The organism is Sediminibacillus massiliensis (genome assembly GCF_900156915.1).
GTDB lineage: Bacteria > Bacillota > Bacilli > Bacillales > Amphibacillaceae > Sediminibacillus_A > Sediminibacillus_A massiliensis.
This window is the reverse complement of the sequence record NZ_LT732535.1, coordinates 2,859,287-2,913,003: the sequence shown is the minus strand read 5'-3', so window position 1 is coordinate 2,913,003 and position 53,717 is coordinate 2,859,287. Positions and strand designations below refer to the sequence as shown.

Here is a 53,717-nt window from a genome sequence, read left to right as displayed (position 1 = left end):
GCAGGGGCAATGCCCCAACTACCATGGGCGCTGGAAAGCTTAACTGCTGTGTTCGGCATGGGAACAGGTGTGACCTTTCCGCTATTGCCACCAGACAATGTCTTTAAATTTCAAGGACAAGGTATATTATATGCAGATTCCGTGAAAAAAGCAAGCTTTTTTTGAAAATCTTTTTTATAATTTCTACCTTCAAAACTAGATAAGAGGGTGGAGACATCTAAAGGTGTTTTCATGTTGTGGAGTCTAGTTACGGCTCCTAACAGCTAGTGTATAGTTCATCCATCACCAGGACTCCAAAAGCAGAGTCCTTTGTGCTGGCTGATCTATCCATACGCTGTTGGACAGTCGCCTTCACTTTCTTTTTATAGTTAAGTCCTCGATCGATTAGTATCCGTCAGCTGCACGTGTCACCACGCTTCCACCTCGGACCTATCAACCTCATCGTCTCTGAGGGATCTTACTCATTTAAAATGATGGGAAGTCTCATCTAGAGGGGGGCTTCATGCTTAGATGCTTTCAGCACTTATCCCTTCCACACGTAGCTACCCAGCTATGCTCCTGGCGGAACAACTGGTACACCAGCGGTGTGTCCATCCCGGTCCTCTCGTACTAAGGACAGCTCCTCTCAAACTTCCAACGCCCACGACGGATAGGGACCGAACTGTCTCACGACGTTCTGAACCCAGCTCGCGTACCGCTTTAATGGGCGAACAGCCCAACCCTTGGGACCGACTACAGCCCCAGGATGCGATGAGCCGACATCGAGGTGCCAAACCTCCCCGTCGATGTGGACTCTTGGGGGAGATAAGCCTGTTATCCCCGGGGTAGCTTTTATCCGTTGAGCGACGGCCCTTCCATACGGCACCGCCGGATCACTAAGCCCGACTTTCGTCCCTGCTCGACTTGTAGGTCTCGCAGTCAAGCTCCCTTCTGCCTTTACACTCTGCGAATGATTTCCAACCATTCTGAGGGAACCTTTGGGCGCCTCCGTTACTCTTTAGGAGGCGACCGCCCCAGTCAAACTGCCCACCTGACACTGTCTCCGGACCGGATCACGGTCCTGGGTTAGAATGTCCGTACAGCCAGGGTGGTATCCCACCGACGCCTCCACCGAAGCTAGCGCTCCGGCTTCTAAGGCTCCCACCTATCCTGTACAAGCTGTACCAACATGCAATATCAGGCTACAGTAAAGCTCCACGGGGTCTTTCCGTCCTGTCGCGGGTAATGCGCATCTTCACGCATAGTATAATTTCACCGGGTCTCTCGTTGAGACAGTGCCCAAGTCGTTGCACCTTTCGTGCGGGTCGGAACTTACCCGACAAGGAATTTCGCTACCTTAGGACCGTTATAGTTACGGCCGCCGTTTACTGGGGCTTCGGTTCAACGCTTCGCCTTGCGGCTAACGCGTCCCCTTAACCTTCCAGCACCGGGCAGGTGTCAGCCCCTATACTTCGCCTTACGGCTTCGCAGAGACCTGTGTTTTTGCTAAACAGTCGCTTGGGCCTTTTCACTGCGGCTTCTCGCAAAAGAAGCACCCCTTCTCCCGAAGTTACGGGGTCATTTTGCCGAGTTCCTTAACGAGAGTTCTCCCGCTCACCTTAGGATTCTCTCCTCGCCTACCTGTGTCGGTTTGCGGTACGGGCACCTCTTTCCTCACTAGAGGCTTTTCTTGGCAGTATGAAATCCGGAGCTTCGGTACTTATGTTCCCTCCCCGTCACAGCTTGAGATTGTTGGACGGATTTGCCTATTCCAACTCTCTTACTGCTTGGACGCACATTTCCAATCGTGCGCTCTCCTTATCCTCCTGCGTCCCCCCGTCGTTCAAACGGAAAGGAGGTGGTACAGGAATATCCACCTGTTGTCCATCGCCTACGCCTTTCGGCCTCGGCTTAGGTCCCGACTAACCCTGAGCGGACGAGCCTTCCTCAGGAAACCTTAGGCTTTCGGTGAAAGAGATTCTCACTCTTTTTTCGCTACTCATACCGGCATTCTCACTTCTAAGCGCTCCACCAGTCCTCACGGTCTGACTTCGCTGCACTTAGAACGCTCTCCTACCATTGTTCGCAAGAACAATCCGCAGCTTCGGTGATACGTTTAGCCCCGGTATATTTTCGGCGCAGAGTCACTCGACCAGTGAGCTATTACGCACTCTTTAAATGATGGCTGCTTCTAAGCCAACATCCTGGTTGTCTAAGCAACTCCACATCCTTTTCCACTTAACGTATACTTTGGGACCTTAGCTGGCGGTCTGGGCTGTTTCCCTTTCGACTATGAACCTTATCACCCATAGTCTGACTCCCAAGATCGAGTAGCTGGCATTCGGAGTTTGACTGAATTCGGTAACCCGATGAGGGCCCCTAGTCCAATCAGTGCTCTACCTCCAGTACTCAACTCTTGAGGCTAGCCCTAAAGCTATTTCGGAGAGAACCAGCTATCTCCGTGTTCGATTGGCATTTCACCCCTACCCACACCTCATCCCCGCGTTTTTCAACACGCGTGGGTTCGGGCCTCCAGTCAGTGTTACCTGACCTTCACCCTGGACATGGGTAGATCACACGGTTTCGGGTCTACGACCAACTACTACAGGCGCCCTGTTCAGACTCGCTTTCGCTGCGGCTCCGTCTATGCGACTTAACCTTGCAGGTGATCGTAACTCGCCGGTTCATTCTACAAAAGGCACGCCGTTACCCATTAACGGGCTTCGACTACTTGTAGGCACACGGTTTCAGGTTCTATTTCACTCCCCTCCCGGGGTGCTTTTCACCTTTCCCTCACGGTACTGGTTCACTATCGGTCACTAGGGAGTATTTAGCCTTGGGAGATGGTCCTCCCGGATTCCGACGGAATTCCTCGTGTTCCGCCGTACTCAGGATCCACTCCGGAGGAAACGGCTTTTCAACTACAGGGCTCTTACCTTCTTCGGCTGATCGTTCCAGATCGATTCGTTTAAACCATTTCTTGGTAACTCCGATGGAGTGTCCTACAACCCCAGAAAGCAAGCTTTCTGGTTTGGGCTGTTTCCGTTTCGCTCGCCGCTACTTGGGAAATCGCATTTGCTTTCTCTTCCTCCGGGTACTGAGATGTTTCAGTTCCCCGGGTCTGCCTCGGTTATCCTATGAATTCAGATAACCGTACTGCTCCATTACGAACAGTGGGTTCCCCCATTCGGAAATTCCCGGATCAACGCCTACGTACGGCTCCCCGGGACATATCGGTGTTTGTCCCGTCCTTCTTCGGCTCCTAGTGCCAAGGCATCCACCGTGCGCCCTTCTTCACTTAACTATTAAACATGAAAAGACGTTTTGTTTGATGTCTTGTATTAGTCTAGTTACAGCTCCTTTTCAGTCGCCTTCACTTCCTATTTTACTCTTATCTAGTTTTCAAGGTACAAGCTTCCACACGAGGTGGTGACTTCTGTGTTCGTCACAGGACGTGACGGTTCTTAACAGAAGATCCTTTTGAGGTTTTTAATCCCTCAAAACTGAACCAAACAATCGATTATGCCATTCGTTTTTGCTCCGAAGAGCAATTATCCTTAGAAAGGAGGTGATCCAGCCGCACCTTCCGATACGGCTACCTTGTTACGACTTCACCCCAATCATTGGCCCCACCTTCGGCGGCTGGCTCCAAAAGGTTACCTCACCGACTTCGGGTGTTGCCAACTCTCGTGGTGTGACGGGCGGTGTGTACAAGGCCCGGGAACGTATTCACCGCGGCATGCTGATCCGCGATTACTAGCGATTCCGGCTTCATGCAGGCGAGTTGCAGCCTGCAATCCGAACTGAGAATGGTTTTATGGGATTTGCTACACCTCGCGGCTTCGCTTCCCTTTGTACCATCCATTGTAGCACGTGTGTAGCCCAGGTCATAAGGGGCATGATGATTTGACGTCATCCCCACCTTCCTCCGGTTTGTCACCGGCAGTCACCCTAGAGTGCCCAACTGAATGCTGGCAACTAAGGTCAAGGGTTGCGCTCGTTGCGGGACTTAACCCAACATCTCACGACACGAGCTGACGACAACCATGCACCACCTGTCACTCTGTCCCCGAAGGGAACCTCTTGTCTCCAAGAGTGGCAGAGGATGTCAAGACCTGGTAAGGTTCTTCGCGTTGCTTCGAATTAAACCACATGCTCCACCGCTTGTGCGGGCCCCCGTCAATTCTTTTGAGTTTCAGCCTTGCGGCCGTACTCCCCAGGCGGAGTGCTTAATGCGTTAACTTCAGCACTAAGGGGCGGAAACCCCCTAACACCTAGCACTCATCGTTTACGGCGTGGACTACCAGGGTATCTAATCCTGTTCGCTCCCCACGCTTTCGCGCCTCAGCGTCAGTTACAGACCAGAGAGCCGCCTTCGCCACTGGTGTTCCTCCACATATCTACGCATTTCACCGCTACACGTGGAATTCCGCTCTCCTCTTCTGTACTCAAGTTCCCCAGTTTCCAATGACCCTCCACGGTTAAGCCGTGGGCTTTCACATCAGACTTAAGGAACCGCCTGCGCGCGCTTTACGCCCAATAATTCCGGACAACGCTTGCCCCCTACGTATTACCGCGGCTGCTGGCACGTAGTTAGCCGGGGCTTCCTCGTTAGGTACCGTCAAGGTACCGCCCTATTTGAACGGTACTTGTTCTTCCCTAACAACAGAACTTTACGATCCGAAGACCTTCATCGTTCACGCGGCGTTGCTCCGTCAGACTTTCGTCCATTGCGGAAGATTCCCTACTGCTGCCTCCCGTAGGAGTCTGGGCCGTGTCTCAGTCCCAGTGTGGCCGATCACCCTCTCAGGTCGGCTACGCATCGTCGCCTTGGTAGGCCGTTACCCCACCAACTAGCTAATGCGCCGCGGGCCCATCTGTAAGTGACAGCCAAAAGGCCGCCTTTCAACTCTTCTCTATGCAGAGAAAAGTGTTATCCGGTATTAGCCCCGGTTTCCCGGGGTTATCCCAGTCTTACAGGCAGGTTGCCCACGTGTTACTCACCCGTCCGCCGCTCGTTCCACAAGCCCACACCCCGAAGGGTGATTGCTTGCTTCCCGCGCTCGACTTGCATGTATTAGGCACGCCGCCAGCGTTCGTCCTGAGCCAAGATCAAACTCTCCATAAAATGTGAGCTTGCTTGCTCGAAAACTTGACTAGCATTTCTTGCTTGACATAATGATTGTTTTGTTCAGTTTTCAAAGATCAAATTTCGTTGTTGTCGTCCAAAAGGCGACTTAATTATCATAACACGCCGTCCAATTCTTTGTCAACAACTTTTTTAATGAGTTGTTAGTTAATAAAGAGTTGTTTTTTGGCGACTAAAATAATATACCATGCATTCACTGACTAAGTCAACAGCTTTTTTAAGTTTTTCTGTGTAAAAAACTTGTTTGATAAAGCAACCGACTCAGCGACGCAACGTTTAATAATTTACCACGATATCCGTCCAAAATCAACACTTCTTTTCAAGAAATAAATGGCATTTTCTGTCCACCTGTAACAGCCGCCTCAATCATTCATTTAATCACGCTTATTTTATTGGTGTTTTTCGCCCATAAAAAAAGACCGCCCTGACGGACGGCCTTTCTGCTTTCTATTATCTGTTCTTCATCTGAGGGAAAAGTAAAACGTCACGAATTGATGGTGAATTGGTAAGAAGCATCACCAGACGATCTATCCCAATACCTAATCCTCCTGTTGGCGGCATTCCATATTCCAGAGCTTCAAGGAAGTCTTCATCCATCTCATGAGCCTCATCATTTCCTTGTTCTTTCTCTTTAACCTGAGCCTCGAACCGTTGTCTTTGATCAATTGGGTCATTCAACTCAGAGAAAGCATTCGCATGTTCACGCCCTACGATGAACAACTCGAATCGATCTGTGAACCGCTCGTCTTCAGGGTTTTTCTTAGCAAGTGGTGAAATCTCAACTGGGTGGCCATATATGAACGTAGGCTGAATCAACTTCTCTTCCACTTTTTGTTCAAAAAACTCATTTACAATATGGCCGAACTCCATTGTATCTTTTATATCAATGCCATGTTCTTTAGCTAAAGATTTCGCTTGTTCATCGCTCATTATCTCCCAGAAGTCTACACCGGTGTACTCTTTGATGGCATCAACCATGTGCAACCTAGTCCAAGTTGGTTCCAGATTGACCTCATGATCTCCATACGTAACAGTAGTAGTTCCATGAACTTCTTTGGCAATATGGGCAACCATATTTTCAACGAGTTCCATCACATCATGGAAATCTGCATATGCTTCATATAATTCCAACATAGTAAATTCAGGGTTATGGCGCGTAGATACCCCTTCATTACGGAATACCCGGCCAATTTCATATACTTTCTCCATTCCACCAACGATTAGTCTCTTCAAATGGAGCTCAATGGCTATCCTCATATAGAGCGGAATATCCAAAGCATTGTGGTGAGTGATGAACGGACGAGCGGAAGCACCTCCAGCTATTCCATGCATCATTGGGGTTTCCACTTCCAGGAATCCTCTCTCATCCAGGTATCGGCGCATCGATTGAATGATTTTACTACGCGTCATAAATGTTTCCTTACTAGTCGGATTAGTTATTAAATCCAAATAACGCTGACGGTACCGTTGTTCGACATCTTTCAATCCATGGAATTTTTCCGGAAGAGGGCGCAAGGATTTAGTCAGCATATGGAACTCGGTCGCTTTGACAGATAGTTCGCCAACTTTAGTCTTGAAGACAGTGCCGGTCACTCCTACAATATCCCCCATGTCGGCTGTGTTGAAAAGCTCATATGACTCTTCGCCCACTTTGTCCTTCCTTACATATAATTGAATTTGGCCGCTTAAATCCTGAATGTGGGCAAAACCCGCTTTACCTTTACCACGTTTGGTCATGATTCGTCCAGCCACCGTAACTTCGATCGCCTTCTCTTCTAAGTCTTCTTTGGAGAATCTGTCATAAGCAGCTTTTAAATCTTCCGCAAGATGTGTCCGTTCATATTTATTGCCGAAAGGATCAAGGCCTTGTTCCCGATAATGCTGCAATTTTTCTCTGCGCACCCGCATATGGTCGTTTAATTCTTCTGTCATCGCACTCTCACTCCATTTATTTATAATTAATGAGCTATAAACCGATACCAATAAAAAACTGCCAGTTTGGCACTGACAGCATAACTAGTATTTAGTATAGAAAACAAGCTGTAAGGTGTCAACGTTCAACACTTTATCCCTATTTTATAATTTATTGTAAAAGACAACATCCTATAAGGCCAGGCTGAATGGCTAGTCATTACCATTATAACTACTTCCTCGTCTTTTAAACGGAACGGATCATCATCCTTCAAATGTGTTTATCTCATACCTTCTTTTCCCGGTTGTGCGGGGATAGTTCTTCTATGCTTATATCCAGCGTATTAGCTATATGGTTAATCAATCGTTCATCAGGCATCCTGATGCCACGCTCTATTTCTCCCAGAATAGCCAGGGAGACACCCAAGGTTTGGGCAAACCTTACCTGGGTATATCCTTTGAGCTTGCGATAGGCTTTTATTCTTCTGCCCCATTCATCGGCTCCCATTTCATTACTCCCTTTTTATGTTCTATCGGCATCTTATCGAGAATTGCTGAAACGCTATTGTTTTGAGCAGGAATGACTCCTTGGGGATGGATGTCATTTAACGGGATTAAAACAAAAGCTCGTTCGTGCATCCTCGGATGGGGAACAATTAATTGCTCTGTTTTAATATTTTCTTGATTAAAGAGCAAAATGTCAAGGTCCAATGTACGCGGGCCCCACCTGATTTCCCTTTTCCTTCCATGGTCTTTCTCAATGGATTGGCACAAATTCAACAGCTCCATAGGGGCAAGTGTAGTATTTACCTCGACGACCATATTCAAAAAATTCCCTTGATCTGTATAACCCACTGGGGCTGTTTCATAAATTTCTGACTGGGCCGTTACCGAAACAGAATGGTTCCTGTCGAGGCAGGTGACAGCCTCTTTTAAATACTTTATCCGCGGAGATATATTGGAACCAAGCGCTATATAGGCAGTATTCATTATGGACGCTCCCTGTAAATTTCAATTGCGACTGATTCATAGTGACCCGGTATAGGTGGATCCGGTTTTGTCACTTTAACGGAGCATGCCTTTAAATTTTGGAAGGAAGCAAACAGTTGCTGCGCAATATCCTCCCCAACGCTTTCCACTAGATTCTTCGCGGTCCCTTCAACCACATGTTTTGTCACCTGATATACATGACCGTAGTCAATTGATTCGGTCATCTCATCAGTCATACCAGCTTTTTTTAAATCGAGTTCCAGGACCAAATCGACATAAAACCTTTGACCAAGTTTGTTTTCTTCCGGGAACAAACCATGATAGCCGTAAAAAGCCAGTTTATTCAAATATATTTTATCCATCAATTTCATCCCCTTTTCCAAGCATTGCATCCATCATTCTGGTCATTCTTGCTGTCATTTTCACATTATGGACACGGACGATATCAGCGCCTTTCGTCATTCCATAACAGACGGTGGCCCCTGTCCCTTCGTCTCTTTCTTCAGGAGGCAGATCCAGCACTTTACCAATCATCGATTTGCGGGACGTCCCCAGTAACAGCGGATAGCCGAGATTGGTGAACCGTTCCATATGGCGCATTACAAACAAGTTATCTTCTGCCGTTTTCGCAAAACCGATGCCAGGATCTAAAATGATGTTCTCTTTTTTAACACCTGCTTTGATTGCAATATCGATGCTTTCCTGCAAATCGGCTTCGATATCATCCAGCATGTTGTGGTAATCCTTGTTGTCCCTGTTATGCATGAGAATGATCGGCACCTCATATTCTGCTGCCACAGCAGCCATTTCCTGATCATACTTGGCACCCCAAATATCATTGATAATCGATGCTCCTGCCTTGATCGCCTCCCTGGCTGTCTTCGCTTTATAAGTGTCTACGGAAATCGGGATATCGACTGAATCTTTTACTGCCGAGATAATTGGAATGATCCGTTCAAGCTCTTCTTCTGCTGAAATAGGCTGAAAACCAGGCCTCGTGGATTCTCCTCCAATATCGATGATATCTGCCCCATCGTTTTCCATGGTCTTTGCTTTCTCCACAGCCAGTTCTATTTCGTTATATTTTCCCCCGTCCGAAAAGGAATCGGGAGTGATATTCAATATGCCCATGACCAATGTTTTCTTGGAGAGGTTGTACCTTTTCATGGGAGTATTTAACCAATATGCCATTTTGTCGTCACCATCCACTGCTTATCTTGTCTCTATTTTACATCAATGGTCTTCCTTAATCGAGAAAACAAGTCCATGAAAAAACCCCCCGCAATAATGCGAGGGATTCACTTTCATTTATAACTATTCTTTATCTTCAAACTGATAAAGCGGTGTAGAAAGGTAACGCTCACCGTTACTTGGAATAACAGCCAACACTTTTTTGCCTTTTCCTAGTTGCTTTGCCACTTGTTTAGCAGCATGAATGGCAGCTCCAGAGGATACGCCACCCAAGAGTCCATCTTTACGAGCAGCTTCACGTGCTGCCGCGTATGCTTCATCATTGCTTACTTTAATCACTTCGTCATATACTTCTGTATCCAAAACTTCTGGAACGAATCCGGCGCCAATTCCCTGAATTTTATGAGGGCCGGGGCTGCCTCCGGACAAAACAGCAGAACCTTCTGGCTCGACTGCATAAATTTTGATGTCTTCATATTTTTCTTTAAGTACTTTCCCAGCTCCGGTAATAGTACCTCCAGTTCCTATTCCGGAAACAAAGGCATCCAATTGATCGCCCATTTGCTGGATAATTTCCTTACCGGTCGTACGGGCATGAACAGCCGGATTTGCAACGTTATTAAACTGCTGTGGCATGAAGTAGCCATTTTCTTTTTGAAGCTCTTCCGCTTTCTTAATGGCACCCTTCATTCCGTCTGCTCCTGGGGTGAGCACAAGTTCTGCCCCATACGCACGAAGCAGGTTACGGCGTTCCATACTCATCGTATCAGGCATAACAAGGATTGCCTTGTAACCTTTAATAGCGGCGACCAAAGCAAGCCCGATACCTGTATTCCCGCTGGTAGGCTCGATAATTGTATCTCCCTCTTTAAGCAGCCCATCTTCTTCAGCTGCTTCAACCATTGCTAGTGCAATCCGGTCTTTAACGGAACTGCCGGGATTCATGAACTCCAATTTTGCGTAGATCTCTGCCCCATCGTCTCCGGATGTACGATTAAGCTTTACGATTGGGGTATTGCCAATTAATTCTGCGATTGATTGTACTGCTTTCATTTAATCCACTCCCAATTCCAAGTATTTTTATAGGTTTTGAACTCACTTTAATGAAAAAATTGTAAAAAGTCAACCAATTCGCTGACAATTAACAGACTTTTTTCACTATTGACATATTTGACCCTAAACCGATATTCCCGTTGTTGAGCTGACTATTACAATTCCGCCACCCTATATACTTCGAAAAGCATTCAAGAATTCCTGCCTATAGAACAAATAAAATACAGCGAAAGCAGGTCGCTCCCGCTGTATTAGTTTATTCAGATTTTAATTGCTGGAGTTCTTCTGCGTCGAATGTGTATTGTTCATTACAAAAGTGGCATGTGGCTTCTGCTCCATTATCTTCTTTAATCATTTTGTCTATTTCTTCATTGCCGAGGCTTTTCAACGCATTTTCCACACGTTCTTTGGAACAATGACACTGGAACTGTACTGGCAGCTTCTCATGTATCTTTAAATTTTCTTCTCCAATTAGCTTTTCCAGTATTTCTTCAGGGGTATTTCCATCTCTGACAAGACTGGAGATTGGCGGAATCGAGTTAATCCGTTCTTCCAATAAATCAATTGTCCCATCGTCGGCACCGGGCATTACTTGCAGAATGAAACCGCCCGATGCAAGGATGGTATGGTCAGGGTTCACCAAAACTCCCGCTCCAACCGCAGACGGTATCTGCTCAGAATTTGCAAAGTAATACGTAAAGTCTTCCCCGACTTCTCCGGAGACTATTGGTACTTGTCCCGTGAAATTCTCCTTCATTCCCAAGTCTTTGACGATACTCAAACTACCTTGGGTCCCAACAGCCCTGGCTACGTCTAGTTTTCCTTTTTCATTCAAATCAAAATCGACATGAGGATTCGTAATATAGCCTCTAACTTCTCCCTTGGCATTGCCATCAGCGATAATTGGGCCGACTGGACCGTCTCCTTCCAATTTGACAGTCAGCTTGTCATTTCCTTTCAACATCGCACCCATCATTGCCGTAATGGTTATTGTTCTGCCTAAAGCCGCTGAAGCAGTGGCAAAAGTATCATGCCTTCTTCTTGCTTCTTCCACTGTGTCTGTAGAGGTAATTGCATAGGCTCTTACCATACCTTTAAAAGCCGTGGCCTTGATTAAATAGTCGTTCATTATCCATCATTCTCCTTTAAATCGTGGTTTGTTCTCATTGTGTTTATAAATTAAATAAAGTCCCTTCAGCGTCAATGAAGGATCTATAATATCGATTGTGGCAGAGTCATGGCCTATTAACGGAGCAAGACCACCGGTTGCTACAACCTTGACATCTGTTTCGGACTCCTTTTTCAACCGTCGTACCACTTCATCCACTTGGCCGATGTACCCAAAGTAGACTCCCGACTGCATGGCCTCGACTGTAGATGAACCGACTACGCTTTCCGGCCTTTTTATTTCTATTTTGGGCAGCTTCGCCGCATTCGAGTATAAAGCTTCCATCGAGATATTTATGCCTGGAGCAATCGCACCCCCGACATACTCTTTCGCTTCGTTAATATAACAGTAAGTTGTCGCAGTACCAAAATCAATAATGACAAGCGGTGAACCATACTCTTCAATAGCCCCAACCGCATTTACGATTCTGTCAGCACCTATCTCAGCAGGATTAGGGTATTTCATGTCTAATAAGTTATCCACTTCCGAACTGCCAATAATCATCGGTTGTTTATGAAAGTAGTTACGGCACATGCGGTCTAAAGCATTCATGATCGGCGGTACAACTGAAGAAATAATCACTCCTTTAATGTCGGAAAAAGTAATTCCTTCATGTTCAAGCAGGGATTTAATAAGCATGGCAAACTCATCTTCTGTTTTGTATCGATCCGTTTTAATCCGCCACTGATACTTCAATTCCTCGCTGGCAAATACGCCTAATACAGTATTGGTATTCCCTACATCCAAAACAAAAATCATTTATTTCACACGTCCTTTTCAGCAATGGCACAATACCCGTGCATGATCGTTTCATTTCTTACCTTAGCATTCCTATTCATTTGCTTTATCTCCTATTTTATTATATTCACATCAGAGCTTGTATCCAATCAAACAGACTTATAACAAAAGGAGAATACACTCAAAAAACGCCTTCCCGGTCAGAAAGACAGAGAAGGCGCCATTTGGATTATTCTTTTTTATCTTGACCAGAGTCTTGAGTTTCTTGAGAAGTATTTTCTTCTTCTCTTTTTTGGATATTCACTTTCACATCACTGTCATCGACCGCCTGGTCTGCTGACCTTTCTCCATCTTGTTCAGAAATGACGGGATCAGGCATTTTCCCCTCTTCAAACAGGGATTTGATTTGACCAGCATCGAGAGTTTCCACTTCAAGCAACGTTTTAGCTACCAACTCAAGTTTATCTTTATTTTCAGTCAGGATCTGCTTCGCTCTAACGTAACATTGATTGATGAAGTTCTGCACTTCTTGGTCAATTTCGTAAGCAATAGCATCACTGTATGTTGGTTCATTCTGCATATCTCTACCAAGGAATACTTGCCCACCGGAGCTTCCGAATTGCAATGGCCCAATCTTGTCACTCATACCATATTCAGTAACCATCTTGCGGGCAATATTGGTTGCACGTTGGAAATCATTATGTGCGCCGGTACTTACTTCACCGAAGATGATTTCCTCTGATACACGACCGCCCAGCAAACCAGTTATCTTATCGAGCAATTCAGGTTTTGTCATGAAGTAACGATCTTCCCTCGGAAGCATTACTGCATAGCCGCCGGCTTGTCCGCGCGGAACAATGGTAACCTTGTGAACCATGTCAGCGTCATCCAATACCATACCGATAATAGTATGACCACTCTCATGGTAAGCAACAATGTTGCGTTCTTTTTCAGATATAACCCTGCTCTTCTTGGCAGGACCTGCGATGACCCGGTCAATCGCTTCATCTACGTGCTCCATACCGATTTTCTCTCGGTCACTTCTGGCAGCAACCAACGCAGCCTCATTAAGGAGATTCTCCAAATCGGCCCCGGAGAATCCAGGTGTACGCATAGCAATTGTCTTAAGGTCCACGGAGTCATCCAATGGTTTGTTTCTTGCATGTACTTTAAGTACTTCTTCTCTTCCCTTAAGGTCTGGACGATCCACCGTAATCTGACGATCGAATCGGCCGGGACGCAGCAAGGCCGGATCGAGAATATCCGGACGGTTCGTCGCAGCGATGATGATAATTCCCTCATTCTCGCCGAAACCATCCATTTCAACCAGCAATTGGTTCAATGTCTGTTCACGTTCATCGTGTCCGCCGCCTACACCGGCTCCACGCTGTCTACCAACCGCATCAATCTCGTCTATAAAGATGATACACGGGGCGTTCTTCTTGGCATTTTCAAACAGGTCACGTACACGGGATGCACCGACACCTACAAACATTTCCACGAAATCTGAACCACTGATGGAAAAGAAAGGCACACCTGCTTCTCCGGCTACAGCCTGCGCAAGCAAGGTCTTACCAGTACCAGGAGGTCCAACTAATAGAACCCCTTTTGGAATTCTGGCGCCGATAACAGAGAACTTACGTGGATCCTTCAAGAAATCGACGACCTCGACAAGTTCTTGTTTTTCTTCGTCTGCACCTGCTACATCTTTAAATCTAACCTTCTTCTTCTCTTCACTGTAAAGCTTCGCTTTACTCTTACCAAAGTTCATCACCCGGCTGCCGCCGCCTTGTGCTTGGTTAAGCAGGAAGAAGAATAAAATAAATATAATAACAAACGGAATCATTGTGGTAAGGAATGTCACCCATCCGCTTGGCTGTTCCTCTTCTTCAACATTCAGAATTCCCTGCTCTGTTGCCTGATTTGTTATAGAAGCAACGACTTCAGGATTGTCAGGCACATTGGTTACAAACGTTTCATCCTCAGCAACTTCACCAGTGATGCGAATAACACCATTTGATGGCTGCATTGTCAAATCCGAAATCTCACCATTGCTAAGCGCCTGCATGAATTCATTTACATCATATTCTGTTTCTTGATTGTTCTGTCCATTAAATACTCCCACGACTCCTATAACAACAAGGAATATCAGGAAATAAAAAATGACGTTCCGAAATACTCGGTTCATTGCCTACCTCCTCCCAAGCGAGAAAACTATAGTAAATAGTACCATATTAAAAAGAACCAATACAACTAATTACCCTTTTAAGATATGTCTTTTTTTTGACAGCCATACCTGTAAATACATTCTGTAATAATATCGACCAGCAAGTGGCCATACACGGCCGGTAACTCAGGTTTTATTCTTCGCCACCGTACACCCTTGGTTTCAACACTCCGATATAAGGTAAGTTACGGTATCTCTCTTGATAATCCAAACCATATCCAACCACGAATTCATTCGGTACTTGGAAACCGACTACATCGGCTTTGATGTCCACCGTGCGTCCTTCCGGCTTGTCTAACAGTGTGACAATCTTTATTGAATTGGCCTTTCTGTACTTAAACAAGTCGACCAAGTAGCTGAGAGTAAGACCGCTGTCGATAATATCTTCAATAATCAACAAGTCTCTGCCTTCTACCTTTGTGTCCAAATCTTTGATGATTTTCACTTCACCTGAAGACCTCATTTCACCGCCATAGCTGGAAATGTCCATGAAGTCCATTTCAAGATATGTGTCCATGTAACGAAGCACGTCTGACATGAACGGCATTGCACCTTTCAAAACACCGACTGCTAATGGGAATTTCCCCTCATATTCTTCTGTTAAACGTGCTCCTAGTTCTTTACACTTTTCTTCAATATCCTGCTGGCTGAACAATACTTTCTCAATGTCGTTATGCATCCCTTGATCCTCCTACATATCGCTCTTCTTTTTATAGTTTAATTGAAGAAATTTCCTGGATTCTTCATTTCCATTCACAATGCCTTTTTTCAATCCCGCCAACCAAAGTATTTCTCCTTCGGCGTCTGTCACAACAGGCCATTTTTCTCTTAACTCCATGGGAATCTTTTCATCGATAAAGATATCTTTTAGTTTCTTTCTGCCCTTCATACCCTTGATTTTCATCCTGTCCCCCTGTTTCCTGGATCGGATGATTAAGGGCAGTGTTATGTTTTCCAATTCACATACAAAAGCGGTCCCTTTATTATCTACCGGGCAATCCGTAATGGAAGCCGAGATAATAGATCCATCGGGTAATACAGCTTCACCCGGGACACTAAGAGTTATGTAAAAATCGATAGGTTTAACGTTCTCAAAGGAAAAAGTGATTTCTTCATATGCTTTGGAAATGATTAAACCTGAGGGAAAATCCACCGTTATATTCGGTTTAGGGCTGTGGAGAAGTCCAAAAAACTGTTCCTCATGTATATAAGAAAGATCTGCTGGAACGGATTGGTATAGATAATTTAATATTAGATGAAAGGCCCGCCTTTGTAAAGCGAGGGGAATACCCCGGAACATTTTTATAGATAATCTGGCTTTCTTCTGTTTTTCATCAAAAAGCACAGATTTATTCATGGCTTTTTCTGCTTCCATCTGCATAAACATATCATCCTGTGTCATCGACTCACTCAACCGCTGCATGTGGTGCATAAGATTGGGATTTTGCTTTTTTAATAATGGAACGATATGTAGACGATAAAAATTCCTGGTATAATTGTCTTCCTCGTTTGATGGATCTATGCGCGGATTTATTCCATGTAACCGGCAGTATTCACCAATCTCATCCTTTGAAAGACAAAGAAAAGGGCGAACAATCGACCCGCCGGCAAAATCACGTTTGATCGGAATTCCGGTTAAAGATGATGGGTTTGTTCCCCGGACAAGGCGCATGACCATCGTCTCCACTTGATCATCTCCATGATGTCCAAGGGCCAGGTAATCTGCTTTAAACTTTTTCATTTGTTTTCCGAAAAAATGATAGCGCATTTCTCTTGCTGAAACCTGTGTCCCCTTACCGTATTTCTTTTTATACGAAGGCACATCCAAAAAGGTTCCAACAAATTCAATATTCCATTGTTTGCAAATCGCTTCTACAAAGTCTACATCCTCTTTTGCCTGATCTCCCCTCAATCCATGGTCGACCGATAATGCAATCAACCGTAACTTCCAGGAAGTTCGGGCTTCTGCCAAATAATGAAGCAAGGCCATCGAATCAGGTCCACCGGATACACCGACCAGAACTGTTGCACCTTCATGGAATAATTGATGTTTTCGGGCGAAATTATTCACTTTTACTTCCACGTTTTCTCCAACTCCATACGTATAATTCAAATACGACCCTCTTCATCCTAACACTTCCAATTGGCGTCTGTAAAAGGAATAACTGCTCATTTAAGCAAACAACAAATAGAAGAAGTAAAACAACATGACTACCGCTAAAATACAGACAGTCTCCATAACGGGATGGCTTTTATTTTTTTGCTGTGCCTTCCGATTAGCGGTTCTGGAAGCTGGTGCCGAGTTTACAGATGTCTTGGGTTTATCCATTAACAACGCCGACAACTCCCTTCTCATTTCGCCGCTTGAAGTGTACTTGCCGTATAAACCTTTTTTCATCCAAGAAGCATATTTTTCAAGTTGGGGTGTGCTTTTGATCCTATCGATTAGCGTTTTTTCCGGACTTGTTCCTTTATCAAATCTTGTTGGATAATAAATCTGGAGAATCACCATCACAAGAGCAAATAAATCATAAGAAGGTTCTGCTTTCCTCGAGCCCATCTGCCAGTATCCTCTGTCGTAGAATTCTGTATATTCCTTAATGGACCTGCCGATTTGTGTAGTTCCTCCCACATCGATCCATCTCAGTCTGGGCGGATGTGATGCGACAATCAAATTTTCTGTCTTTAAATCGCCAAAGACCCAGCCGGTTTTATGAAGCTTTTCCAAATCGTCCAACAGCTGAAGAAGTAATATGCCCAGCCACTCTTGTCCGCTTGTTCTGATAAAAGTAGATAAGGGTTGCCCATGGACGTATTCCATGACATAAAACGAGTACCTCTGTCCGCCCGGGAGCACCCAGTCATCTACATCCAGTAAAGAAGGCCCAAGGTGGTCATTTCCTTGGACCTTCTGAAAGGATTTCAATACATTGACCTCCATTGTTACGGAAGAACCTTTGTCACTGATTTTCAGTGCTGATCTCCGGCCATTGTGCTCACATAAGTATACGGCTCCGATAGCTCCGCGGCCAAGTAATTTTATGATCATGTAACGATTGTTGTGCCATTTCCCGGATATTAGTGTTCCTGGCTTTAAATCGAAACTATGCTTCTTCGATGTTTGATTTGTTTTCATCCCTGAAACTCCTTAGCATGCCCGCCTTCCCAAACTCAAACATGGCTTCTTTGATAGCAGGGCCCGTTGGTGTAATCCCTCCGCTGGACAACTTCGGGAAAACAGATGAGACTGATTCCAGCCTTGGTGACCAGTCCAACACCTTCGAGATGTTCTTTTTCTTTCCCGGAAAAGCAAATATAGAAAAACGGTTCCTGCCGATGCGCGCGTTCAAACTCACCGACAAATCGATCAATGACTCTTTTACAGCCTGGAGTTTATTACTCATACTCGCACTTGTATCTACTAATACAAGGACTTCCAAATCGCAGGTTTCACCAAGGTCTTCTACCACTTCCATTACTTCCCCACGCTGTTCGGGAGGTAATTCCTCCAAGCTTTGACCTGGACCGAGGATTTGTTTCAGCTCTTGATTGACCACCCCTTGTAACGTTTGTGTCATAGCTTGTTTCGTAACCGTCTGGACAGTTTGCGACAAAGCTTCCCTGTACACGATTTGACTCACTCCGCCCCCTGATAAAGAGATTGCTTCCACTTCTTTTAACCCAGCGTCTTCCTCTCTCTGGTCATCTTCGAGTATGCCAATCACATTGACCGTGATCCCCTGTTGGAAGGCTAGCGCTGCGACCGCTGCTGGGTCTTCCCCCTTATTGGAACAACCATCTGTAATTAATAATATTTGTTTCAGCGTCCCCTTCTTCATGATTAATACCTCCCTGTTTATGTGAAGCTATGGTTTTCTTCCTTGAAAGTATTACCATCATCACCAACAGGGATTAGATTTATACCTTTCTAATCAAGAGATATTCAGCCATCTTTGTTTATCAGGCATGCTGCTTAAAAGCAGGAAATGCAGCCCATTTCGGCTGGTTGATGTCAATTTTGGCAACCAGAACGGTCATGTCGTCTTCTATCTCTCCTTCCCGGTTTCGCACCACTTCTTCCAGAATAATATCGGCAATCGCTTGAGGGTCGTCCGTTTCCAACTCATTCAGCTTCCGCTTCATCCAAACATCCACATTCTCCACGTACTTCGGTCCTTCAAATATTCCGTCACTCATCATAATCAAGTAGTCTCCCTCTTTTAACTGTTCACTGACCACCTCTACTTCAAAGTCCCGAATAATGCCTATTGGAAGATTGCTTGCCTCCACTTTATGAAATTGTTTCCCCCTTTTAATGAAGCTTGGCGTACTGCCGATCTTTAAAAACTGGGCAGTCGCACTATGGAGATCGATCACCGCCAGATCCAGGGTAGAAAAGATCTCTTCATTCGTTCGTAGAGAAAGAATAGAATTGATCGATTTAATGGCGATTTGTTCTTGGATTCCCGATTGGAGTATTTGATGCAGAAGCCGGAGAGTTTCCGTGCTTTCTTCATGAGCACGTTGCCCATTGCCCATTCCATCACTTATCGCCATCGCATATTTTCCTGCTCCTAATTCTATTGTCGAGTAACTGTCTCCGGAGACGAAACCTCCCCCTTTCGCGGCATGGGCCACCCCTGTTTCAATCACATACTTTTTGGCAGAACCAAACGCCAAATAACATTCTCCATTTGGAAACGCAGATATCTCTTCCGATTTGACGATCACCGTTTCTTTCAAAATATCGGAAAGAAGTGGCGCTATCAATTTCGCTCCTTCCCCATGATAATGGCGAAAAACAAGTTGCATTTCTATGTCGATTTTCCCTTTTTCCACACTATAAATATCAAGCTTTTCAATCTCTATCCCCATATGCGTCAAGGAGGCCACGATTTCCACTTCGTGCTGCTCGTGGTGCTCCCTTTCCTTTAGTATTTCTTTGGCGAAGTCTCCCATCACCTCTGACACTCCCAGTAATTGATCGGCTACAAACCTCCTGCTTTCTGTGACCTGCCTTTTCAGTTTTTTATTAGCTTCATAAAAAGAGAGTTCATGTTTCATTGTTTCTCTTACCTTACCAGCCTTCACACAATGGCTTTCCAACCTCCTTTGGAGAATTTTGTTCGGTGGATGGCTGGACTCCATGTCATTCTTCAAATCTGTCATCAACCCATAAGTTTCTTCAAAATTCTTAGCCCAGCATTTATCTTTCTTAAAACAAGTCTGACAGGTCTTTTCAGTAATATTGCTGAGAAAAAAATCTGTTTCTTTTATTTCTTCTTCCTCAAGCGGTACATCAGACTGGTTGCTGAAACTTTTCGATAATGCCTGAAATACATTGGAAAACTGCTCCACCCTGCTTGCAGTCACGTCCCTTACCTTTTGCATGTACTGTTCTTGTTGCTGAGAGTGTTCATTCGTCCCAGGTATAAACCTGGATAGCTTTTTCACCCAGCTCTCAGGTGTGCATAAGAACAAGAAAACCGCCACTAATGATTCCATCAAAGAAGGAAGCAGAGCATCCAGTCCTTCTCCATAGACGCCAATCAGTAAGGTTCCGATAATTAACCCGATACTGACCCCGATTTTTCTCCCTTCTTTAAGCAATCCTCCCAGCAGGCCGGAAAATGCAAGCAGACTCATCTGGTACAGGCTCGCAACATTGGCCAGACTCAATATCAAACCCGCTACCACGCCTACAGTTGAACCGATAGCGGCTCCCCCGACATAGGAGAGCCATAATACCAGATAACGCGATGAAACTTGCTCAATCGACGCACCTTGAATTTCCCAGCCGATTGTTCCTGTCAGTACAGAGGCCAGCAAAATAATCATGCAGACTATTTCTTCATTCTTTAATGCAGGTTTGTATCTTTTAGGTGATAATAGCGGAACACTCTGCATAAAGATAAGTACCAGCACCGCACTCAGCACACCCTCGACTGTGACAAGCATATATTCGTATAAAGTTAAGTTGTCCATGATGGAATATCCGGTTATGCGCGGAATAATACTGGATATAAACACAAGAGCAGGCAGCAGCCATTGTTGGTTCTTTACATTTTTAAATGCTGCGGCAGCAAAAATGAACAGGACCATCGCCGACAATACATACAGGGAGTGCTGCCATTGATAGCTAGCCGCTCCCGCAAGTAATGCAAGCATAACTTTGAATGATTTTTCCTTACGGATAAACCACACTGAAGCGAGAAAAGAAAGGGCAAAAGGCGACATGGAAGAAAGGATAACTGCTCGTCCTAGTAAAAAACCGACTATGATCAACAGCCAGCCTTTCTCCAGGAAGAACAACTTCGCCTTCTCTCCGGACTTCCGCTTCAACCTCTCGAGACTTTTTCTACCTGCCAACAAGGACTTGGACTCTTGACTTGTAGCTGATTCTATCATTCCCCACCACTCCTTCTTGCTTTTCTATTGTGCTATCTATTGAAACACAAGTTGTCTCAATATTTTGTCAAAACAACAGAAGGATTCATAAAAACCGTTCGACTACTTTCAGGTATTGGAAGCCCATTTCTACATAATTGGGGAAAGGGGGAGCAATCGCCTGTCGATTTCCACAAATCAGACACGCTGCTGTCGGACAAGGGTTCCCGTCACCAAATACCGCGCGGAAAGAATGATGGCAAACTGTCTGTTCCTGCAATGCAGGTAAAAACGACAAGTGTCCGGCAGCAGGAAATCAGACTGCAGCGAATACTTGTCGTTTTTTAAACTTATTTCATTTTAAATTTTGACAGGTGGGTTGTCTGGTTATAATCGTGTACTTTCCATCCTTCTTTCAAAAGTTGAATATTGCTTATGCATGCGTTGATCAGTTTTGTTTTCCCCGATCCGATTTGGCCGTTGGAAATCGTCGACAAGATAACATTGATAACTCCGCCATGGGCGACGAGCAATAACTCTTCGTCCAGATATCTTTCTGTTACCTTATTGATTCCTGCCATTACTCGGTTTCTGAAAGCTTCGAAGTCTTCTTGTCCAGGGTAATTCCGGTCTGGATACAAGTGTTCTCGTTCATCCATCGGCATACCTTCCGCAACACCGAATGATCTTTCCCTGAACTCCTCCATTATTTCGATTGGCTTTGCTAATTCTTTGTTAATAATGTCAGCTGTCTGCTTCGCTCTTGTCAGAGGGGAGGCGATTACTCTGTCAATTTTTGCTTCTTTAAAATATTCCCGGCATTCCTCTGCCTGCTGTATGCCTGTTTCGTTTAAGGGAATGTCTGTCTCCCCTTGCAGCTTGCCTTGCAAGTTCCAATCCGTTTCTCCATGTCTCACCAAACAAATCATTCGCCCATTCCTTCCTTTCTAATCAATGTACCAACCGTTCTTGATTCTAAATTTGCTTTCAGTAACCTTGTAAAGTGAAACTCAGCCTTAGTGAGCCTTCCTACAAATGAGTGGTATGAAGCCGCTGCGGCAGAACACTTCGCTTTCCGCGGGCATGGCCTCAGCTTCCTCAGAAGCAAAAAGCGCTTCTCCGGGATCTTCGGACTCGTGGGACTGCGATTACTCGCCCCATCGAAGACCTTTGGGACTGCGATTACTCGCCCCATCGAAGACCTTTGGGACTGCGATTACTCGCCCCATCGAAGACCTTTGGGACTGCGATTACTCGCCCCATCGAAGACCTTTGCTGTTCCCACAGGAGTCTGCGTGTTCTGCCTTCGCTGTTAGGGATTTGCTGAATTTTGGTTAAGGAATACCCATGTTAAACAAATTTAGGACCACTTCCCATTTGATCAGAGGTTCTATTCAAAGCGGAGGAAAAATGCGAGACTCCAGTGGGAAAGGAACAGTCTGAAGACCCCGCAGTGATGCGTCTGCGTCTTCTAGTATCGCTTCGTAGTAAGCTTCCTCGACGCAAGGGAGCAAAGGAGCCCACCCAAGTAGTACCCTGGCTGAAGCGTTCCCCACGGAAAGCGAGTATTTTTCCGCAGCGTTGGACTACCACTCAATCAGAAAAGGATGGAAGGAAGTCCCGTTAAATGAAGTTAGTTATGTCACAGTTCATAGTTCCTCTTCATTAGTTCCTCTTCCTCTTTATTGAAACCGCAATCATTTCCGTTGGGCAACGGAAAAACAATGTGTGTAGATGAAAGCGGTTGTAAACTACAATGTAGTTAAGCAAGAACAAACAATAACTTTTTAACATTCTAAGGAGGAATTTTTAATGAAACATATATTACTAGCATGTTCAGCAGGTATGTCTACAAGCCTATTGGTGTCCAAAATGAAAGAAGCAGCTGAGAAAAAAGGAATCGACGCTGAAATTTGGGCGGTCGCACAAGATAAGGCACCAAAAGAGATGGAGAGAGCCGATGTACTATTAATTGGACCTCAAATGAGATTCATGAAGAAGAAGTTCTCTAAAACTGCAGAAGAAGTCGGCATTCCATTGGATGTTATCGATCCTGTCTCTTACGGAAGAGTCGACGGAGAAGCAGTACTTAACAAAGCTTTAGAGCTTATGGGTGAAAAATAGAGAAACCTTCGAGGGGGAGAGTTAAGCCATGAACAGATTTATGGAAATTCTTGAAAATATATTAATGCCAATTGCGGACAAGTTGAACAACAACCGCTATTTAACAGCTTTGCGTAATGGCTTTATGGTCGCACTACCATTCATCATTTTCGGTTCTATCTTCGTTGTTATTGCAAACTTGCCGTTTTTAGATAAGTTAATCGGAGAAGATGCATTTGCTTCTTACCAGGCTGCNTCGCTGCGGCAGAACACTTCGCTTTCCATGGGGACGGCCTCAGCCTCCTCATCAGCAAAAAGAGCTTCTTGCGGGGTCTTTAGACTCGTGGGACTGCGATTACTCGCCCCATCGAAGACCTTTGGGACTGCGATTACTCGCCCCATCGAAGACCTTTGGGACTGCGATTACTCGCCCCATCGAAGACCTTTGGGACTGCGATTACTCGCCCCATCGAAGACCTTTGGGACTGCGATTACTCGCCCCATCGAAGACCTTTGCTGTTCCCACAGGAGTCTGCGTGTTCTGCCTTCGCTGTTAGATATTTTCTGAATTTTGGTTAGGGATATCCCATGCTAAATAAATTTAGGACCACTTCCCACTTAATCAGAAGTTCTATCCAAAGCGAAGGAAAAATGCGAGACTCCAGTGGGAAAGGAACAGTATGAAGATCCCGCAGTGAGCGGTTTTTGCTCGCGAGGAAGCTGAAGCGTTCCCCACGGAAAGAGAGTATTTTTCCGCAGCGCTGGACTACCACTCAATTCGAAAAGGATGGAAGGAAGTCACACTAAAGTTACGCCGCAGTTTATGCTTTTTTAAATGGTAACAGTTTTTAGCAACCAATATTGTTTTTGGTTTTTTCAGACTTTATGATTTTCTATTGACATAAATCTTGTGCTATTGTATTATATTTTTTGTTGCCTCATTGGTCTTATGAGGTTTTTGATTCCCAATTCGGGATGATGATGGCGGTGTAGCTCAGCTGGCGAGAGCGTACGGTTCATACCCGTGAGGTCGGGGGTTCGATCCCCTCCGCCGCTACTAAAAGAATACGCATGGGATTTGTATCTTGTGCCATGAGAGAGATGATCACTTCGATCGTCTCTTTTTTCTATTGCTGACAGTTAAGATAAAAAAACTGGTGCCTGACATAATGACATGCAGGGCACCAGTTTTTTTATTATATATAATAAGGTCCATTTCTTCTCAAAAAATAGCTCTCTCTATAGACAGCAAGTTTTATCTTTTAGCACCTCGACCCCCACGTTTAGATTCTGTGTGCTTTTTCAATGAAGCCAAACGATCCTCTGAATCCTTCAGGAAACGATTCATTTTTGATTCAAATGATTCGCTGCGGTCGCGGTTGTTGCTTTTAGTATTTCTGTTACGGCGTCCAGCATTCGGATTGTCTTTCGCCTTTTTGATGGATAATCCGATTTTTCCATCTTTCTCAACATTAATGACTTTAACTGTCACTTCATCGCCAACAGTCAAATGTTCATTAATGTCTTTAACATAGTTATCGGCAACTTCACTAATATGAACCAAACCTGTTGAACCACCAGGCAGTTCAACAAATGCTCCAAAATTAGTTATACCTGTTACCTTACCCTGCACCTTGCTGCCTACTTCGATTGACATAAAAAAAATGCTCCTCCTTAGAATTTTAAAGATATCCTACTTTTATATTATATATAAGCAATAAAAAGCGTGTCAATAAGACGGATTTTCTTCTGGAAGTTTAAAGATCAATTCCCCTTCCTTCGAGAAGAAATAATTGGTTCTGGCAATCTCCAATACATACTCTTCATCCTGCAACAGCTGTACTTCTTCTTTCAAATCCTTCTCCTCTTCTTTCAAAGAAGTCATCTTGTTTTCCAACTGCTCATACTGTTCCTGTTTTTCGGCAAGAAGAGTACGTTGTTTGAAGTGATAGACAGTCAAACTCGCTATCATCACAACCATCAATAAGGAAAATAGCATGAGGCGGCGGTATAGTCGTTTCTTCTTCTTTTTCTGTCTTTCTACATAAGCATCATACTGCTTAACGTAACTAGAATCAATTTTTGCTACAGCTTTTTGTCTTCCAGGCACCTGTAGACTACCTCCTTTTTTTCATTATCATCCTCACCCATTTAATTACTGTATTCTTTATTCTACTATAAAATCCTGCAAGATTGTGGAGGTATTTTTTTATATTTGCCGGAATCAAATACCATATCATTCTCGCTATCAGCTTAAACGGATAAAACAGGACTCTCAAAATGGTCCAGACAATCCAGACAATGCATGTCCAAATTCCGATCGCCAGATACATCAACAGCCTTACAAGGGCGATAACAGGCCGGACAATCATCAGCTGCCCAAGTCTATAGAAAAAGCGGGAAATAGAAATGATCAACCCGATCAATAACTCCAGCCCTCTTTTGTAGATAACTTCCAAAAGAGCTTTATACATAGAGAATCCGCAAATAAGCGCCAGAAGAATATACAGGCGTAATTCCCCTTGATTCATCCTAAACAGTAGATAAAACAAAACCAATGTTTGAAGAAGCCAGAATCCGATTTCCACAGCATATGAAAAGAAGACTCTTCGCTTCCATACCGTCTCAAATCTTCGGAATGTATCGATAGCCGCGCCGAGGTATATTCCGCCGGCTATCATGGTAAGAATGGTTGTGAACTGAACCGTAAGTGTCATTTAAACAGCTTGCTAAAGAGTCCTTTAGCTTTCTCTCCATGCTGTTCGTCCAAATAAGAGAGTTCAAAAATCTTCCCCTTGATGGAAACATTCCCTTCTCCAACATCAAGGTTCTTCATCTGCAGATTTTCTCCGCGGACAATCAAATAACCCATGACTGTTTGAAGAAGAAACTCTTCATTATCGAAACTATCTACCTCTTTTACCCCGGATATTTCCAGACTCTTTCTATTGTTCATTTTAATATGGTGTTCAATTTGGGGACGAATCGAAGGATCTTTCTCATAATAATTCATTTTGCAGCCCTCCCTTTATCATTATCAATTTATGAAGGGAGGGACAAGATTAGAACACGCACATTCCTCGTATTATTCAGATGATACCCGATTAACGACTGGCGTTAACTTCTTCCTCGTTTTTCACTTTATACAGTGAAGCAGCCTCGTCTTTCTTGACCGTCTCTCTCAGGGATTCAATTTGAATCGTTAACAGTTTTTGGCCGAATTGAATCGTCAATTCATCGCCGACATTAACATTGGAAGCAGCTTTCGCTTGGTTTCCATTGATGGTGATCCTCCCCTGATCGGCCACTTCTTTAGCAAGAGTTCTCCTTTTGATGAGACGAGAGATTTTCAAAAATTTATCTAAACGCATAAATTAATTGTCACTTCCTTTTTTCATATTCTTATTCAGATTGTTTCGCTTCATTCCAATAGCCATCCATTTCCTCAAGGGTCATGTCATCCATGTCCTTTTGTATTTCTGCAGCTCTTTGTTCTATATAAGCAAATCTTGATTTGAATTTCTGGTTGGTCCGGCTCAAGGCAATTTCCGGATTAATCTTATAATATCTGGCAAGGTTTACAATGGCAAATAAGACATCTCCGCCTTCCTTTTCCATTTCCTCTAGGCTCCCTGTATCAATGGCCCGTTTCCATTCTCCCAATTCCTCTTCTACCTTGGCCCAAATAGGTTCAACACTATCCCAGTCAAAGCCCTTTTTTGCCGCTTTTTTTTGTAGTTCTTCTGATTGGAGCAATTGAGGGAGATCACTCGGGATGCCATCTAAGAAAGATGTTGCCGCTTCTCCTTTTTCTTGTTTTTTGATTTGTTCCCAATTCTGCACAACATCTTCAGCAGTATCCGCCTTCACATCGCCAAACACATGGGGATGTCTGCGGATCATTTTGGTTGTTATAGTATTTATTACGTCATCGATAGTAAAAAATCCTTCATCTTCTCCAATTTGGCTATGAAGCATCACTTGCAGGAGGACATCCCCGATTTCTTCCACCATAGCTTCATCATCTTCCATATTTACCGCTTCGATGAATTCATATGCTTCTTCTAATAGATATTTCCGCAGCGACTCATGTGTTTGTTTTCTATCCCATGGACATCCGTTAGGTCCTCTTAGTTCTGCAATCACTTCCCGCAGCCGGAAAAATTGATGATTTAATTCTGTTTCCTCTACTGGGGGTATGTAAACACTAGTAAGATTGCTTAATGTGGCCGTTTGATCAAGTTCGACTAGAGGCACTGTCACAACTTTCTCATCGCCGCTCCCGGCAGCCTCGACGATTGTAACCGGATGGTCATGTGGTAAATCCTCCAGCAAAGCCAGCTTGACTTCCGACGCAATAAACTCATCGTAAACCTGGCAGAAGACAAGATGGTGCCTGTATTCCAATTCATTCCGCTTAAAGGAAGTAGCATCGACAAATTGAAACCCTTCGATCGGGTCTATCTTCAGTGCAGTAAATAAATCGTCCAAGTAGCTTTGTCCCCCGACGATTTTGACCTCAGTATCTTTTTCCAGCAACAACTGGACAGTCCTTTCTGCGAGCATCGGATGTCCTGGGACAGTATATATAACCGGCTGTCTCTCCGCAGCTTCCATTAAACGGGCAGTTATCTGTTCATAAACCGCTTCAAAGGTGTCATTGCGTTCATACACCTCATCAAATCCAACGAATTGTATTCCTTCCTCTTTTAGACTGTCGATGACAGGATGATCTTCTGTCCTTACATAAATTTGTCCTTGATGGTTTGTCAATTTGCGATATATGCCCAGGGAAAGCTGATTGATATCCCCGCCCCCAAGGCCGATCACTTCTATCGGATAAGTCATCATTCATTTCCTCCTATCACTAATCTTGACGAGCACGTGTCCATATGGGAAGTACTCGAGTTCCTCTTTTGTAAAACCGTTGCATCTGACCACTGCACCCAGGTAAATGATTCCTCCTGTTACGGACACAAATAACGTGTAGACTAAGTATTCCCACCTGGCTGTGATAGTAAAAAGATATTCCGCCATCAAACCCATTCCCGCCAAAAATACAAGCATACTCCCTAATGCCACAATCAAAGCATACCAGTTTACACGAGCAAGCTTTACAGGCGGGGCTGTCCGTTTTAGTTGAAAGATATTTAAAAATAAGACAATGGTCACACTTATAACCGTAGCTGCTGCACTTCCCGTAATTCCGAAACCAGGAACCAGAAAGCCGTTTAAAACCCATTTAACCAAAACGCCGATGACTACAAAACCTGCAGTTATCCGCACCTTGCCCAACCCTTGCAAGATAGAAGAAACCGTAATAGCAAGAGATGTAACGAATACAGCTACAGCCAAAATCCTTAAACTGAATGTACCGCTGTTATCTTCAAATAGCAGCTGGTTCATAAAAGGAAAAATCGAAACCATCCCGGCAGTTGCTCCTGCCGATATGTAGAAACTGAACTTCCAGGCGCTGTGGATATGTTTGTACAACATGCCCGGCGCCCGTTCCAGTCTCTTCTTTGTCACTGTCGGGATTAAAGCAAGAGCTATTGAAGAACCAAGAACGGTACCCAACTGGATCAAAGGCTGTCCTCTGTCAAACACACCCTTCCAGGACATTGCCTCTTGCTTCACAAAACCGAAATCCATCAGTCCGGGCACAAGCGTAAAAGCATCTGCCATTTGGAACAACAACAGCATCATGTAGTTTAAACAAATAAAAATACCGTGAAAAAATATCGTTTTAACATATTGTCCCCATTTAATGATTGAGGAACTCTTTTTCAGCGGAATACGCCGAGCCCATACAACAAGTAAAAATAATGCCGCCATGCCGGTCCCGATCAAGGAAGCAAAGGCGGCGCCAATTCCTATTTCATATACGTCCCGGCCTTGGTTGACAAGAAATAGAGCCGAAAAAAGAATAATGGTAACCCGGAATACTTGTTCAATTATTTGCGATATTGCAGTAGGCTGCATGTTGTTAATCCCCTGGAAAACTCCTCTGAACAAAGAAGTGACCGGAATCACCAGAAAGGTGAAAGAAGCAACCTTTAGCGGCAGCACCAGATTTTCATCCCCCATCCAGGCGGCCAAAGTGTGCGCTTCTGCAAACAAAACATAAAACAAAGTGGCGTTAAATACCACTAAAAGTGCAAATATCGGTATATAAAAAGAAGAAAAAGAAATCGAGTCTCCCCGTTCTTTTCGTTCAGCCACCAACATGGAAATAGCTGCAGGATAACCGTATAAAGCCAAAATCAAGGCCATTCCAAGGAAGGGGTAAATTTGCTGATATATGTAAAAACCCTTGTCCCCGGTAATATTCTGTAAAGGAATCCGGTATCCTGCACTAAGCACTTTGCTGATCAAGCTTGATAATGTCAATAGGAGAGCACCTTTGAACATTTGCTTTGAAGACAATTCATCTCCCATATAAATACGCCTTTCTCTTCTCCAAAATGTTTATCCGGATTTTCCATGCCATTATACCACATCCCCCGTAAGACAATCCTCCTATAACAAGAGGCGGCCCGTTGAAACCGGACCGCCTCTTGCTTGTGTCTTACTTAATTGCAATGATGTCTTTGTCGTTTTTAGTTACGTTTCCTTGTGCTTTTACTTCCACTTGTTTGCCTTCTTCCAAGTTTGTAAATACGATAGGCGTAATAGTGGATGCTGCATTCTCTGCAATATAATCCAAGTCAACTTCCATGAGTGTTTGCCCTTGTTCTACAAGGTCGCCTTCTTCGACTTTCGCCGTGAAGCCTTCTCCTTTAAGTTTGACCGTATCGATTCCGATGTGAATCAGTACCTCTGTACCATTATCTGCCTGAAGGCCGATAGCATGCTTGGTAGGGAAGATATTCACTATTTTACCGTTGATCGGAGAGGCAATCACACCCTCGGATGGCTTGATAGCAAAACCGTCACCCATCATTTTTCCGGAGAATACTTGGTCAGGCACTTCCGTGATCGGCATGATTTCTCCTGTAATCGGGCTTGTGAATTCCAAGTTGTCCAAGTTCACAGGTGCTTGTTCAGCATCACTTGCCTTATCGACGATTTTGGACACATCTTCTTTGGATCGTGGTGTTTTTCCGTCGATGATATCTTGCATTTGTCCACGAAGGGAATCAGAAACAGGGCCGAAGATTGCCTGGATGTTGTTGCCCACCTCCATGACTCCTGAAGCACCTAGTTTCTTTAAACGATTCTTATCGACATTGCCTTTATCTTCCACGCTTACACGTAGGCGGGTGATACATGCATCCAAGTGGGCGATGTTTTCTTTTCCGCCCATCGCACTGAGGATCTCGTAAGGAAGATCGCCGACTTCTTCGTCATCGCCAGCGTCATCCGCCTCGTCTTCACGACCCGGGGTAGCCAGGTTGAACTTAAGGATCGCCCAGCGGAAACCAAAGTAGTAAATGACAGCCAGTACAAGACCGACAATGATCACCCACCACCAGGCGGTTTTATTCTGCATGACACCGAACAATATAAAGTCGATCAAACCACCGGAGAACGTCATACCTATTTTGACATCCAGCAGGTGCATGGTCATGAATGAAAGACCTGCAAAAATGGTGTGGATACCAAACAACACTGGTGCTACAAACAAGAATGAGAACTCAAGCGGTTCCGTAATCCCTGTCAGGAAGGAAGTCAATGCAGCTGAACCCATGATACCTGCAACAACCTTTTTTCGTTCTGGTTTAGCAGTGTGGTAAATAGCAAGAGCTGCAGCCGGCAGACCGAACATCATGAACGGGAATTTACCGACCATGAACGTACCTGCAGTAAATTCTTCTACGTTATCTCTCATTTGAGCAAAGAATATTTGCTGGTCACCACGGATGATTTCGCCCGCGGCATTTGTATAAGAGCCGAATTCGAACCAGAATGGTGAATAGAAAATATGATGCAGACCGAACGGTATCAATGCCCGTTCAATTACACCAAACACAAACGTGGACAAGGTCCTGTTTGTCTCAAGCATGAAATGCGACAAAGCATTCAATCCTTGCTGGGCATACGGCCAGAAGATCAGCATAATCAAACCTAATATCAAAGCAGAGAAAGCAGTTATAATAGGCACGAACCGTTTACCTGCAAAGAAACCCAGGAATTGAGGAAGCTGGATATTAAAGAATTTATTATACATATAGTAAGCCAGTAAACCTACGATAATACCGCCGAATACACCTGTCTGGAGTGTCGGGATCCCCAGAACCATCGCATATGCAGGTTCTTCTGTCATCCCCTCGGTTACATTGCCGAATACACCCATGGTGACATTCATAATTAGGTAACCAATGATAGCCGCCAGTCCGGCAACACCGTCACCGCCGGCCAAACCAATTGCTACCCCTACTGCAAATAGTAAAGGTAAGTTATCAAAAACAATTCCCCCGGCTTCAGCCATTACTTCCAGGATTTTTTGAACCCATGGATTACCGAAGAACGGGAATGTTTCCACAAATGTATCCTGCGCAAAGCTTGTACCGAAAGCTAGTAGAATACCTGCCGCTGGCAAAAGGGCCACAGGGAGCATCAAGGCTTTACCGACTTTTTGCAAAGTCCCAAAAGCATTTTTAAACATGCGAATTTACCTCCTGATCATTTTGGTGAGTTGATACAAAATCCTCATTAAACAAACTCTCTAAATCGTTTTCAAAAATCCAACAAAAAAAGGCATGAGTAGTAAAGATTCAGGTTAAAAGGGTACACTTGTCCCTTAGGGTAACCTATAAATCTTATCATACTCATGCCTGATCGAATCAGTAACACGTATTATCAGGATTTATTAGTCAATCGTTGTAAATGAATCGTTAAATACAATACTTCTGATTCATCCACCGGTTTGTTTAATTGTTTTTGCATCACTTTAATCAATTTCCAAGCTAGATTATAGCACACGGGATATTCATCTTTCAACAATTCCGCCAACCTTTTTTCTTTTCCAAGCACTTCTCCTTGATGTGCACGGTCAATCGCTCTGTGAAGATGCTGTATCAGACGGAAATAGTCTACGTCTTGTTTATCCAACTCTATCGATAACTCTTTCTCAATAAGTTCAATCATTATGGATAACAGCTGATGGTATCTATTGATATCTCTTAATGACTTATCTGTCACCGCACTATGGATATGCAATGCAACAAATCCGATTTCCCCTTCAGGAAACAGGACTTCCATCTCCTCTTCGACTTTCGCGACTACTTCCCTTGCAACTTGATACTCTTTTGGGTAAAGTGTTTCAATCTCAAACAAGAATGGATTGGCAAATTGCATTCCCTTCTTGGCCCTATTGATTGCAAAAGCCAGGTGGTCTGTCAAAGCTACATGAATATGCTCGTTTAAGTCAGTGTCCATTCTTTCTTCAATATAAATTAAAATATCATTTATGAATTCGAGGAGTTTCTTATCAATATACGGCAATAAATTGACATACTGTTCTTTCTCTTGTTCATCCTTCAACAAGAAAGTCTTATCCGCATGGTCAAAAGAAATGGAGTCACCTTTTTTTCGATTAAATCCAATTCCCTTTCCTATCAGCACAACTTCTTTATATATATCGTGTTCCGCAATGACCACATTGTTATTAAGTACTTTATTTATGATGAGCACTTGTTCCATCTCTTTCCCTCCACCTGACAACGCGCAATAATCCTTACTACATGGTAAACGTTGACAGCGCTTATTACAAGGAAACATCCTTAAGGCGGTGGTCTGGCAGAAAACAAAACAAAGCGGACTAAAAAGCTGATAACACAAGAGTCAGAACTCCAGGTTACCAGCTTCTACATTTTGCTGACTATGCTATTATTCCATTTGCCTCGCTAAAAAGCTTGCAGCTGTTTCAACCGCTTTGTGTTCGACCGTACTGAGCTCTTTGTCGTCTTTCGACATAATCATCACACAACCGATTGGGTCGCCGTTGGCAATTATCGGGCTCAAAACATAGGAAGAAATGGTCTCTTCGCGCCCTTCCACCAATTCGATAGTCGAGTTTGATTCTGCAAGTACAGAGCGGTCATCCATCGCTTTTTCCATCAATGTACCGATATTCTTTCCTAAGTACTCTTTCTTCGATTCTCCGGATACAGCAATGAATTCGTCACGATCACAAATCAATACTGGAGACCCGAGCGAATCGAAAAGGGCATCTGCATACTCTTTCGCAAAGTCGCCGAGTTCACTGATCGGAGAGTATTTTTTTAAGATAACTTCTCCGTCTCGATCGACGAATATTTCTAAAGGGTCACCTTCACGTATTCTTAACGTTCTTCTGATTTCTTTCGGGATTACAACTCTGCCTAAATCATCAATTCGACGTACAATTCCTGTAGCTTTCATTTCTGTGCAGCCTCACTTTCTTTGATGATCATTCTGGTTGTGTTTCCACCTTCGGTATTTTCAAGCAGAAATAACCAGGTGTGGCTATAGTATAAATCACCATGAAATTCCTATACATAAATGGGTGAATTAATGTATAAAAAGCATCCCGGCAAATCAATCAGTCTCTTTTTGTACCCTGTAATCCCTGAATCAATTCTTCCACGACTTCGTACCGCCTGTTCTTCGTCTTCTTATCCCACTGGAACACCATCTTCAAATTGCGGTTTTCTGTACCGAGCTGCACCATCCTGCCATAGTGGGTGGCAAATTCAAACAACTTCGCCCCATCGATTTGCTGGCTGGTATCTTCTTCGACCAATATCTCGATTTTATTCTTCTTCTCGCTGACTGCTTCTACCCGCTCTTTTTTCGCCTTCAGCCTTATGGAAGACACATGGAATAGATTGCCTACTTCATCCGGATAATCCCCGAACCTGTCGATCAACTCTTCTCTAAGGTCATAAATATCCTCTTGCGAAGAAATCGCCTGAAAGCTTTTGTAAATATCGATTTTTTGTTTTTCGTCATCTATATAACTATCAGGAATATAAGCATCCAAGTCCAGATCTAGTTCCACCTCAAATGGTTTCACATCCTCGACAGTCTTACCTGCCTTTCTGGCGTTGATGGCATCCTGAAGCATCTGGGAATACATATCGAATCCAACAGAATCGATGAAACCATGTTGCTGGGCGCCAAGCAGGTTTCCTGCTCCTCTGATCGACAAATCGCGCATGGCTATTTTGAATCCGGAACCTAGTTCTGTGAACTCCTTGATGGCCTGCAGCCTTTTCTCTGCTACTTCCGTCAACACTTTATTCTGCTGGTATGTGAAATAAGAATAGGCTACGCGGTTTGAACGTCCGACCCGGCCTCTCAACTGATAGAGCTGGCTCAAGCCCATCTTGTCGGCATCATAGACAATCAGTGTGTTGACATTTGGAATATCGACCCCTGTTTCAATAATTGTCGTGCTCACCAAGACATCGAACTCTCCCTCAAGGAAAGAGAACATGACATTCTCCAGTTCCGATTCGTTCATCTGGCCGTGTGCGAAGGTTACCCTTGCATCTTCGACAAGAGCGGAGATTTCCTGGGCCATCCGCTCGATATTGTCGACCCTGTTATAAAGGAAGAATACCTGTCCTCCCCTGGACATTTCCCGTTCAATTGCTTCCCGCAAGAACACAGGATTATATTCCAGAACATAAGTTTGAATTGGGAATCTGTTCTCAGGCGGTGTTTCGATAACAGATAAGTCTCGGACGCCAAGCATCGACATATGAAGGGTTCTTGGAATCGGTGTAGCCGTCAGCGTCAGTACATCGACATTTGTCTTCAGCTGTTTGATTTTCTCTTTATGTTTAACACCAAACCGCTGTTCCTCATCCACAATCAGCAAGCCGATATTTTTATACTCCACGTCTTTCGACAACAAACGGTGGGTGCCTACCACAAGGTCGACAGTTCCTTTTCTCAATCCATCCATTGTTTCTTTTTGTTGTTTTCTTGTCCTGAAGCGGCTCAACAGGCCGATATTGATGGCGTGATCCTGAAATCTTTCCATAATTGTTTCATAATGCTGTTGGGCAAGAATAGTTGTAGGAACGAGAATGGCTACTTGTTTTCCATCTGCAATCGCCTTGAATGCAGCTCTGATTGCCACTTCTGTCTTTCCGTAACCGACATCGCCGCATAGAAGGCGGTCCATCGGCCGGGATCTTTCCATATCCTTTTTGATTTCTTCGATACAACGAAGCTGGTCTTCTGTCTCCTGATATGGGAACGCATCTTCAAATTCCCGCTGCATAAGCGTATCTTCCGAAAAAGCATATCCCTTTGTTGCTTCCCTTTCGGCATATAGCTTGATTAAATCATCCGCAATATCTTCAACAGACGACTGGACTTTGCTTTTCACTTTTTTCCATTCGCTGCCGCCAAGCTTATACAGCTTTGGTTCTTTTGCCTCTGAACCTACATATTTCTGTACAAGATCAATTTGATCGATCGGGACAAATAATTTGTCGTCTCCAGAGTACTTCAGCAACATATAGTCTTTATGAAGACCGTTTACTTCCAGTGTTTCTATCCCCAAGTATCGGGCGATTCCATGGTTGGCATGCACCACGTAATCTCCTACTTTTAGCTCCTGATAACTTTTGATTCTTTCAGCGTTCGATATTTTCTGCTTGCGTTTCGGCCTGCTTGTTCGTTTTTTGAACAGTTCACTTTCAGTCAAAATAGCCAGCTTGTGCATCGGCAGTTCAAATCCACTGCTGATATTGTCAATGATAATAGTCGGTTTGGATACCGGAAGTGTCACTTCACCATATGTTTTGACAGCTTCCATATCATAATCGGCCAGCACGGCTTCGATCTTTTCAGCGCGCTTTTCGTTCGGAGCGAATAAAATAACCGAATAATCGCTTTTCTGCCATCTGGAAAACTCGTTTTTCAATAAATTCATTTGTCCATGAAATTGCTGCATGGCACGGCAGGACATATTGACGATGTTCTGCGGATTGGTATTCGGAATATGGCGCAAAAACACAGACATATAAAGACGAGGCTGCTCCATTTTATGCCATATCTCATGCCAGTCATAGGAGATCGTCAAGTCTTTTACTGTCTGATTGGCTTCGAGCAGACTCTGATACCATTCTGCTTCTTCTTCATCCAAACGGTTGGCCGTTTCCTGGACACGGCTCATTTCGTCCAAAATAATCAGCCCATCTTTCGGAAGATAATCTAATAAACTACCAGGCTCCTCATAGAAGTAATTGACATATTTATACATTTCCTGAAAACGTTCATGTTGCTGCATTCGTTCCAAATCAGGTCGGATTGCCTGGGATAGCTCTTCCTTCCGGTCAGCTGTTTTAACTTTTTTTAACGAAGACGCCAATTCTTCTTCCAGCCGCTGCGCACCCGTAGTAAGATCCTCTTTTGTGAGCAGCAGTTCTGTAGCCGGACCAATCGATACCTGCTCTATCTTTTTCAATGATCGCTGGTTGGCGGCATCGAAATACCGGATAGAATCTACTTCTGTATCAAACAGTTCGATTCTCACGGGATTTTCTTCGGTTAGCGGATAAATATCCATAATACCGCCGCGCAGGCTTATTTCACCTGGGGTTGATACCATATCCACCCGTTCATAACCCATTTCAATCAGGAAGGACAGGTGTTCATCAATGTCGATCTCTTTTCCCACCTCGTATGGAAGCTGATATTTGCCCCAGTAATGGGAAGGTGGAAGAATCCTTTTCAGAGCCGCAACCGGGGCGACCAGAATTCCCGTTTCGTTCGTCATCCACTTATTCAACGCTTCGATCCGCTGACTTTTCAGCTCGGGACTCGCAATGGCGATTTCTGAAGCAATCAATTCATTCACCGGATATAGGTGTACTTTGCTTGCATCAGAAACCTCTACTAAATCTTCATATAGTTGTTGTGCCTGCATGAGTTGATGAGTGACTAAAAGAATTGGTTTTTTCGCAGACTCACTGATCAACGAAGTCAACAAACTTCTCGCTGATCCGGTCAATCCTGAAACCAATTGTTCCTTCAGCCCCGCAGATACTCCTGCAATGATTGAATGTATGTCGTCATGTGACTTTAAAAAGTCTTTAATTCCCTGCATGCTGCCTCCCCCTAAAAGTTGTTGCATTTATCCAAGTAAAGATAATGGAACAAACTCTATAAGTGCAAAAACGCCTTGGCTGTAAACCAAAGCATTGTTATCCTATTTCATTATTATTGAATGTACTACTGAATAAAAAAATCGAGTTCATGATAATGCGGGTGTTGCTGAAAGGTATCCTCGCAATTTTCACATATTGTTTTAATATGGATGTCACCGTTTTGCTGATAGTTGATCATTTCAGCCCGTTCCTCCTGGCTCAACTGATTCCAGCCAAGTTTTTCTGTATCCAAGACTTGTTGGTCCAACTGGCCTACAACGACTCCGCAATGGTTGCATCGGTACACAACAGACATTTTGTAACCTCCTCGGGAAATCTCTTCTTAGTTTTTCCCGAGATAAACCGGATTATACATCCGGCCGTCATTCACCTATTGATTGAATTCGTTCATTACTTCGAGGAACGGTTTCTCCAGCCAAGTTTCACAAGCATCTGCTGCCTTTTCGATCACGTCGTCTACAAGCGGTTTTTCTTCTTTTGAAAAGCTGCCAAGTACATAATCGGGAACAGGCATAGGCGTTGCAGGTCTCCCGATTCCTACCCGGATCCTTTTGAACTCCTTCGTGCCTAAGTGATCAATCACCGACCGGATTCCATTATGTCCTCCATGCCCGCCTTTCTCACGCAGCCTGATCTTTCCAAGCGGCAAATCCAATTCATCATAAATGATCACCACGTCTTCGACTGCCAGATCATAATAATCCATCAATGGACGTAAAGACTCGCCCGAAAGATTCATATAAGTTTGCGGTTCCAATAAAAGTACTTTCTCATTATTATGCACTTCCAAAGCGTATAAACCGTTAAACTTTTTCTTGGTCAATTTCCAATTCTTCCGATTAGCTAGTTCATCTATTATCATAAAACCGATATTATGGCGTGTTTGCTCAAATTTTTTACCTGGATTTCCTAGTCCGACTATACATTTCATAGCATTCACGTCTTCCTTTAATAATGTGATGTGTTTCGATTAACTTCTCTCATTGTACTTATTTTAATAGCAAAAATAAAGCATTTGGCCAGCCTCTTCCTAATAAACTTCCCGGATTTCACCCCTCTATCAGGGAAGACTGCAGATATTTCACTCGTTAAAAAAGCTGATAACAGATGCCCTGTTATCAGCTTTTTATGAAATTTATGTTCTTTCAAGCATTCGATCAAGAGCGAGTTTCGCTTGTTCTGCAATGAGTGGTTCCACTTTTATTTGATTGGTTATCCGGCCTTTTTCCAATGACTCAAGTGACCAAAGAAGATGGGGAAGGTCAATTCGGTTCATGGTCAAACAAGGACACATTTGAGGATTAAGCGATATAATTTCTTTATCTGGGTGATTATTTTTCAACCTGTTGACCAGATTCATTTCCGTACCGACTGCCCACTTGCTGCCGGAGGGAGCTTCTTTAATTTTATCGATTATATATTTAGTCGAGCCTGCATAATCGGAGAGTGAGACAACTTCCCTGCTGCATTCCGGGTGGACGATGATCTTCATATCAGGTCTTGTTCGGCGTAGATGCTCTACATTCTGCACCCTGAAGTTCTCATGGACAGAACAATGACCCTTCCATAAAATGACGATTACGTCTTCCAAATCCCCGTCATATTCAAATTCATTCACTATCGGATTCCAAACAGCCATTTTATCCAAAGGAACCCCAAGATCATAGGCAGTGTTTCTTCCCAAGTGTTGGTCAGGAAGAAACAAAATTCTTTCCTTTTCACCAAGTGCCCATTCAAGCATCCGTTCAGCATTAGAAGAGGTCACGGTCGCACCGCCGTTTTTCCCCACAAAGGCTTTAATCGCGGCCGTCGAGTTGACATAGGTGAGTGGAATAATCGTATCACCAAAAACATCCTGCATTTTGTGCCAGCCCTGCTCGGTTTGATTTATATCTGCCATGTCTGCCATAGAACAACCTGCCCGCATATCCGGCAAAATAACTTTCTGGTGTTCATCCGTTAATATATCGGCTGTTTCTGCCATGAAATGAACTCCGCAAAACACAATATATTCCGCATCATTTTCTGATGACAACTGGGCAAGCTGAAGGGAATCTCCTGCCGCATCGGCAAACTGGACAACTTCATCTTTCTGATAATGATGGCCGGGGATAAACAATCTCGAGCCAAACTCTTTTTTTATTCTTCCGATTTCTCGTTCCATAACATCCACGGACATATGCTTATATTTATCCGGTAACAGTTGACTTTCTATTCCAAGTAAGTCCAGTACACTCATCTTTATTCCTCCTTGTTCATTTGGCAAGGACATTCAGGCTAATATCCAGCGATTTTACAGAATGTGTCAAAAATCCCAGTGAAACGAAATCAACGCCTGTATTTCCGTATTCGGGCAAGTCGGATAATGTTATCCCCCCTGATGCCTCTGTCACAATATGACTCGGTACCTGCCCGAGGAATTCCCGCACTTCCTCCGGTTTGCGATTGTCGAACATGATTATATCCACTCCAGCCTCCACCGCTTCTCTTACTTGGTCGATTGTCTCCGTTTCGACTTCTATTTTGACCATATGGCCTGTATTTTCCCTTACAGACTCTACAGCTTTGGAAATTGACCCTGAAAAGGCAATGTGATTGTCCTTGATCATGACGGCATCGTATAAACCGTAGCGATGGTTAGAGCCTCCGCCGCATACTACAGCATATTTCTCCAACATTCTAAGCCCGGGGGTTGTCTTCCTTGTATCGCATATCCGAGTATGGTCACTATTCAAAAGGCTTACACTTTTTTGTGTGATGGTCGCTATTCCGCTCATCCTCTGCAACAAATTCAAGATGACCCTTTCTCCTGTCAACAAATGGGTAACCGGCCCCTCTACTTCGGCAATTGTTTCCCCTTGTTCGATAGACTGTCCATCCCCTTTATAGGCAGTTACACGAATGTTGTCATCCAGTATCCGATAGGCTTCCTGAATGACCGGGAGACCACAAACAATCCCAGCTTCCTTCGCGATAAAAGAACCCACTCCTCTTTGTGTTTCGGGAAAGATGGAAGAGCTGGTAATATCCCTGTCTCCGATATCTTCCAAATAAAATTGTTCGATCAGCTTTCTTAATTTAATCCGATTCATCCAGTTCCCTCCTGGCAAACATCCCAATATCATACAGTGACTTTACGTTCCGCAATATGACGTGCCACTCGCTTTTGATTCCAATCGACAGTCACAGCTGGATAATCAGCTCGAAAGTGACTTCCCCTGCTTTCTTTCCTTTTTAGTGCGGAAGTTGTAATTAACCAGGAAACTAGCAGCATATTGGCTGTTTCTACCTGGCCCAATGATTGCTTTTCTGGATCGATATGAAAGAAATCATATCCTTCCAGCCATTCCTTCATCTCTACTAAGCTATCTTCCTGTCTAATGACTCCGACATACTCCATCATATAGTCTTTGATTTGTTGTTTTTCAGGCATCATGGAGTCTCCCAAGACCCTCTCCTCATCCTTATATCCATATTGACAAGGAATCGATGGCATGGAAATAATCTTATCAGCCACAGCGTTGCCACAAACAATACCTTCCAGTAATGAATTGCTTGCAATCCGGTTCGCTCCATGCACACCAGTACAGCTTGCTTCTCCTACTGCAAACAAACCGGGTACCGTTGTCTCCCCTTCCAAACTGGCTTTTATCCCGCCCATAGAAAAATGTGAACCCGGAACAACGGGAATTAATTTTGTTTTTAAATCGATATCATTCACCAGACAACTGTTATAAACTGCCGGAAACCTTTTTTCAAAGTTCTCGACAGAGGAGATATCAAGGTAGACTTGCCTGCCTTGCTTCATTACCTGGTAAACTTTTCTGGTCACGATGTCCCGGGGAGCTAAATCTTCCAGAGGATGAACGTTTTTCATGATTCTCTCCCGATGATTATCGACTAGGACAGCACCTTCTCCCCTGACCGCTTCAGATACTAGTCCCAGTACACGGCCGTTTTTGTGAAGCATGGTAGGATGAAATTGGATGAATTCCATATCGGTAAGTTCAGCCCCGGCCCGATATGCCATAGCCAGGCCATCTCCGGTTATTGTGGGATCATTTGAAGTAAGGGAATAAATACCCCCGCATCCTCCTGTCGCTATGATGGTCGCATTTGCAAAATGGCGGACTGTTTTTCCGTTCTCCTTTTTCGTTAGGACTCCCACACACCTTCCGTCTTTCAGGAGCAGTTCCATCGCCATTTCATTTTCCACTATTTTCACTTTTCCTTTTATCTGTTCAAGCATGAAGTCGACAAGAACTCTTCCGGTCGAGTCCCCTTCTGCATGCAGTATCCTCCTTACCAGGTGAGCCCCTTCTTTTCCCAGATCAAATTCTCCCTGAGCGTTGCGATCAAACTCCATTCCTCTGCCGATTAGATTTTTTATGTACAGCGGTCCTTTCCTGACGAGCTCTCTTACGTTACCTGCATGGTTATGGAAACAACCAGCTGCTAAAGTATCATCCGAATGATTTTCCCAATGGTCTTCTTCCGTGATTGCCACTGCCACTCCACCTTGAGCCAAGTATGAATTGCTTGAACGCACACTTCCTTTTGTGAAAATAATCACATTTTTATCCGCTATTAACCTGCTGGCAGCTGTCAAGGCTGCAATTCCACTGCCGATGATAAGCACACTATCTCTGTCCATGCCGGCAACCCCCTTACTGCATGTGAAAAGTGTATATCTATGTGTCTTGACACCTATATTTACATAATATTTAATTAAAGGCAAGACCTTTTTTGTTGGAAACCGGTTATTCTATCATTTATCTTAGACATATAACTTAGTAGTTTATGGAATGATCAATTATTAGCTAATATTAAATAGGGATGTGCTCAAATATGATATACCTTGATTATGCAGCTACCACTCCAATGTCTGAACGTTCACTTGAAACTTTTACAGAAGTTGCACGCCATTACTTCGGAAACCCGAGCAGTCTGCATGATGCTGGTTCTTCGGCTTCAACCATTCTGAATAAGTGCCGCAGGAAACTGGCCGAAATTGTGAATGGGAGCGAGCAAGGAATATACTTCACAAGTGGTGGGAGTGAATCGAATATACTAGCCCTTCAGTCGCTTATCGATGCCAACAAGCAGAAGGGAAACCACCTGATTACTACGGTGATCGAGCATTCATCTGTGCTTAACCTTTTTGCCAAATTGGAAAGGCAAGGTTACGAGGTCACGTACTTACCCACTAATAACGAAGGGCAGATAGAACTCGATACGTTAAAAAAAGCTGTGCGGCCCAATACGATATTAGCATCCATCCATTGTGTAAACGGGGAGCTTGGAACGATTCAGCAGATAGACCAATTTGGAGAATTTCTGCATTCCCGTGGTATCTTACTGCATTGTGACAGTGTCCAGGCATTTGGCAAACTTCCGATTGATATTCAGAAGATGAAAGTCGACAGTATATCGCTTTCCAGTCATAAAATATATGGCCCAAAAGGCGTTGGAGCCGTTTATATCGATCCTTCCGTCCATTGGATCCCCCAAATACCCTCAACATCACACGAGAGAGGGTTCAGGCCGGGAACCATCAATGTGCCTGGAATTGCAGCATTCATCACTGCTGCTGCAGACATGATCGATGAAATGCAAACAGAAAAAAAGCGAATGGGAGATTTAAGAGAAAATCTCATTAATTTACTATCGGACATCCCCTATCAGCTGATAATCGAGGAATCAGCAACCAGCCAATTACCGAATATCCTGGGACTCCGGATTGTTGGTATGGAAGGACAGTATGCTATGTTGGAACTGAATCGGCATGACATAGCTGTTTCCACCGGAAGCGCCTGTCAGGTTGGCAGACAACAGCCTTCCAAAACGATGAAGGCCATCGGAAGGACAGATGAAGAATCGCTCCAATTCATAAGAATTTCAATGGGGAAACATACAACTAATGAGGATATCCAACGAACGGGCGAATTTCTGCGCTCGATATTAGATAAATACTTTGATGAACAATAGCTGGATTTCGGGTTTTTAAGGAGAGAAATGGAATGAATGAAGAGAAAAAACCTTCAGGAAAAGCAAGAAGAGAACAGATTCTGAAGTGGCTGAAAGAAATCGATGAACCACTGACAGGTGGCCAAATAGCAAAGAAAAACGGTGTCAGCAGACAGGTAATTGTCCAGGATATCTCCTTATTGAAAGCTAAAGGAGAACCTATTATCGCCACAAGTCAGGGTTACTTATATATCCGGGATGAAAACAGTGATTCCACCCTTAATAGAATTATTGTTTGTGGACACGCACCGGAACAAACACGGGAAGAACTTTATATTCTCGTCGACCATGGAGTGACGGTCAAAGATGTAAGAATAGAACATCCGGTATATGGAGACCTAACTGCATCTATTATGGTCAGCAGCCGGATAGAAGTGGATCAGTTCCTCCATAAAATAGAACAGACAAACGCTGCTTATCTATCGGAATTGACGGATGGGACACATCTCCACACGATTGAATCCGATTCAATAGCTAAACTGGACCAAGCATGCGAAGCATTGCAAAAAGCTGGGATTCTGTTAGATTCGTGATACATCACAATTGTCATGGGAAATAAAAAAAAGCGCAGTCAGTTGACTGCGCTTTTAGCTGTTATTCATTGTCGTTTTCTGAATTATCCTCTGCACCGACCAATTCCGGCTCGGACTGCCCTTCATCTGTATCTTCTTCAACCGTACCTGAATCTGGGGTCAGGATACTGACGACTGTTGTATTTTCATCTTCTGTAATTTCATATTCATTGCTGGATTTTAAGTCGGCAACTGTGATACTATCTCCGACTTCCAATTTTGAAACATCGACTTTAATTTCTTCTGGAATGTTTCCCGGCTTAGCTCGTACAGCTAAATAGTAAAGAGGCTGCTGTAAAACACCGCCGTCTTTAGAACCTTGAGCTTCACCATCAAGATGGATAGGCACTTCCACATCGATTTCCTGGGACATATTGACCGCATAGAAATCAGCATGGATTAATTCGTCTTTGATCGGCTCCACTTGATAGTCATGAAGCATAACATCAACCGGGGAATCTCCTTCGACATTAAGGGAGATTATTGCGTTTCTTCCCTCATCACGTACTGTTTTAAGTAGTTCTATACTATTTACAGCCACTGTCTTCGGCTCTTTTCCTTTTCCATATACTACAGCCGGAACGAAGCCTTCTTTTCTAATCTTTCTCGTATAAGAACTTTTTAAATCCTCTCGTTTGTCTGCTTTGAGTTTTACTGCCAAGTTCATCACCCTCCATTGAAATTAAACAATCTAATTGTTATTATTTCCCGCTATGTGGTGTGTTTAAACCTTGGTGCAGTGCGAAAAGGGGTAGATACCCCCAAAAGGGGACCCTTCTTTCTAAAACTGATTAATCAAACAATACACTTACGGATTGCAGTTCATGCACTCGAATAATTGCTTCACTGATTAATGGAGCAACGGATAGCTGTTTTACTTTTTCGATTTGTTTTTCTTCTCTTAGTGGGATGGTATTCGTAACTACTAATTCTTTTATCTTGGAATTTTCGATTCTCTCTATAGCGGGTCCGGATAAAACCGGGTGTGTACAACAAGCATACACTTCTTCCGCTCCGTTTTCAATTAATGCATTCGCCGCAAGCGTGATGGTTCCGGCTGTATCGATGATATCATCGATCAAGATGGCAGTTTTCCCTTCGATATTACCCACGATATTCATAACCTCTGACACGTTTGGACGAGGTCTTCTCTTATCGATGATGGCAATTGGAGCCTTCAGACGATCCGCCATTTGACGCGCCCTTGTCACACCACCGTGGTCGGGCGACACAATGACGAGGTCGTCGAAGTTTCTTTCCTGGAAGTAATCAGAAAGAATTGGCACACCTACTAATTGATCAACCGGAATATTAAAGAATCCCTGTATCTGTGGTGCATGGAGATCCAATGTGATCACACGGGATGCTCCTGCCGTTTGTAGTAAGTCAGCTACCAGCTTAGCAGTAATCGGTTCTCTGGCACGGGCCTTTCTGTCTTGGCGTGCATAGCCATAATAAGGCATCACAATATTGATGGATTTTGCCGAAGCTCGTTTCAAGGCGTCAATCATGATCAACAGTTCCATTAAATGTTGATTAACCGGTTCACTTGTAGACTGAACGACATATACGTCACAGCCTCGAATGCTTTCTTCAATATTTATTTGAACTTCCCCGTCGCTAAACGTGGAGACAGAACATTTACCCAATTCTGTTCCGATGTTAGCAGCGATAGCTTCTGCCAGGCTTGGGTTGGAATTCAGGGTAAAAACTTTAAGGGATGAATCTTTGTATCCAGTTGACATCTGATGAGCCCTCCATTAATCTTTTTTCTGTTTATTGATTTTTTTTGCATATTCTTCTTTGTTGGTTTGTCTGGCACGTGCGATGGAAAGTGCTTCATCCGGTACATCTTGGTTAATCGTTGAACCTGCGGCTACATATGCACCTTTACCTACTGTTACCGGGGCAATCAAATTGGAGTTGCAACCAATAAACGCATCATCGCCTATTTTTGTCAGATGCTTGTTTTGCCCATCATAATTGACGGTAATTGTTCCACATCCTATGTTTACACCCTTGCCGACCTCTGCATCCCCGATATAACTCAAATGAGAAACCTTGCTTTGATCATCCAAGGTTGCTTTCTTCACTTCGACGAAGTTGCCGATCTTCACTTCATTTCCGATATTTGCCTGCGGCCTTATATGAGCAAATGGACCAATCTGGACTCTGTTTCCGATCGCACTGTCTTTGGCCACACTTTGGCGGATGACTGTTTCTGAACCAACCGTGCAGTTATCTATTTCTGTGTGAGGCCCAATGACTGCCTCCGTCTTAATGACTGTATGACCATTGATGATACTACCAGGATAGACAACAACATCCTGTTCTATCGCCACGTCCGGGCCGATGTAGGTGTTTTCCGGATCTGTAATGGTTACACCGTTTCTCATATGATGTTCATTTATCCGCTTTTTCATTAATTTTTCCGCCTGGGAAAGTGCTACCCGGTCATTGACTCCAATTGTTTCATCGAAGTCACCGGTTTGGAAGACACTAATTTTTTCATTAGCCTGTTTTAAGATTTCCAATACATCCGGAAGGTAATACTCTCCCTGTGCATTGTCGTTGGAAACTTGTTTCAACGTTTCAAATAAAGATTTATTATCGAAACAGTAAGTACCTGTATTGATTTCCTTGACAGCCAACTCTTCCTTGCTCGCATCTTTTTGCTCCACGATTCTCTGCACTTCATCGGCATCATTTCGAATCACTCTGCCGTATCCTGTTGGATCCGGAGCCTCGGCAGTAAGCACGGTAGCCTTTGCACCTTCTTTGTCATGATGGTTAAGCAATGCTTCCAAGGTCTTGTGTGTAAGCAGTGGCGTATCCCCGCTCACCACAATTGTCGTTCCCTCTTCATTTTCCAGAAGGTCTTCCGCTTGAAGAACGGCATGTCCGGTACCTAATTGCTCTTCCTGGATGACATATTGTGAGTTGTCTCCTAACTGGTCCTTCACTTTCTCGGCACCGAATCCGACAACCGTGATCAGTTTATCCAATTCAAGTTTATTCAGTTGGTCGACTACATGCTGCACCATAGGGCGACCCATAACAGGATGTAGTACTTTGTACAATTTCGATTTCATTCTTGTCCCTTGTCCAGCTGCCAGAACAACTGCATATCGATTGCTCATATAAGAACCTCCATTCGAATACCTCTATCAAATCAACCATCTATAATCGACTGTGTTTTTTTTATTTTATCCAGTTACGAATATATATCAAAACAGGGGGTATTTCAATAGAGAGCCTCTATCAACGCAGGAAAATCGACATAAATAAAAAACACCTGAGCCTTTACCCGGTGCTTGTTCTCTTAAAATGATATAAGTGGTTCCTAAAAGATTGTTCGTTGCTGCATAAACTACGACATAACTTTTTCCCGCTTCCTTCCATTCTTTTCGAATTGAGTGGTAAGCCGACGCTGCGGAAAAGTAGAATTTTTACTATGTCGCAATTTCTCTCAACCGTGCATTTAAATGTTAGCCAGCCTCTTCGTATATAACCGCCGGCCGAGATTTGGGCCAAACAAAAAGAAGTCTAATCCTTGAAGATTAGACCCCCTGCTGTCATTGCTTTTTGCTTTAGGATGCGCCTGCTTCCTCGTATTCCACTTCAACTTCACCAGCTCGATGGTACTCTTCCAATACAGCGTCCTGGATTTTAGCACGTGTATTCGAATTAATTGGATGGGCGATGTCGCGGAACTCACCGTCCGGAGTACGTTTAGAAGGCATCGCTACAAACAACCCATTATTTCCATCAATTACGCGAATATCATGGACAACAAACTCCTGATCCAACGTAATAGAAGCAATTGCTCGCATTCTTCCCTCGGTATTAACGCGGCGTAATCTAACGTCAGTTACTTCCATTATGTCTCACCACCTTTTCCCATTAGAACTTATTATCTAGATTCAACAAAATAAATAGAATTCCTGCTACATTCTGAAATTTTTTTGAAAATATTCAAATAATCTTAAAAAAAGGAAAAGGTTTGGTTTTATATATGATTTTCGGAATAGTGATCAAAGAAATTGCCTTCCCGCACCTCGATCTGTTTGTTCTTCATATCCACATTATTTATTTGAACGATTGACGTATAATCCAGAACGACCCGGTCCTCTTCTTCATCCTCAGCCTCTGCCAAAACGCCTACAGCAGTCACTTCTGCTTTGAATTCATCAAGAAGGGCTTTCATACCGTTGATCGTGCCGCCTGCCTTCATGAAGTCATCAATGATGCAGACTTTTGCTCCTTCCTGCAAGCTTCGCTTGGGAAGTACCATTGTTTGTATCTTTTTTGATGATCCTGAAACATAGTTAATACTGACGGTTGAACCTTCCGTGACTTTCGGATCCCGCCGTACAATGACTACAGGTACGTTCAGAAAAGATGCGACAGCATAGGCAAGCGGAATACCTTTAGTCGCCACTGTCACCACTACATCTATTTCCAAGTCGGAAAAAGCTGAAGCGAACAGCCTCCCGATATTCCTGACTTTTGATGGTTCATTGAGCAAATCGCTCATGTATAGATAGCCTCCAGGCAGAATCCGTCCCGGATCCTCCAGTTGTTCACAAAGATCCCGAATAAAGGATTTGCAATTTTCCAGAGAATAGCTTGGGATGTATTTCACACCACCGGCAGCACCAGAGATCGATTCCAAGTAACCGATACCCTGTTTTTGAAAGTTCTTATTTATGATGGTCAGGTCCTCACTTATCGATGACTTTGCTGAATCCATTTCTTTAGAGAAAAACGGCAAAGATACCAACTGTGAGGGATGCTCAATTAAATAGTTTGTCATCGCTACCAAACGGTCGCTTCTTTTCATATTCCACCTCAAAAACCGAATATTTTATATAGAATATACCACTTATATACGTGTTTAATCAAGTGGCTGGCGATAGCCCAGCATTCTGACTACATAAACTTCCTCACAAAACCCTCTAAGACTGTTATAGATTCTGTATGCCCGGCTTTCCTGCTGGACAAGGGAAAATACAGTTGGTCCACTTCCGCTCATCAGTACTGCTTCCGCTCCTGCTTGCTCCATTTGGTTTTTGATTTGTTCCACCTCCGGGTAAAGAGAAAGCGTAACAGACTCCAGTACATTGCCCACTTTCCGGCACATAAGTTCAAAGTCGTTTTTACGCAGTGCTTCCATCATCCCCTTTGTATCCGGATGGGTCACATTGTCCAGTTTCAAATTTTTATAAATGGACTGTGTGGAAACACCGATGGTCGGTTTAGCCAAAACGACCCAGCATGAAGGCGGTGCAGGCAGTTCCTTGATCCGCTCTCCCCTTCCCTTCGCCAATGCGGTTGTATTGTAAACACAAAAAGAAATATCGGAGCCGATTTTCGCACCTAAATCAGCCATCTCGCGAGTCGACAACCCCATGGACCACATTCTGTTCAGTCCTCGCAGCACAGCAGCTGCATCACTGCTCCCGCCTGCAAGCCCGGCTGCCACCGGTATATTTTTCTCGATGAAAATTTTGACGCCCTTGTCGATTCGGTATGTATCTTTCAGTAATTTAGCAGCACGGTAAGCCAAGTTGCGTTCGTCATTCGGCACAAACTGGTTTTCCGATTCAATAATAATCCGGTCACTGGCTAGCGGGGTAAGCTCGATCCGATCCGCTAAATCAATGGTGGTCATCACCATTTCGATTTCATGAAAATTATCCGGCCTTTTATATAATACATCTAATGATAGATTGATTTTGGCGGGTGCTTTTTCAAGTAAATGCACTTTTTTCACCTACTTTTGAAGATATATCCTAAATTGTATCATATCCTTTCCCCACAATCATTAATGCCTAGCACTACCAACGCCGCTTAATAAAAAGGAGACAAACCCCATATTAGGATTTGTCCCTTGCCAACTGTTCTTCAGCCATCTCTACTGCCCGTTTCACCATATTACCGGCATCACGGGCGCGTATTCCTCCCCAACCTTCTCGCTGGACCGTGTCGTAAAAACCCAACTCTTTAGCAATTTCTTCTTTCAACTGGTCTGACATGATTCCTCTTCGCCTGCCCATGAAAGAACAACCCCTTTCGAATAGTTCTTACGACAATATCAGTTTGCCCGGCCAGACACGATGTTACGCATATAGATTGCTTGCAATTATGGAAATATCTTCAGTATATTTCCCTCTTTTTTAGAGTATAAAAAAAGCAGTAAACACTGTTTACTGCTCCCCTAATGCCATCTTGCTCATATCATCGATGAAATTTAGTTCTACGGTTTCTGTCAATACATCTGCATAGCTGTAAGATACACGCTCAAACGCATTCTCATCTTGATCCAGCTCTACGATAAATACTGAGGGATACGTTTCAGCCAGTGTTCCAAATCGTTCGATAGTCTTCCTTCTTCCGCCATTTGCTCTAAGCTTCAGGCGCTTTCCGATTTGTCCATCTAAACCTTGTTTGATTTCCACTAATGTTTTAGCCAATAGACTCCACCTCACTACTCACACTATACCACATGCTTGTTTCAAAGTCAAATAAAATCTTATATTATAACAGCATAGCAAATTTACTGTCAATAATAAAAAGTTCTTTTCTCTAATTATTGTTTATTTTATCTAATAAAAGGAATTTTATGTGTGATTTTTTTACATTTCTCCATGACTTCAATTTTCAGTATTGCCAAGTGGAGGCTAATCGACTGTATCTTCCGCTGCTTCTTCACTGATGTAAGGCATTCCAGTCCTTAACAGACCTCTTGTCTCCACTCCTCCAAGTCCCTTTTCCCCGCTCAGTGTATTTCTCAGCGCATCCCAGACACCGACCTTCTCCATAAAAGGAGTAAAGGCAATTTTCGCTGCGATATAAACCGGGTCCAATGCGTGAATATTGATTCTGGAAGGCGAGCTGGCAAAGTTAGCACCGGCACGGATCAGTGATTCAAAATGAGATTGGCATGCCCCTGCAAAAATGACCAATTGATCTAAATGCGGGACTACATTGCGGGCTTCTCTTACCGTCTCAGCAAAATACTTAGAATGACGGTATGCCCTCAAGTCATTTTTCGTACCCTTGTTCCGCGAAAAAGCATCATGCCCAGTGATGACAATAATATCCGGATGGATTTTTTTCACTAAGGAGGCTATTTCCATCGGCATTTCTTTTTCACTTAAGTGGACACCGTGAACTTGGAGACCGATTCTTTGATAGACATCGATACATTTCTTGAGATAAAGACGATCACCATCCAGATGAAGAACCCGCGCAGGGATTTGAAAGTAATTTGTGGATTGATGGTACCCATTCGTGGACTCATATTCCCTCTTTTCTTTCATCAGTTGATAGTCCTGGCGAAACAGACGGAACGAGTAATCTTCTTTTTCCTTCACAAGTTTACGCCTGTGCTCCAAATCTCTTTGTTCCACGACTGCCAGGTCTTCCGGGAGAGCGTCAGCAACTAACCGGATATCTTCGCCATGCAAGAGTACATGGTTTTCTGATTTATTGATGACTCTGAACAATATATCGTTATTATAAGAGTTTCGGGTTACTAATTCTCCAATTGCAAATTGCATAATTCCACCCCATACATTTCCGGTTGTGATTTGTTCACATAACTGAGACCATTTGGTTATTAAATAGCCTATGTATTGGCGGTAAAGTTGTGCGTATCCTGACTTGCGAATATGAAGAAAGCAGGGCTGCTTATTGTCCCTGCTCCTTTCTGTATTCATAGCTTGTATTCGCAAGATCGGCGAATTCTTCCATCGTCAGTGACTCGCCCCTGCGAGTTCCGTCGATTTCTGCTTTTTCCAAAATTTCTTCAATTATTTCTTTCGACAATGTATCTTTGAAATAGCGGATAAGATTGTTCCTTAATGTCTTTCTCCTTTGCCCGAAACATCCTTGTACTAAGTCGAAGAAAAACTCTTCGTTCCTCACTTCGACAGGCGGTTCCTCTCTAAGCTCGAGATGCAGTACAGAAGAGTCCACATTTGGCTGCGGCATAAATACCGTTTTCGGAACATTAATCGTCACTTTAGCTTGTGTATAGTACTGTACAGCAATGGAGAGAGAACCATAGCTTTTCGTATTAGGTTGTGCAGCCATCCTGTCGGCTACTTCCTTTTGGATCATCACGGTGAAACTGTCCACCGGCAGCCTGTCCATAAGCAATTTCATCAAAATGGGGGTAGTTATATAATATGGAAGATTGGCAACGACTTTGACACGCTGCCCCTCTTTGAAGTTTTCCTTCATCACCTTCCTGATATCTGCTTTTAAAATATCTTCATTGATGATTGTTACATTGGTATAGGAATCAAGGGTATCTTCCAAAATTGGAATAAGCCGCTGGTCTATTTCAAACGCGACCACTTTTTCCGAATAGATGGCCAGTTGTTCTGTTAATGCACCCATACCAGGCCCTATTTCCATTGTCCCTGTATGTTCATCTATTCCTGCTTGTTCGATGATGTTTCTCAGCGTATTTACATCGATCAAAAAATTCTGGCCTAGGCTCTTTTTAAAAGAAAAGCCGTATTTGTTTAGTATTTCTTTCGTTTTAAAAGGAGTCGCTATAGCTTTCTGCTCACTCATTTTCTTCCTCCTTTATTATTCGCTTCATTGTTGTTGAAAACTTTTCTTGTGGTATTTCAAACATTTGCAGCCGTTTCAATAACTGCTTGCCATTTGTATAACCTATTTTCAGTTCAGTTCCAAGTCGCTCACGTCGATGCCTCGCTTTGGGACCTCCAAGAAGGCCGAACCTTAATAAGTCCTCGCGTGTGATTTCATAGTCAACACTGACGCCAATTTCGTACACCTCAGACAATGCTCGGCGAATCGATGCCGCGGAAGCATGTTCTATTCCTATTCCTTTATCGTGTTTGGCCTTTGCTTCCGATCTGGGAAGAAAGGCGTGTTTACATCCGGGCACTGCATTGGACACAATATGCCTGATTCTTTGTCCGGGGTAATCCGGATCGGTAAAAATAATCACGCCGCGTTTTTGCTGGGCATGTTTTATTTGGTCGAGAATTTCTTGATTCACTGCAGATCCATTGGTTTCAATAGTATCTGCATCAATCGCCTGCTTTATTTTGGCTGTATCGTCTTTTCCTTCTACTACGATGATTTCCTTAATTCTGGAATTATCCATTTCTTCACCTGCATTTACTTGTTATATAACCACTTTATCTTAATACCTTTCACGAATAAAGAAAAGTATACACAAGTTGCTGTAGTCCTTTTGAAAATGAAATTTATTCATACTTTGTGGATTTTTTGAGATTTACATTTGAGGGAAATTGCGACATAGTGAAAACTACTTTTTGTGACGTTTTCTCTCATTCTGATGTTTATTGAGTGTTGGTACTCGCTGCGGCAGAACACTTCGCTTTCCGCGGGCACGGCCTCAGCCTCCTCATCAGCAAAGAAAGCTTCTTGCGGGGTCTTCGGACACGTGGGACTGCGATTACTCGCCCCATCGAAGACCTTTCGCTGTTCCTGCAGGAGTCTGCGTGTTCTGCCTTCGCTTTTAGATTTTTTCTGAATTTTGGTTAGGGAATATCCCATGTTAAACAAATTTAGGACCAATTCCCACTTGATTAGAATTTCTATCCAAAGCGGAGGAAAAATACGAGACTCCAGTGGGAAAGGAACAGTCTGAAGACCCCGCAGTGATGCGTCTGCGTCTTCTAGTATCGCTTCGTAGTAAGCTTCCTCGACGCATGGTTTTCGGTGGGACGAGTAATCGCAGTCCCAAAAGGTCTTCGGTGGGACGAGTAATCGCAGTCCCAAGGGAGCAAAGGAGCCTACTCAAGTAGTACCCTGGCTGAAGCGTTCCCCACGGAAAGTGAGTATTTTTCCGAAGCGCTGGACTACCAACTCAATCCGAAAAGGATGATAGGAAGCCACAAAAAGTTATGTCGCAGTTTATAGTTTTTCTGCAGTGGCATGGGTTTTCGGTGGGGGAGGTAATTGCTGCTTCTGGAAGTAGTCGAATTGAAAAAAGCCTCTGCCAGGAATTTGGCAAAGGCTGCTATTTATAATCAACAATTAATCCAATACTTTCACTTGTACTTTTTTGCTTCCGAAACTTTTCGCAGCAGAACTGGAC

At 43.8% G+C, this 53,717-nt stretch carries 46 protein-coding genes, 1 tRNA gene and 3 rRNA genes; 5 read left to right on the top strand and 45 right to left on the bottom strand.

The genetic code is table 11. From position 1 onward, the window contains the following. Position 1: 1 nt before the first annotated feature. The 17 genes from rrf to spoIIE all read right to left on the bottom strand — a co-directional run bounded on the left by rrf (position 2) and on the right by spoIIE (position 20,814). Positions 2-95, bottom strand: a 5S ribosomal RNA gene (rrf, locus tag CZ434_RS15145). A 269-nt stretch (positions 96-364) separates the two neighbouring features. Beyond that, a 23S ribosomal RNA gene (locus CZ434_RS15140) occupies positions 365-3,283 on the bottom strand. Between the two features lie 257 nt (positions 3,284-3,540). Further along, positions 3,541-5,107 (bottom strand): 16S ribosomal RNA (locus tag CZ434_RS15135). Together the 16S, 23S and 5S rRNA genes form the textbook arrangement of a ribosomal RNA operon. 471 nt (positions 5,108-5,578) lie before the next feature. Then, positions 5,579-7,060 carry a lysine--tRNA ligase gene (gene lysS, locus CZ434_RS15130; protein ID WP_077623932.1) on the bottom strand — a complete coding sequence of 494 codons (1,482 nt, stop codon included), beginning with the start codon at positions 7,058-7,060 and terminating at the stop codon, positions 5,579-5,581. A 265-nt stretch (positions 7,061-7,325) separates the two neighbouring features. Continuing rightward, a complete protein-coding gene (locus CZ434_RS15125) occupies positions 7,326-7,547 on the bottom strand; it encodes a helix-turn-helix domain-containing protein (RefSeq protein WP_077623931.1) in 222 nt (73 codons plus the stop codon). Continuing rightward, positions 7,517-8,029, bottom strand: a complete 513-nt coding sequence (gene folK, locus CZ434_RS15120; RefSeq protein WP_077623930.1) for a 2-amino-4-hydroxy-6-hydroxymethyldihydropteridine diphosphokinase — start codon at positions 8,027-8,029, stop codon at positions 7,517-7,519. The genes CZ434_RS15125 and folK overlap by 31 nt, the downstream gene beginning before the upstream one ends. Beyond that, entirely contained in the window at positions 8,029-8,391 is a 363-nt protein-coding gene (folB, locus tag CZ434_RS15115) for a dihydroneopterin aldolase (RefSeq protein WP_077623929.1), read from the bottom strand. The genes folK and folB overlap by 1 nt, the downstream gene beginning before the upstream one ends. Further along, positions 8,384-9,220, bottom strand: coding sequence for a dihydropteroate synthase (gene folP, locus CZ434_RS15110; protein WP_077623928.1), 837 nt, complete (start codon positions 9,218-9,220; stop codon positions 8,384-8,386). Before folP ends, folB begins: the two co-directional genes overlap by 8 nt. Before the next feature lie 123 nt (positions 9,221-9,343). Continuing rightward, a complete protein-coding gene (cysK, locus tag CZ434_RS15105) occupies positions 9,344-10,273 on the bottom strand; it encodes a cysteine synthase A (protein ID WP_077623927.1) in 930 nt (309 codons plus the stop codon). A gap of 256 nt (positions 10,274-10,529) precedes the next feature. Continuing rightward, complete coding sequence (gene hslO / locus CZ434_RS15100) at positions 10,530-11,402, bottom strand: Hsp33 family molecular chaperone HslO (protein WP_077623926.1); 873 nt, start codon at positions 11,400-11,402, stop codon at positions 10,530-10,532. A 6-nt stretch (positions 11,403-11,408) separates the two neighbouring features. Next, a complete protein-coding gene (locus CZ434_RS15095; RefSeq protein ID WP_077623925.1) occupies positions 11,409-12,200 on the bottom strand; it encodes a type III pantothenate kinase in 792 nt (263 codons plus the stop codon). Between the two features lie 208 nt (positions 12,201-12,408). After that, a complete protein-coding gene (ftsH, locus tag CZ434_RS15090; protein ID WP_077623924.1) occupies positions 12,409-14,367 on the bottom strand; it encodes an ATP-dependent zinc metalloprotease FtsH in 1,959 nt (652 codons plus the stop codon). A 172-nt stretch (positions 14,368-14,539) separates the two neighbouring features. Then, positions 14,540-15,085 (bottom strand): hypoxanthine phosphoribosyltransferase, encoded by a 546-nt coding sequence (gene hpt, locus CZ434_RS15085; RefSeq protein WP_077623923.1) that lies wholly within the window; start codon positions 15,083-15,085, stop codon positions 14,540-14,542. 12 nt (positions 15,086-15,097) lie between these two features. Then, positions 15,098-16,519 (bottom strand): tRNA lysidine(34) synthetase TilS, encoded by a 1,422-nt coding sequence (gene tilS, locus CZ434_RS15080; RefSeq protein ID WP_245831000.1) that lies wholly within the window; start codon positions 16,517-16,519, stop codon positions 15,098-15,100. Between the two features lie 60 nt (positions 16,520-16,579). Beyond that, a complete protein-coding gene (locus tag CZ434_RS15075) occupies positions 16,580-17,542 on the bottom strand; it encodes a protein kinase domain-containing protein (protein WP_077623922.1) in 963 nt (320 codons plus the stop codon). Further along, complete coding sequence (locus CZ434_RS15070; RefSeq protein WP_077623921.1) at positions 17,511-18,245, bottom strand: VWA domain-containing protein; 735 nt, start codon at positions 18,243-18,245, stop codon at positions 17,511-17,513. Before CZ434_RS15070 ends, CZ434_RS15075 begins: the two co-directional genes overlap by 32 nt. Before the next feature lie 121 nt (positions 18,246-18,366). Continuing rightward, a complete protein-coding gene (gene spoIIE, locus CZ434_RS15065) occupies positions 18,367-20,814 on the bottom strand; it encodes a stage II sporulation protein E (protein ID WP_077623920.1) in 2,448 nt (815 codons plus the stop codon). A 39-nt stretch (positions 20,815-20,853) separates the two neighbouring features. Here spoIIE and CZ434_RS21835 point away from each other — a divergent pair, with 39 nt between their 5' ends. Continuing rightward, a complete protein-coding gene (locus tag CZ434_RS21835; RefSeq protein WP_143262134.1) occupies positions 20,854-21,141 on the top strand; it encodes a hypothetical protein in 288 nt (95 codons plus the stop codon). Positions 21,142-21,143: 2 nt separating this feature from the next. Here CZ434_RS21835 and CZ434_RS15060 read toward each other — a convergent pair whose 3' ends face one another. Further along, the gene (locus CZ434_RS15060; RefSeq protein WP_077623919.1) at positions 21,144-21,722 is read right to left on the bottom strand and encodes a histidine phosphatase family protein; all 579 of its coding nucleotides are present in this window, start codon (positions 21,720-21,722) and stop codon (positions 21,144-21,146) included. Positions 21,723-22,605: 883 nt separating this feature from the next. Between CZ434_RS15060 and CZ434_RS15050 the strand changes: the two genes are divergently transcribed. After that, on the top strand, positions 22,606-22,917 hold the full coding sequence (locus CZ434_RS15050) for a PTS sugar transporter subunit IIB (RefSeq protein WP_077623619.1): 312 nt from the start codon (positions 22,606-22,608) through the stop codon (positions 22,915-22,917). A 962-nt stretch (positions 22,918-23,879) separates the two neighbouring features. Continuing rightward, positions 23,880-23,953 (top strand) — tRNA-Met (locus tag CZ434_RS15040). 198 nt (positions 23,954-24,151) lie between these two features. Here the strand turns inward: CZ434_RS15040 and CZ434_RS15035 are convergent. The 16 genes from CZ434_RS15035 to nadB form a co-directional block, all read right to left on the bottom strand. After that, positions 24,152-24,553, bottom strand: coding sequence for a S1 domain-containing RNA-binding protein (locus CZ434_RS15035; protein WP_077623916.1), 402 nt, complete (start codon positions 24,551-24,553; stop codon positions 24,152-24,154). 72 nt (positions 24,554-24,625) lie between these two features. Further along, positions 24,626-25,006 carry an FtsB family cell division protein gene (locus CZ434_RS15030; protein ID WP_077623915.1) on the bottom strand — a complete coding sequence of 127 codons (381 nt, stop codon included), beginning with the start codon at positions 25,004-25,006 and terminating at the stop codon, positions 24,626-24,628. 7 nt (positions 25,007-25,013) lie between these two features. Then, complete coding sequence (gene yabQ, locus CZ434_RS15025) at positions 25,014-25,613, bottom strand: spore cortex biosynthesis protein YabQ (protein WP_077623914.1); 600 nt, start codon at positions 25,611-25,613, stop codon at positions 25,014-25,016. Further along, complete coding sequence (gene yabP, locus CZ434_RS15020) at positions 25,610-25,909, bottom strand: sporulation protein YabP (RefSeq protein ID WP_077623913.1); 300 nt, start codon at positions 25,907-25,909, stop codon at positions 25,610-25,612. Before yabP ends, yabQ begins: the two co-directional genes overlap by 4 nt. A gap of 91 nt (positions 25,910-26,000) precedes the next feature. Continuing rightward, complete coding sequence (locus CZ434_RS15015) at positions 26,001-26,267, bottom strand: RNA-binding S4 domain-containing protein (protein WP_077623912.1); 267 nt, start codon at positions 26,265-26,267, stop codon at positions 26,001-26,003. 31 nt (positions 26,268-26,298) lie between these two features. Beyond that, entirely contained in the window at positions 26,299-27,744 is a 1,446-nt protein-coding gene (yabN, locus tag CZ434_RS15010) for a bifunctional methyltransferase/pyrophosphohydrolase YabN (RefSeq protein WP_077625208.1), read from the bottom strand. A 3-nt stretch (positions 27,745-27,747) separates the two neighbouring features. Then, complete coding sequence (locus tag CZ434_RS15005) at positions 27,748-29,334, bottom strand: putative polysaccharide biosynthesis protein (RefSeq protein WP_077623911.1); 1,587 nt, start codon at positions 29,332-29,334, stop codon at positions 27,748-27,750. A gap of 130 nt (positions 29,335-29,464) precedes the next feature. Continuing rightward, positions 29,465-31,504, bottom strand: coding sequence for a glucose-specific PTS transporter subunit IIBC (gene ptsG, locus CZ434_RS15000; protein WP_077623910.1), 2,040 nt, complete (start codon positions 31,502-31,504; stop codon positions 29,465-29,467). Between the two features lie 194 nt (positions 31,505-31,698). Continuing rightward, positions 31,699-32,541, bottom strand: a complete 843-nt coding sequence (gene glcT / locus CZ434_RS14995; protein WP_077623909.1) for a glucose PTS transporter transcription antiterminator GlcT — start codon at positions 32,539-32,541, stop codon at positions 31,699-31,701. Positions 32,542-32,727: 186 nt separating this feature from the next. Further along, positions 32,728-33,261, bottom strand: a complete 534-nt coding sequence (gene spoVT / locus CZ434_RS14990; protein ID WP_077623908.1) for a stage V sporulation protein T — start codon at positions 33,259-33,261, stop codon at positions 32,728-32,730. A gap of 160 nt (positions 33,262-33,421) precedes the next feature. Beyond that, positions 33,422-36,946, bottom strand: a complete 3,525-nt coding sequence (mfd, locus tag CZ434_RS14985; RefSeq protein WP_077623907.1) for a transcription-repair coupling factor — start codon at positions 36,944-36,946, stop codon at positions 33,422-33,424. A 125-nt stretch (positions 36,947-37,071) separates the two neighbouring features. After that, entirely contained in the window at positions 37,072-37,302 is a 231-nt protein-coding gene (gene fin / locus CZ434_RS14980) for an anti-sigma-F factor Fin (RefSeq protein ID WP_077623906.1), read from the bottom strand. 75 nt (positions 37,303-37,377) lie between these two features. After that, positions 37,378-37,938 carry an aminoacyl-tRNA hydrolase gene (gene pth / locus CZ434_RS14975; protein WP_077623905.1) on the bottom strand — a complete coding sequence of 187 codons (561 nt, stop codon included), beginning with the start codon at positions 37,936-37,938 and terminating at the stop codon, positions 37,378-37,380. A gap of 204 nt (positions 37,939-38,142) precedes the next feature. Beyond that, a complete protein-coding gene (gene nadA / locus CZ434_RS14970) occupies positions 38,143-39,246 on the bottom strand; it encodes a quinolinate synthase NadA (protein WP_077623904.1) in 1,104 nt (367 codons plus the stop codon). Positions 39,247-39,262: 16 nt separating this feature from the next. Then, positions 39,263-40,099, bottom strand: coding sequence for a carboxylating nicotinate-nucleotide diphosphorylase (nadC, locus tag CZ434_RS14965; RefSeq protein WP_077623903.1), 837 nt, complete (start codon positions 40,097-40,099; stop codon positions 39,263-39,265). A 29-nt stretch (positions 40,100-40,128) separates the two neighbouring features. Next, positions 40,129-41,661 (bottom strand): L-aspartate oxidase, encoded by a 1,533-nt coding sequence (nadB, locus tag CZ434_RS14960; protein ID WP_077623902.1) that lies wholly within the window; start codon positions 41,659-41,661, stop codon positions 40,129-40,131. A 194-nt stretch (positions 41,662-41,855) separates the two neighbouring features. On the opposite strand from nadB, the gene CZ434_RS14955 reads away from it, so the two are divergent. Further along, positions 41,856-42,995 carry an IscS subfamily cysteine desulfurase gene (locus CZ434_RS14955; protein WP_077623901.1) on the top strand — a complete coding sequence of 380 codons (1,140 nt, stop codon included), beginning with the start codon at positions 41,856-41,858 and terminating at the stop codon, positions 42,993-42,995. Positions 42,996-43,027: 32 nt separating this feature from the next. Then, positions 43,028-43,567, top strand: a complete 540-nt coding sequence (locus tag CZ434_RS14950; protein WP_077623900.1) for a transcription repressor NadR — start codon at positions 43,028-43,030, stop codon at positions 43,565-43,567. 61 nt (positions 43,568-43,628) lie between these two features. Here the strand turns inward: CZ434_RS14950 and CZ434_RS14945 are convergent, their stop codons facing one another. From CZ434_RS14945 to rnmV, 11 genes are all read right to left on the bottom strand, one after another. Continuing rightward, complete coding sequence (locus CZ434_RS14945; protein WP_077623899.1) at positions 43,629-44,267, bottom strand: 50S ribosomal protein L25/general stress protein Ctc; 639 nt, start codon at positions 44,265-44,267, stop codon at positions 43,629-43,631. Positions 44,268-44,397: 130 nt separating this feature from the next. Continuing rightward, positions 44,398-45,351, bottom strand: coding sequence for a ribose-phosphate diphosphokinase (locus tag CZ434_RS14940; protein ID WP_077623898.1), 954 nt, complete (start codon positions 45,349-45,351; stop codon positions 44,398-44,400). A 15-nt stretch (positions 45,352-45,366) separates the two neighbouring features. Next, positions 45,367-46,746, bottom strand: coding sequence for a bifunctional UDP-N-acetylglucosamine diphosphorylase/glucosamine-1-phosphate N-acetyltransferase GlmU (glmU, locus tag CZ434_RS14935; protein ID WP_077623897.1), 1,380 nt, complete (start codon positions 46,744-46,746; stop codon positions 45,367-45,369). 450 nt (positions 46,747-47,196) lie between these two features. Continuing rightward, positions 47,197-47,487 carry a septation regulator SpoVG gene (spoVG, locus tag CZ434_RS14930; protein WP_077623896.1) on the bottom strand — a complete coding sequence of 97 codons (291 nt, stop codon included), beginning with the start codon at positions 47,485-47,487 and terminating at the stop codon, positions 47,197-47,199. Between the two features lie 128 nt (positions 47,488-47,615). Then, a complete protein-coding gene (purR, locus tag CZ434_RS14925) occupies positions 47,616-48,449 on the bottom strand; it encodes a pur operon repressor (RefSeq protein WP_077623895.1) in 834 nt (277 codons plus the stop codon). A 54-nt stretch (positions 48,450-48,503) separates the two neighbouring features. After that, complete coding sequence (gene ispE, locus CZ434_RS14920) at positions 48,504-49,373, bottom strand: 4-(cytidine 5'-diphospho)-2-C-methyl-D-erythritol kinase (protein ID WP_077623894.1); 870 nt, start codon at positions 49,371-49,373, stop codon at positions 48,504-48,506. A 112-nt stretch (positions 49,374-49,485) separates the two neighbouring features. Further along, entirely contained in the window at positions 49,486-49,665 is a 180-nt protein-coding gene (locus CZ434_RS14915) for a small, acid-soluble spore protein, alpha/beta type (protein WP_077623893.1), read from the bottom strand. Positions 49,666-49,815: 150 nt separating this feature from the next. Then, positions 49,816-50,082 (bottom strand): biofilm formation stimulator Veg, encoded by a 267-nt coding sequence (gene veg / locus CZ434_RS14910; RefSeq protein WP_077623892.1) that lies wholly within the window; start codon positions 50,080-50,082, stop codon positions 49,816-49,818. Positions 50,083-50,289: 207 nt separating this feature from the next. Continuing rightward, complete coding sequence (gene yabG / locus CZ434_RS14905) at positions 50,290-51,171, bottom strand: sporulation peptidase YabG (RefSeq protein ID WP_077623891.1); 882 nt, start codon at positions 51,169-51,171, stop codon at positions 50,290-50,292. A 130-nt stretch (positions 51,172-51,301) separates the two neighbouring features. Then, positions 51,302-52,195, bottom strand: a complete 894-nt coding sequence (rsmA, locus tag CZ434_RS14900) for a 16S rRNA (adenine(1518)-N(6)/adenine(1519)-N(6))-dimethyltransferase RsmA (RefSeq protein WP_077623890.1) — start codon at positions 52,193-52,195, stop codon at positions 51,302-51,304. Continuing rightward, positions 52,188-52,757 (bottom strand): ribonuclease M5, encoded by a 570-nt coding sequence (rnmV, locus tag CZ434_RS14895; RefSeq protein ID WP_077623889.1) that lies wholly within the window; start codon positions 52,755-52,757, stop codon positions 52,188-52,190. Before rnmV ends, rsmA begins: the two co-directional genes overlap by 8 nt. Positions 52,758-53,717 lie beyond the last annotated feature (960 nt).

What these genes read in the sequence shown, in the direction of transcription:
- lysS (WP_077623932.1), bottom strand. Translation starts at nt 7,060, where the DNA reads ATGACAGAAGAATTAAACGACCATATGCGGGTGCGCAGAGAAAAATTG.
- CZ434_RS15125 (WP_077623931.1), bottom strand. Translation starts at nt 7,547, where the DNA reads ATGGGAGCCGATGAATGGGGCAGAAGAATAAAAGCCTATCGCAAGCTC.
- folK (WP_077623930.1), bottom strand. Translation starts at nt 8,029, where the DNA reads ATGAATACTGCCTATATAGCGCTTGGTTCCAATATATCTCCGCGGATA.
- folB (WP_077623929.1), bottom strand. Translation starts at nt 8,391, where the DNA reads ATGGATAAAATATATTTGAATAAACTGGCTTTTTACGGCTATCATGGT.
- folP (WP_077623928.1), bottom strand. Translation starts at nt 9,220, where the DNA reads ATGGCATATTGGTTAAATACTCCCATGAAAAGGTACAACCTCTCCAAG.
- cysK (WP_077623927.1), bottom strand. Translation starts at nt 10,273, where the DNA reads ATGAAAGCAGTACAATCAATCGCAGAATTAATTGGCAATACCCCAATC.
- hslO (WP_077623926.1), bottom strand. Translation starts at nt 11,402, where the DNA reads ATGAACGACTATTTAATCAAGGCCACGGCTTTTAAAGGTATGGTAAGA.
- CZ434_RS15095 (WP_077623925.1), bottom strand. Translation starts at nt 12,200, where the DNA reads ATGATTTTTGTTTTGGATGTAGGGAATACCAATACTGTATTAGGCGTA.
- ftsH (WP_077623924.1), bottom strand. Translation starts at nt 14,367, where the DNA reads ATGAACCGAGTATTTCGGAACGTCATTTTTTATTTCCTGATATTCCTT.
- hpt (WP_077623923.1), bottom strand. Translation starts at nt 15,085, where the DNA reads ATGCATAACGACATTGAGAAAGTATTGTTCAGCCAGCAGGATATTGAA.
- CZ434_RS15075 (WP_077623922.1), bottom strand. Translation starts at nt 17,542, where the DNA reads ATGAAAACAAATCAAACATCGAAGAAGCATAGTTTCGATTTAAAGCCA.
- CZ434_RS15070 (WP_077623921.1), bottom strand. Translation starts at nt 18,245, where the DNA reads ATGAAGAAGGGGACGCTGAAACAAATATTATTAATTACAGATGGTTGT.
- spoIIE (WP_077623920.1), bottom strand. Translation starts at nt 20,814, where the DNA reads ATGATAGAATCAGCTACAAGTCAAGAGTCCAAGTCCTTGTTGGCAGGT.
- CZ434_RS15060 (WP_077623919.1), bottom strand. Translation starts at nt 21,722, where the DNA reads ATGATTTGTTTGGTGAGACATGGAGAAACGGATTGGAACTTGCAAGGC.
- CZ434_RS15050 (WP_077623619.1), top strand. Translation starts at nt 22,606, where the DNA reads ATGAAACATATATTACTAGCATGTTCAGCAGGTATGTCTACAAGCCTA.
- CZ434_RS15035 (WP_077623916.1), bottom strand. Translation starts at nt 24,553, where the DNA reads ATGTCAATCGAAGTAGGCAGCAAGGTGCAGGGTAAGGTAACAGGTATA.
- yabQ (WP_077623914.1), bottom strand. Translation starts at nt 25,613, where the DNA reads ATGACACTTACGGTTCAGTTCACAACCATTCTTACCATGATAGCCGGC.
- yabP (WP_077623913.1), bottom strand. Translation starts at nt 25,909, where the DNA reads ATGAATTATTATGAGAAAGATCCTTCGATTCGTCCCCAAATTGAACAC.
- CZ434_RS15015 (WP_077623912.1), bottom strand. Translation starts at nt 26,267, where the DNA reads ATGCGTTTAGATAAATTTTTGAAAATCTCTCGTCTCATCAAAAGGAGA.
- yabN (WP_077625208.1), bottom strand. Translation starts at nt 27,744, where the DNA reads ATGACTTATCCGATAGAAGTGATCGGCCTTGGGGGCGGGGATATCAAT.
- CZ434_RS15005 (WP_077623911.1), bottom strand. Translation starts at nt 29,334, where the DNA reads ATGGGAGATGAATTGTCTTCAAAGCAAATGTTCAAAGGTGCTCTCCTA.
- ptsG (WP_077623910.1), bottom strand. Translation starts at nt 31,504, where the DNA reads ATGTTTAAAAATGCTTTTGGGACTTTGCAAAAAGTCGGTAAAGCCTTG.
- glcT (WP_077623909.1), bottom strand. Translation starts at nt 32,541, where the DNA reads ATGGAACAAGTGCTCATCATAAATAAAGTACTTAATAACAATGTGGTC.
- spoVT (WP_077623908.1), bottom strand. Translation starts at nt 33,261, where the DNA reads ATGAAAGCTACAGGAATTGTACGTCGAATTGATGATTTAGGCAGAGTT.
- mfd (WP_077623907.1), bottom strand. Translation starts at nt 36,946, where the DNA reads ATGCAGGGAATTAAAGACTTTTTAAAGTCACATGACGACATACATTCA.
- fin (WP_077623906.1), bottom strand. Translation starts at nt 37,302, where the DNA reads ATGTCTGTTGTGTACCGATGCAACCATTGCGGAGTCGTTGTAGGCCAG.
- pth (WP_077623905.1), bottom strand. Translation starts at nt 37,938, where the DNA reads ATGAAATGTATAGTCGGACTAGGAAATCCAGGTAAAAAATTTGAGCAA.
- nadA (WP_077623904.1), bottom strand. Translation starts at nt 39,246, where the DNA reads ATGAGTGTACTGGACTTACTTGGAATAGAAAGTCAACTGTTACCGGAT.
- nadC (WP_077623903.1), bottom strand. Translation starts at nt 40,099, where the DNA reads ATGAATCGGATTAAATTAAGAAAGCTGATCGAACAATTTTATTTGGAA.
- nadB (WP_077623902.1), bottom strand. Translation starts at nt 41,661, where the DNA reads ATGGACAGAGATAGTGTGCTTATCATCGGCAGTGGAATTGCAGCCTTG.
- CZ434_RS14955 (WP_077623901.1), top strand. Translation starts at nt 41,856, where the DNA reads ATGATATACCTTGATTATGCAGCTACCACTCCAATGTCTGAACGTTCA.
- CZ434_RS14950 (WP_077623900.1), top strand. Translation starts at nt 43,028, where the DNA reads ATGAATGAAGAGAAAAAACCTTCAGGAAAAGCAAGAAGAGAACAGATT.
- CZ434_RS14940 (WP_077623898.1), bottom strand. Translation starts at nt 45,351, where the DNA reads ATGTCAACTGGATACAAAGATTCATCCCTTAAAGTTTTTACCCTGAAT.
- glmU (WP_077623897.1), bottom strand. Translation starts at nt 46,746, where the DNA reads ATGAGCAATCGATATGCAGTTGTTCTGGCAGCTGGACAAGGGACAAGA.
- spoVG (WP_077623896.1), bottom strand. Translation starts at nt 47,487, where the DNA reads ATGGAAGTAACTGACGTTAGATTACGCCGCGTTAATACCGAGGGAAGA.
- purR (WP_077623895.1), bottom strand. Translation starts at nt 48,449, where the DNA reads ATGAAAAGAAGCGACCGTTTGGTAGCGATGACAAACTATTTAATTGAG.
- CZ434_RS14915 (WP_077623893.1), bottom strand. Translation starts at nt 49,665, where the DNA reads ATGGGCAGGCGAAGAGGAATCATGTCAGACCAGTTGAAAGAAGAAATT.
- yabG (WP_077623891.1), bottom strand. Translation starts at nt 51,171, where the DNA reads ATGCAATTTGCAATTGGAGAATTAGTAACCCGAAACTCTTATAATAAC.
- rsmA (WP_077623890.1), bottom strand. Translation starts at nt 52,195, where the DNA reads ATGAGTGAGCAGAAAGCTATAGCGACTCCTTTTAAAACGAAAGAAATA.
- rnmV (WP_077623889.1), bottom strand. Translation starts at nt 52,757, where the DNA reads ATGGATAATTCCAGAATTAAGGAAATCATCGTAGTAGAAGGAAAAGAC.